General features: G+C 67.5%; 57 protein-coding genes. 34 read left to right on the top strand and 23 right to left on the bottom strand.

Annotated elements, in window-relative coordinates; genetic code table 11:
- Window positions 1-32: 32 nt before the first annotated feature.
- From AWB94_RS03110 to AWB94_RS03095, 4 genes are all read left to right on the top strand, one after another.
- Entirely contained in the window at window positions 33-554 is a 522-nt protein-coding gene (locus AWB94_RS03110) for an Rv0340 family IniB-related protein (RefSeq protein WP_062658723.1), read from the top strand.
- Window positions 555-788: 234 nt separating this feature from the next.
- Window positions 789-1,808: an IniB N-terminal domain-containing protein gene (locus AWB94_RS03105; RefSeq protein WP_062658722.1), complete on the top strand. Its 1,020-nt coding sequence runs from the start codon at window positions 789-791 to the stop codon at window positions 1,806-1,808.
- 78 nt (window positions 1,809-1,886) lie between these two features.
- Window positions 1,887-3,719, top strand: a complete 1,833-nt coding sequence (locus tag AWB94_RS03100) for a dynamin family protein (protein ID WP_062658721.1) — start codon at window positions 1,887-1,889, stop codon at window positions 3,717-3,719.
- A gap of 8 nt (window positions 3,720-3,727) precedes the next feature.
- Complete coding sequence (locus AWB94_RS03095) at window positions 3,728-5,230, top strand: dynamin family protein (RefSeq protein WP_062658720.1); 1,503 nt, start codon at window positions 3,728-3,730, stop codon at window positions 5,228-5,230.
- On the opposite strand, the gene AWB94_RS03090 is transcribed toward AWB94_RS03095, so the two are convergent.
- The 4 genes from AWB94_RS03090 to AWB94_RS03075 are packed head-to-tail and all read right to left on the bottom strand — an operon-like array spanning window position 5,227 to window position 7,804.
- Entirely contained in the window at window positions 5,227-5,631 is a 405-nt protein-coding gene (locus tag AWB94_RS03090; RefSeq protein ID WP_084395382.1) for a hypothetical protein, read from the bottom strand. The genes AWB94_RS03095 and AWB94_RS03090 overlap by 4 nt on opposite strands.
- 40 nt (window positions 5,632-5,671) lie before the next feature.
- Window positions 5,672-6,610 carry an LLM class F420-dependent oxidoreductase gene (locus tag AWB94_RS03085; protein WP_062658718.1) on the bottom strand — a complete coding sequence of 313 codons (939 nt, stop codon included), beginning with the start codon at window positions 6,608-6,610 and terminating at the stop codon, window positions 5,672-5,674.
- Between the two features lie 10 nt (window positions 6,611-6,620).
- The gene (locus AWB94_RS03080) at window positions 6,621-7,244 is read right to left on the bottom strand and encodes a TIGR03085 family metal-binding protein (RefSeq protein WP_062658717.1); all 624 of its coding nucleotides are present in this window, start codon (window positions 7,242-7,244) and stop codon (window positions 6,621-6,623) included.
- 20 nt (window positions 7,245-7,264) lie between these two features.
- The gene (locus AWB94_RS03075; protein WP_201029596.1) at window positions 7,265-7,804 is read right to left on the bottom strand and encodes a hypothetical protein; all 540 of its coding nucleotides are present in this window, start codon (window positions 7,802-7,804) and stop codon (window positions 7,265-7,267) included.
- A gap of 106 nt (window positions 7,805-7,910) precedes the next feature.
- On the opposite strand from AWB94_RS03075, the gene AWB94_RS03070 reads away from it, so the two are divergent.
- Window positions 7,911-8,723 (top strand): hypothetical protein, encoded by an 813-nt coding sequence (locus AWB94_RS03070; RefSeq protein WP_062658716.1) that lies wholly within the window; start codon window positions 7,911-7,913, stop codon window positions 8,721-8,723.
- Here the strand turns inward: AWB94_RS03070 and AWB94_RS03065 are convergent.
- The 5 genes from AWB94_RS03065 to AWB94_RS03045 all read right to left on the bottom strand — a co-directional run bounded on the left by AWB94_RS03065 (window position 8,647) and on the right by AWB94_RS03045 (window position 12,777).
- Window positions 8,647-9,249: a TetR/AcrR family transcriptional regulator gene (locus AWB94_RS03065; protein WP_062658715.1), complete on the bottom strand. Its 603-nt coding sequence runs from the start codon at window positions 9,247-9,249 to the stop codon at window positions 8,647-8,649. The two genes, AWB94_RS03070 and AWB94_RS03065, sit on opposite strands and share 77 nt — an antisense overlap.
- The gene (locus tag AWB94_RS03060) at window positions 9,239-10,081 is read right to left on the bottom strand and encodes an oxidoreductase (protein ID WP_062658714.1); all 843 of its coding nucleotides are present in this window, start codon (window positions 10,079-10,081) and stop codon (window positions 9,239-9,241) included. Before AWB94_RS03060 ends, AWB94_RS03065 begins: the two co-directional genes overlap by 11 nt.
- A gap of 101 nt (window positions 10,082-10,182) precedes the next feature.
- Window positions 10,183-11,502 carry a DUF445 domain-containing protein gene (locus AWB94_RS03055; protein WP_062658713.1) on the bottom strand — a complete coding sequence of 440 codons (1,320 nt, stop codon included), beginning with the start codon at window positions 11,500-11,502 and terminating at the stop codon, window positions 10,183-10,185.
- 109 nt (window positions 11,503-11,611) lie between these two features.
- A complete protein-coding gene (locus AWB94_RS03050) occupies window positions 11,612-12,430 on the bottom strand; it encodes an Abi-alpha family protein (protein WP_307188214.1) in 819 nt (272 codons plus the stop codon).
- 47 nt (window positions 12,431-12,477) lie between these two features.
- Complete coding sequence (locus AWB94_RS03045) at window positions 12,478-12,777, bottom strand: hypothetical protein (protein WP_165605380.1); 300 nt, start codon at window positions 12,775-12,777, stop codon at window positions 12,478-12,480.
- Window positions 12,778-13,041: 264 nt separating this feature from the next.
- Here AWB94_RS03045 and AWB94_RS03040 point away from each other — a divergent pair, with 264 nt between their 5' ends.
- The 4 genes from AWB94_RS03040 (at window position 13,042) to AWB94_RS03025 (ending at window position 16,774) form a co-directional block, all read left to right on the top strand.
- A complete protein-coding gene (locus AWB94_RS03040) occupies window positions 13,042-13,272 on the top strand; it encodes an Rv2628 protein family (RefSeq protein ID WP_409365990.1) in 231 nt (76 codons plus the stop codon).
- A 233-nt stretch (window positions 13,273-13,505) separates the two neighbouring features.
- On the top strand, window positions 13,506-14,258 hold the full coding sequence (locus AWB94_RS03035; protein WP_084395381.1) for an SDR family NAD(P)-dependent oxidoreductase: 753 nt from the start codon (window positions 13,506-13,508) through the stop codon (window positions 14,256-14,258).
- Window positions 14,259-14,311: 53 nt separating this feature from the next.
- On the top strand, window positions 14,312-15,940 hold the full coding sequence (gene mdlC, locus AWB94_RS03030) for a benzoylformate decarboxylase (protein ID WP_062658709.1): 1,629 nt from the start codon (window positions 14,312-14,314) through the stop codon (window positions 15,938-15,940).
- 237 nt (window positions 15,941-16,177) lie between these two features.
- Window positions 16,178-16,774, top strand: a complete 597-nt coding sequence (locus AWB94_RS03025) for a TetR/AcrR family transcriptional regulator (RefSeq protein WP_062658708.1) — start codon at window positions 16,178-16,180, stop codon at window positions 16,772-16,774.
- A 28-nt stretch (window positions 16,775-16,802) separates the two neighbouring features.
- Here AWB94_RS03025 and AWB94_RS03020 read toward each other — a convergent pair whose 3' ends face one another.
- Window positions 16,803-17,456: a TetR/AcrR family transcriptional regulator gene (locus tag AWB94_RS03020; RefSeq protein WP_234811594.1), complete on the bottom strand. Its 654-nt coding sequence runs from the start codon at window positions 17,454-17,456 to the stop codon at window positions 16,803-16,805.
- 54 nt (window positions 17,457-17,510) lie between these two features.
- On the opposite strand from AWB94_RS03020, the gene AWB94_RS03015 reads away from it, so the two are divergent.
- Both AWB94_RS03015 and AWB94_RS03010 read left to right on the top strand, forming a co-directional pair.
- Entirely contained in the window at window positions 17,511-18,488 is a 978-nt protein-coding gene (locus AWB94_RS03015) for an alpha/beta hydrolase (RefSeq protein WP_062658707.1), read from the top strand.
- Window positions 18,485-19,270, top strand: coding sequence for an alpha/beta fold hydrolase (locus AWB94_RS03010; RefSeq protein WP_062658706.1), 786 nt, complete (start codon window positions 18,485-18,487; stop codon window positions 19,268-19,270). The genes AWB94_RS03015 and AWB94_RS03010 overlap by 4 nt, the downstream gene beginning before the upstream one ends.
- Here AWB94_RS03010 and AWB94_RS03005 read toward each other — a convergent pair.
- Window positions 19,265-19,951 (bottom strand): HD domain-containing protein, encoded by a 687-nt coding sequence (locus AWB94_RS03005; RefSeq protein WP_062658705.1) that lies wholly within the window; start codon window positions 19,949-19,951, stop codon window positions 19,265-19,267. The two genes, AWB94_RS03010 and AWB94_RS03005, sit on opposite strands and share 6 nt — an antisense overlap.
- A gap of 97 nt (window positions 19,952-20,048) precedes the next feature.
- On the opposite strand from AWB94_RS03005, the gene AWB94_RS03000 reads away from it, so the two are divergent.
- Window positions 20,049-21,017 carry a GlxA family transcriptional regulator gene (locus tag AWB94_RS03000; protein WP_062658704.1) on the top strand — a complete coding sequence of 323 codons (969 nt, stop codon included), beginning with the start codon at window positions 20,049-20,051 and terminating at the stop codon, window positions 21,015-21,017.
- On the opposite strand, the gene AWB94_RS02995 is transcribed toward AWB94_RS03000, so the two are convergent.
- A complete protein-coding gene (locus AWB94_RS02995; RefSeq protein WP_084395379.1) occupies window positions 20,999-21,970 on the bottom strand; it encodes an alpha/beta hydrolase in 972 nt (323 codons plus the stop codon). The genes AWB94_RS03000 and AWB94_RS02995 overlap by 19 nt on opposite strands.
- 62 nt (window positions 21,971-22,032) lie before the next feature.
- Here AWB94_RS02995 and AWB94_RS02990 point away from each other — a divergent pair, with 62 nt between their 5' ends.
- Complete coding sequence (locus AWB94_RS02990; protein WP_062658701.1) at window positions 22,033-22,962, top strand: bestrophin-like domain; 930 nt, start codon at window positions 22,033-22,035, stop codon at window positions 22,960-22,962.
- Here the strand turns inward: AWB94_RS02990 and AWB94_RS02985 are convergent.
- Complete coding sequence (locus tag AWB94_RS02985) at window positions 22,876-23,484, bottom strand: TetR/AcrR family transcriptional regulator (RefSeq protein WP_062658700.1); 609 nt, start codon at window positions 23,482-23,484, stop codon at window positions 22,876-22,878. The two genes, AWB94_RS02990 and AWB94_RS02985, sit on opposite strands and share 87 nt — an antisense overlap.
- A 50-nt stretch (window positions 23,485-23,534) precedes the next feature.
- Here AWB94_RS02985 and AWB94_RS02980 point away from each other — a divergent pair, with 50 nt between their 5' ends.
- From AWB94_RS02980 to AWB94_RS02960, 5 genes are all read left to right on the top strand, one after another.
- A complete protein-coding gene (locus AWB94_RS02980; RefSeq protein ID WP_062658699.1) occupies window positions 23,535-24,713 on the top strand; it encodes a family 1 glycosylhydrolase in 1,179 nt (392 codons plus the stop codon).
- Between the two features lie 191 nt (window positions 24,714-24,904).
- The gene (locus AWB94_RS02975; protein ID WP_062658777.1) at window positions 24,905-25,822 is read left to right on the top strand and encodes an SMP-30/gluconolactonase/LRE family protein; all 918 of its coding nucleotides are present in this window, start codon (window positions 24,905-24,907) and stop codon (window positions 25,820-25,822) included.
- An 89-nt stretch (window positions 25,823-25,911) separates the two neighbouring features.
- A complete protein-coding gene (locus AWB94_RS02970) occupies window positions 25,912-26,772 on the top strand; it encodes a 3-hydroxyacyl-CoA dehydrogenase family protein (protein WP_062658698.1) in 861 nt (286 codons plus the stop codon).
- A gap of 44 nt (window positions 26,773-26,816) precedes the next feature.
- Window positions 26,817-28,265 (top strand): dihydrolipoyl dehydrogenase family protein, encoded by a 1,449-nt coding sequence (locus AWB94_RS02965; RefSeq protein WP_084395377.1) that lies wholly within the window; start codon window positions 26,817-26,819, stop codon window positions 28,263-28,265.
- A gap of 115 nt (window positions 28,266-28,380) precedes the next feature.
- Window positions 28,381-29,190: an SGNH/GDSL hydrolase family protein gene (locus tag AWB94_RS02960; RefSeq protein ID WP_064961361.1), complete on the top strand. Its 810-nt coding sequence runs from the start codon at window positions 28,381-28,383 to the stop codon at window positions 29,188-29,190.
- Between the two features lie 37 nt (window positions 29,191-29,227).
- Here AWB94_RS02960 and AWB94_RS02955 read toward each other — a convergent pair whose 3' ends face one another.
- Window positions 29,228-29,878: a hypothetical protein gene (locus tag AWB94_RS02955; protein WP_084395376.1), complete on the bottom strand. Its 651-nt coding sequence runs from the start codon at window positions 29,876-29,878 to the stop codon at window positions 29,228-29,230.
- A complete protein-coding gene (locus AWB94_RS02950) occupies window positions 29,879-30,136 on the bottom strand; it encodes a hypothetical protein (protein WP_084395375.1) in 258 nt (85 codons plus the stop codon). It abuts the gene before it with no gap.
- A gap of 253 nt (window positions 30,137-30,389) precedes the next feature.
- Between AWB94_RS02950 and dnaK the strand changes: the two genes are divergently transcribed.
- The 7 genes from dnaK (at window position 30,390) to AWB94_RS02915 (ending at window position 38,816) form a co-directional block, all read left to right on the top strand.
- On the top strand, window positions 30,390-32,243 hold the full coding sequence (gene dnaK, locus AWB94_RS02945) for a molecular chaperone DnaK (RefSeq protein WP_062658694.1): 1,854 nt from the start codon (window positions 30,390-30,392) through the stop codon (window positions 32,241-32,243).
- Window positions 32,240-32,863, top strand: a complete 624-nt coding sequence (grpE, locus tag AWB94_RS02940; RefSeq protein WP_062658693.1) for a nucleotide exchange factor GrpE — start codon at window positions 32,240-32,242, stop codon at window positions 32,861-32,863. Before dnaK ends, grpE begins: the two co-directional genes overlap by 4 nt.
- Window positions 32,864-32,883: 20 nt before the next feature.
- Window positions 32,884-34,074 (top strand): molecular chaperone DnaJ, encoded by a 1,191-nt coding sequence (gene dnaJ / locus AWB94_RS02935; protein ID WP_062658692.1) that lies wholly within the window; start codon window positions 32,884-32,886, stop codon window positions 34,072-34,074.
- A gap of 31 nt (window positions 34,075-34,105) precedes the next feature.
- Window positions 34,106-34,459, top strand: coding sequence for a heat shock protein transcriptional repressor HspR (locus AWB94_RS02930; RefSeq protein ID WP_062658691.1), 354 nt, complete (start codon window positions 34,106-34,108; stop codon window positions 34,457-34,459).
- A gap of 78 nt (window positions 34,460-34,537) precedes the next feature.
- Complete coding sequence (locus AWB94_RS02925; protein WP_062658690.1) at window positions 34,538-36,787, top strand: propanediol/glycerol family dehydratase large subunit; 2,250 nt, start codon at window positions 34,538-34,540, stop codon at window positions 36,785-36,787.
- Window positions 36,784-37,113 (top strand): diol dehydratase small subunit, encoded by a 330-nt coding sequence (locus AWB94_RS02920; RefSeq protein ID WP_062658689.1) that lies wholly within the window; start codon window positions 36,784-36,786, stop codon window positions 37,111-37,113. Before AWB94_RS02925 ends, AWB94_RS02920 begins: the two co-directional genes overlap by 4 nt.
- A 2-nt stretch (window positions 37,114-37,115) precedes the next feature.
- Complete coding sequence (locus tag AWB94_RS02915; RefSeq protein ID WP_084395374.1) at window positions 37,116-38,816, top strand: diol dehydratase reactivase ATPase-like domain-containing protein; 1,701 nt, start codon at window positions 37,116-37,118, stop codon at window positions 38,814-38,816.
- Here the strand turns inward: AWB94_RS02915 and AWB94_RS02910 are convergent.
- The 3 genes from AWB94_RS02910 to AWB94_RS02900 all read right to left on the bottom strand — a co-directional run bounded on the left by AWB94_RS02910 (window position 38,809) and on the right by AWB94_RS02900 (window position 41,626).
- Window positions 38,809-39,702, bottom strand: coding sequence for an aldose 1-epimerase (locus AWB94_RS02910; RefSeq protein ID WP_062658687.1), 894 nt, complete (start codon window positions 39,700-39,702; stop codon window positions 38,809-38,811). The two genes, AWB94_RS02915 and AWB94_RS02910, sit on opposite strands and share 8 nt — an antisense overlap.
- Before the next feature lie 14 nt (window positions 39,703-39,716).
- Complete coding sequence (locus AWB94_RS02905) at window positions 39,717-40,865, bottom strand: FAD-binding oxidoreductase (protein ID WP_062658686.1); 1,149 nt, start codon at window positions 40,863-40,865, stop codon at window positions 39,717-39,719.
- Window positions 40,866-40,957: 92 nt separating this feature from the next.
- Window positions 40,958-41,626, bottom strand: coding sequence for a GAP family protein (locus AWB94_RS02900; protein ID WP_062658685.1), 669 nt, complete (start codon window positions 41,624-41,626; stop codon window positions 40,958-40,960).
- 77 nt (window positions 41,627-41,703) lie between these two features.
- Here AWB94_RS02900 and AWB94_RS02895 point away from each other — a divergent pair, with 77 nt between their 5' ends.
- Both AWB94_RS02895 and AWB94_RS02890 read left to right on the top strand, forming a co-directional pair.
- Window positions 41,704-43,104 (top strand): amidohydrolase family protein, encoded by a 1,401-nt coding sequence (locus AWB94_RS02895; RefSeq protein WP_062658684.1) that lies wholly within the window; start codon window positions 41,704-41,706, stop codon window positions 43,102-43,104.
- Between the two features lie 153 nt (window positions 43,105-43,257).
- Complete coding sequence (locus AWB94_RS02890) at window positions 43,258-43,761, top strand: putative antibiotic biosynthesis monooxygenase (RefSeq protein WP_131805375.1); 504 nt, start codon at window positions 43,258-43,260, stop codon at window positions 43,759-43,761.
- Window positions 43,762-43,765: 4 nt separating this feature from the next.
- On the opposite strand, the gene AWB94_RS02885 is transcribed toward AWB94_RS02890, so the two are convergent.
- From AWB94_RS02885 to AWB94_RS02875, 3 genes are all read right to left on the bottom strand, one after another.
- Window positions 43,766-44,161: an Rv0361 family membrane protein gene (locus tag AWB94_RS02885; protein WP_131805374.1), complete on the bottom strand. Its 396-nt coding sequence runs from the start codon at window positions 44,159-44,161 to the stop codon at window positions 43,766-43,768.
- A gap of 16 nt (window positions 44,162-44,177) precedes the next feature.
- Window positions 44,178-44,795, bottom strand: a complete 618-nt coding sequence (locus tag AWB94_RS02880; RefSeq protein WP_062658681.1) for a CYTH domain-containing protein — start codon at window positions 44,793-44,795, stop codon at window positions 44,178-44,180.
- Window positions 44,796-44,856: 61 nt separating this feature from the next.
- Complete coding sequence (locus AWB94_RS02875; RefSeq protein WP_062658680.1) at window positions 44,857-45,597, bottom strand: GntR family transcriptional regulator; 741 nt, start codon at window positions 45,595-45,597, stop codon at window positions 44,857-44,859.
- A gap of 53 nt (window positions 45,598-45,650) precedes the next feature.
- On the opposite strand from AWB94_RS02875, the gene AWB94_RS02870 reads away from it, so the two are divergent.
- From AWB94_RS02870 to AWB94_RS02840, 7 genes are all read left to right on the top strand, one after another.
- Window positions 45,651-48,518, top strand: coding sequence for an FAD-binding and (Fe-S)-binding domain-containing protein (locus AWB94_RS02870; RefSeq protein WP_062658679.1), 2,868 nt, complete (start codon window positions 45,651-45,653; stop codon window positions 48,516-48,518).
- A 112-nt stretch (window positions 48,519-48,630) separates the two neighbouring features.
- Window positions 48,631-51,177 (top strand): ATP-dependent chaperone ClpB, encoded by a 2,547-nt coding sequence (clpB, locus tag AWB94_RS02865; protein WP_062658678.1) that lies wholly within the window; start codon window positions 48,631-48,633, stop codon window positions 51,175-51,177.
- A 174-nt stretch (window positions 51,178-51,351) separates the two neighbouring features.
- Window positions 51,352-52,173 carry a trehalose monomycolate transport factor TtfA gene (ttfA, locus tag AWB94_RS02860; RefSeq protein ID WP_062658677.1) on the top strand — a complete coding sequence of 274 codons (822 nt, stop codon included), beginning with the start codon at window positions 51,352-51,354 and terminating at the stop codon, window positions 52,171-52,173.
- Window positions 52,170-52,955, top strand: a complete 786-nt coding sequence (locus tag AWB94_RS02855) for an SDR family NAD(P)-dependent oxidoreductase (RefSeq protein ID WP_062658676.1) — start codon at window positions 52,170-52,172, stop codon at window positions 52,953-52,955. Before ttfA ends, AWB94_RS02855 begins: the two co-directional genes overlap by 4 nt.
- A complete protein-coding gene (locus tag AWB94_RS02850) occupies window positions 52,956-53,852 on the top strand; it encodes a hypothetical protein (RefSeq protein ID WP_062658675.1) in 897 nt (298 codons plus the stop codon).
- Window positions 53,849-54,493: a TrmH family RNA methyltransferase gene (locus AWB94_RS02845; protein ID WP_062658674.1), complete on the top strand. Its 645-nt coding sequence runs from the start codon at window positions 53,849-53,851 to the stop codon at window positions 54,491-54,493. Before AWB94_RS02850 ends, AWB94_RS02845 begins: the two co-directional genes overlap by 4 nt.
- A gap of 25 nt (window positions 54,494-54,518) precedes the next feature.
- Complete coding sequence (locus AWB94_RS02840) at window positions 54,519-55,634, top strand: glycoside hydrolase family 76 protein (RefSeq protein ID WP_062658673.1); 1,116 nt, start codon at window positions 54,519-54,521, stop codon at window positions 55,632-55,634.
- 2 nt (window positions 55,635-55,636) lie between these two features.
- On the opposite strand, the gene AWB94_RS02835 is transcribed toward AWB94_RS02840, so the two are convergent.
- A complete protein-coding gene (locus AWB94_RS02835; RefSeq protein ID WP_062658672.1) occupies window positions 55,637-56,308 on the bottom strand; it encodes a DedA family protein in 672 nt (223 codons plus the stop codon).
- A 61-nt stretch (window positions 56,309-56,369) separates the two neighbouring features.
- A partial coding sequence (locus AWB94_RS02830; protein ID WP_085122209.1) for a lipoprotein LpqH occupies window positions 56,370-56,784 on the bottom strand: 415 nt, incomplete at its 5' end.

The following is a 56,784-nucleotide window of genomic DNA, read 5'->3' as shown; positions in this document are numbered from 1 at the left end:
AGCCAACTCACAGGAGAAAGGAGGGCGATCCGATGGCAAACGAACTGCTGGACTTCGTCATGTCCCTGGTACGTGATCCCGACGCCGCGGCACGCTACGCCGCCGACCCCGGCCAGGCGATCGCCGACGCTCATCTCACGGATGTGACCACCGCCGACGTCAACCATCTGATCCCCGTGGTCAGCGAGTCGCTCTCGGCGGCGGTGCCCACCGGCGGTGCCGACCTAGTGGACTCCGGGGACAACATCTGGGCCAGCGGCGCCGCGACGGCCGCCTTCGACGCGTTCGGTGATTTCGGTGCCGTCAGCGATCACGTCCCGGTCGTGGTGACCGATGATCCGCACTCGGCGGTGGCCCCGGCCGACGCGTTCGAGCACAGCGTGCCCGCTGTCGTCGACGACTACTCACCCGACATGCCGAACTTTGCTGAAGATCTCCATCCGGTCGACGACGTGCCCGTGGTCGACACGGGTCTGGACACCCACTGGAACCCCGATGTCGGCGGCGATCACCACACGCCGATCGACGACGGAGGATTCGACATCTTCGGCTGAACCCTTCAAAAAGCCCGCTCACCTGCAAGGGAGCGGGCTTTTTCGTGTCCGGATAGTGTCAACCCCAACGACCCCCTAACCCCCTAACGGGCGCACCCCCTATACCCCCGACGGGGGTTCTGAAAGCAGGGGTTTCGGCCCCGTTCCAGCCGCAGGGCGAAATCCATAACGTTGTTGTCAGTTCGCCGGACCACCCGGAAACAGACAGAAGACCACCGAATGAAAGGCACTCCGATGACCACTCTGATCGACTACATCCTCGACCTGTTCCGCAGCCCCGACGTCGCGGCGGCCTTCGTGGCCGACCCCGACCAGGCCATGCGCGATGCCGGCCTGCCGAACGTCAGCGCCGCCCAGCTCGCGTCGGTCGCGGCCAGCGTCGCACCGGCCGGCGTGGCCCTGGGCAACGGTGATCCGGTGTACGGCCTGCAGAGCGCGGTGTCGAGCTACCACAGCTTCGCCTCCCCGTTCTCGCCGCAGACCTCCTACACCTCGGCGCCGACCTTCGCGCCGCAGACCGATTTCGCCAGCCACAACAACACCGACTTCGCCAGCCATAACGACGTGCCGGTGTTCAGCCCCAACCAGGACGCCGGCGCCAACGCCCAGCAGGGCGCGGTCAACCTCGGCTTCGGTGACATCACGCTGTTCGGCAGCAAGACCACCACCACGACGACCGCCACCAACGGCGGCGTGGTGGTCGACGGCACCAACACCGGCACCGTCACCACCGGTCACGACAACACCGTCGGTGACGGCAACACCAACGTCCACGACGTGCTGACCGGCAGCCATTCCCCGGTGATCGTCGGCGCCGGCAACCAGGTGCACGACAGCTCGCAGACCGCGGGCGGGGACGTCATCTCGCACAACAGCGGGCCTGTCATCAAGGACGTCGACACCAGCGGCGGCAACGGCGGCGGGGCCAGCGCCGGCGGCGGCATCCTGGGTGGCGGCCACGCCAGCGGCGGCAGCGGGGGCAGCGGTGGCAGCATCGTGATCAACGACAGCCACGGCTCGACCAACGTCGACAGCGGCAACACCAACGTGGTAGACAGCTCCAGCCACACGTCGACCACCACCTCGGTGAGCGGGCACTCGACGATCGACAGCTCGGTGCACGAGGACAGCTCGGTGCACACCACGGTGACCGACGAGTCGGTGCACCAGGCCGGCGGCATCAACACCTACGCCGATACCGATCTGCACAACACCACCAACATCGAGCCGCACACCGATTTCCACGCATTCTGATCGACACCCGATGGGCGGGGACCACAAGGTCCCCGCCTTTCGGCGCGCATAGCCTTTGATGGGTCAGGAGAGGACGACATGACGCAACCGCAGGACCGGACCGCCGGCAGGCCGGCCAGAACAGTCGAAGTGATCGTCGAGCTCATCGACCACAGCTCCCGGATCGCCGCCGCCCACGACCGTCCCGACCTGGTGGAGCGCCTGCGCATCGCCCGGGACCGGATCACCGACCCGCAGATCCGGGTGGTCATCGCCGGACAGCTCAAACAGGGCAAGAGCCAGCTGCTGAACTCCCTGCTGAACATGCCGGTGGCCCGCGTCGGCGACGACGAGAGCACCGTGCTGGCCACCGTCGTCTCCTACGCGGAGACCCCGTCGGCCCGGCTGGCGATCGCCCGGCCCGATGGTGAGCCGGAGTTCGTGCCCATCGACATGGCCGACCTGCGCAACGATCTGCGCAACGCCCCGCAAGCCCAGGGCCGCCAGGTGCTGCGCGTCGAGGTCGGCGTGCCCAGCCCGATGCTCAAGAACGGCCTGACCTTCATCGACACTCCCGGCGTCGGCGGCCACGGCCAGCCCCACCTGTCGGCCACCTTGGGCCTGCTGCCCGAGGCGGACGCGCTGCTGATGATCAGCGACACCAGTCAGGAGTTCACCGAACCCGAACTGACCTTCCTGCGCCAAGCCGTCGAGATCGCACCCGTCGCCGCGATCCTGGCCACCAAGACCGACCTGTACCCGCACTGGCGCGAGATCGTGGCCGCCAATACCGCGCACCTGCAGCGCGCCGGCATCACCACCCCGATGATCCCGGTCAGTTCGGTGCTGCGCAGCCACGCGATCTCGCTCAACGACAAGGAGCTCAACGAGGAATCCAACTTCCCCGAACTCGTCAAGTTCCTCGGCGACAAGGTGATGTCCCGCGAGACCGATCGGGTGCGCGACCACGTCGTCGATGAAATCAGAGCGGCCGCAGAGCATCTCGCACTCGCGGCGGAAGCCGAACTGTCGGCACTCAACGATCCCGACACCCGCGGGAAACTGGCCGCCGACCTGGAACGGCGCAAGCAGGAAGCCCAGGATGCGCTGGCGCAGACCGCGCTGTGGCAACAGGTGCTCAACGACGGCATCGCCGACCTGACCGCCGACATCGACCACGATCTGCGAAACCGCTTCCGCCACATCACCGCTCACACCGAGCGGGTGATCGACAACTGCGATCCCACCCATCACTGGGCCGAGATCGGGGCGGAGCTCGAAGAGGCCATCGCCACCGCCGTCGGTGACAACTTCGTCTGGGCCTATCAACGCGCCGAGGCGCTGGCCGCCGAGGTGGCCCGCACCTTCACCGAAGCCGGCTTGGACGCCATCGAACAACCGCATGTCAGCGCGCGTGAGATGGGGGCCAATCTCGGGGAGTTCAAGGCCCTGGCCCGACTGGACGCCAAGCCGATCAAGACCGGTCACAAGATCGTCACCGGGATGCGCGGCTCTTACGGCGGAGTGCTGATGTTCGGCATGCTCACCTCGTTCGCGGGCCTGGGCATGTTCAATCCACTGTCGCTGGGTGCCGGACTCCTGCTGGGCCGCAAGGCTTATAAGGAGGACATGGAGAACCGGATGCTGCGGGTGCGTAACGAGGCCAAGACCAATATGCGCCGGTTCGTCGACGACGTGTCGTTCGTGGTGAACAAGGAGTCCCGGGACCGGCTGCGCGCCATCCAACGCCAGCTGCGTGACCACTACCGCGGCATCGCCAACCAGACGTCGCGTTCGCTCAACGAATCCCTGCAGGCGACGCTGGCGTCGGCCAAGCTGGAGGAAAACGAGCGCAACACCCGCATCGCCGAGCTGGAACGCCAGCTCAACATCCTGCGGCAGGTGATGGACAACGCCGACAAATTAAGCTGATCGGCGGTATGAGCACCAGCGATAATGTGCGCGCGATCCTGGCCGGCACCGTCCGCGCCTACCAGGCCGACCCCGCCTACCGGAACCGGCCGGACGTGCACAACGAACTCCAGCGGATCGGAGCCCGGCTCAACGAGCCGATCCGCATCGCGCTGGCCGGCACCCTCAAGTCAGGCAAGTCGACTCTGGTCAATGCCCTAGTGGGGGAGGAGATCGCCCCGACCGATGCCACCGAGGCCACCCGTCTGGTCACCCGGTTCCGGCATGGTCTGACCCCGAAGGTGACCGCCAATCACCGCGGCGGCCGCCGCTCCAACGTGCCGATCACCAGGGACCCGCACGACCGGGGGTTGACGTTCAGCTTCGACGGCCTGGACGAGGGCGATATCGAGGACCTGGACGTGCAGTGGCCGGCCGCGGAGCTGGTCGACACCACGATCATCGACACGCCGGGCACCTCGTCACTGTCGCGCGACGTCTCGGCGCGCACGCTGCGGCTGCTGGTTCCCGAGGACGGCGTGCCCCGGGTGGACGCCGTGGTGTTCCTGCTGCGCACCCTCAACGCCGCCGATATCGCGCTGCTCAAACAGATCGGTGAGTTGGTCGGCGGGGAGGCGGGGGTCTCGAGCGCACTGGGTGTCATCGGCGTGGCCTCGCGGGCCGACGAGATCGGTGCCGGCCGGATCGATGCGATGCTCTCAGCCCGCGAGGTGGCCACCCGGTTCACCTCCGAGATGGAGAAGACCGGCATCTGCCAGGCCGTGATCCCGGTGTCGGGCCTGCTGGCCCTGACCGCACGCACGTTGCGGCAGAGCGAGTTCGTCGCGCTGGAGAAGCTCGCCGCGGTGGAACCGGCCGACCTCACCAAGGCGATGCTGAGTGTGGACCGGTTCGCCAGACAGGACAGCTCGTTACCGGTGGACGCCGCGACCCGCGCCGCCCTGCTGGACCGGTTCGGCATGTTCGGCATCCGCATCGCCATCGCGGTGTTGCGCGCCGGGATCAGCGATTCGGTGGCGCTGGCCGACGAACTGCTGGAGCGCAGTGGGCTGATCGCGCTGCGCGACGTCATCGACCAGCAGTTCGCGCAGCGGTCCGATCTACTCAAGGCGCACACCGCACTGCTGGCGCTGCGACGGTTCGTCCAGGTCAATCCGGTCTACGCCGGCAGGCAGATCCTCGCCGACATCGATCCGCTGCTGGCCGATGCCCATCCGTTCGAGGAACTCCGGCTGCTGAGTCAATTGCGTTCCCGGCCAACCACTTTGAACGACGACGAGATGGCGTCGCTACGCCGACTGATCGGCGGGTCGGGCACCGACCCGGCCAGCCGGCTGGGGCTGGGCCCCGACGATCCGTACGACGGGCCGCGGGCGGCATTCGCGGCCGCGCAGCGCTGGCGACGGCGGGCCGATCACCCGCTCAACGATCCGTTCACCACCCGGGCCTGCCGGGCCGCGGTACGCAGCGCGGAGGCGCTGGTGGCGGAGTACCACGCGATGGGGCGTTAGGGATACAGCGTCCGGGTCTCGTTGAACCGTGGGCGCCGCCGGGTGGTGGTCTGCTCATCGCTGGACTCGGTGCTCCGGCGGCGGGTCTGCGGGCCCTGCGACGGCGACGTCGACGAAGTCGTCGTGGACGACCCGGACGACGTGGTGGCGTCGGGGTCGTTGATATCGGTGGTGGCCGGCGGGCTGGTGCTGGTGATGGTCTCGGTGGTGGTGGTCGCCGACGACGTCGACCGGTCCGAGAAGGTGGGTGTGACGAATTCCGTCGGCGCCTGCTGCGGCTGATCGAACTGACGGGCGACGAACAGGGCGCCCCAGACGATCAGCGCGATGGCCGCCAGCGCGGCGAGGCTGGCCGCGGCCAATGTGGACGTGCGTTCATGCCACTTACGCTCGTCCGTCACGGGCACCGATAGTAACCGCGCCGTGCCGGTGGCTGCCGGGTCAACCGAGTTGACCGATGACCTCGGAGACGAAGAAGTCCAGGTGATCCAGATCCGACATGTCCAGAACCTGCAGGTACACCCGCTGAACCCCGGCGTCGAGGTAGCCGCCCAGCTTGTCGGCGATCTCCGCCGGGGTGCCCACCGTCGGCGAGTTTCCGCGCATCTCGTCCAGCTCGCGGCCGATGGCCGCCGCCCGCCGGGTCAGTTCCGCCTCGTCGCGACCGGCGCACAGCACGAACGCCGCCGAGTAGACCAGCGAGTCCGGTGCCCGGCCCGCCGCGTCGACCGCCGCGCCGACCCGTCCGAACTGCTCGGTCAGCTTGTCCAGCGGCGCGAACGGCATGTTGAACTCGCCGGCGAACTGTGCGGTGAGCGCCGGGGTGCGCTTCGGGCCGCCGCCGCCGACGATGATCGGCAGCGGGCGCTGCACCGGTTTGGGCAGGGCGGGCGAGTCCTTGACGGTGTAGTGCTTGCCGGTGTGGTCGAAGGTCTCGCCGACGGGCGTGCCCCACAGGCCGGTGAGAATTTGCAACTGTTCGGTGAGCCGGTCGAACCGTTCGCCCAGCGGCGGGAACGGGATGGCGTAAGCCTGGTGCTCGTCTTCGAACCAGCCCGCGCCGATGCCCAATTCGACTCGGCCACCGCTCATCTCGTCGACCTGCGCGACGGCGATGGCCAGCGGTCCCGGGTGGCGGAAGGTGGCCGAGGTGACCATGGTGCCCAGCCGGATGGTGGAGGTCTCCCGCGCGATACCGCCCAGGGTGACCCACGAATCGGTGGGCCCGGGCAATCCGTCGCCGCTCATGGCCAGGTAGTGGTCCGACCGGAAAAACGCGGAGAACCCCAGCTTCTCGGCGGCCTGCGCGACGGCGAGCTGGTCGCCGTAGGTGGCACCTTGTTGCGGTTCGACGAAGACGCGGAAGTCGGTTGTTCCCATGTGCTCAACACTAGAGGCCGCGGCGGGCCGCCCGCAGAGCGGCAACGGCGTCGTCGTCGCCGTCGAAGGTGACCCGCGCCGGTTCGCGGCCGGCGGCGAACAACAGCAGTTCCCCCGGCTCGCCGGTGACGGTCACCGGTGCGCCGCTACCGGCGGCGGCGAGCACCTTGCCGTCCGGCGCGGCCAGACTCACCCTGGCCGGTGACTTCGACAGCGTCATCCTGGCGAACTGGGCCACCTGCCGCGTCAGCGCACGGCCGGTCTGATCGTCGAGAGCCCTTGGCTCCCAGGATGTCCCGGCCCGGCGCACATCTTCGTGGTGGATGAACATCTCGGCGACGTTGACCAGCGGATCGAGCAGGGCGAACGGCGAGTACACCGGCGGCCCGGCGGCGACCTTGTCCAGGAGGGCGGCCCAGTCGTTGGACGCCGTCACCTGTTCCTGCACCTTGGCCGTGTAGCCGGCCAGCGCCGGCAGCAGGATGCCGGGCGCGGCGTCGATGCGTCGCTCGCGCACCACCAGGTGTGCGGCCAGATCGCGGGTGGTCCAGCCCTCGCACAGGGTCGGGGCGTCGGGCCCGGCCTCGCGCATGGTGGCGACCAGGGCCGCGCGTTCACGTCGTGCCACCGACATCACATTCCCCCGCTCATGGATCAGAAGACGTCCACGCCCTCGACCCGCACCAGCATGCCGTGGCCGGTGCCGTCGTTGGTGAACCGGGTGCCCTCCGTTGACGCCGCGATGGTCCAACCCAGTGCCTGGTAGGTCTTGTAATCCAGCGTGACAGCCGGAATATCGCCGAGATTGCCCAGCACCCAATGGACTTCGCCGTCGGCGCTCAACCGCACCCCGTTGGCCGGCGCTCCGTCCACCTCCGGGGCGTTCTGGAACTGCGACTCACAACCCACCTCGGCGGTGGACACCTGGCAGCGCGTCAACCCCGATTTCGTCTGGATGAAGACGTACCCGTTCTGCGGAGCGAGGGTCTCGGCACCCGGCGGCGCGGCGGTGGGGGCCGGGCTGGACGGGGCCGGCGTGCTCGGGGGCGCGGGGGTGCTGCGGCTCGGCCGCGGGGTGGGCACCGTCGGTTCGATGCCGTCGGTATCCGGCGCCCCCGTGGGATGGCCGTTGATCAGGTCGGAGCAACCACCCAGGCTCAGCACGACGGCGGCAGCGCATGCCGCCACTCGTATCCCCCTACCGACCACACGTCGAGGCTACCGGCTGCAATGTCGCGGCTTCGGGAACGTTACGTCGCGTCTCGGTAACTTCACAGCATGCCGACCTAGGGTCGGCGTAATGCTCGGCAAGCACGGTGCCCGCTTGTGGGACAGGTTCCTGGACTCGCCGTTCTCCGGCCTCGCGCCGTGGGTGTGGATGGCAATCCTGGCCGGTCCGGGGCGTTTCGAATTGGCGGTATCGGGGGCGCTGGCGATCTCGGTGCTGGTGCTGGTGATGTGCTGGCGACGGGGAATCCCGGTGCATGTCATCGAATTCCTCGGCGTCGGCTACTTCGTGCTGATGGCGATCATCGGGTTTTTCGCCTCGACCGCCACCAAGGCTTGGCTGGAACTGTGGTCCGGCGATATCACCAATGCACTGCTGGCCGGGTACGCCATGGTCACCCTGGTGATCAGGCGGCCGTACACGATGGTCTACGCACGGCACAGGATGGCGCGCGAGCATTGGGGCACTTCGCTTTTCGTGCGGATCAACATGGCGGTCACGGGTGTCTGGGCAGCCGTGTTCGCCTTCGCGGCGGCCGGCGGCCTGGTCGGCGACGCGCTGTGGCACGACACCGACAACTTCTGGACCGGTTGGACACTGCAACTGGCGGCGCTGTCCTTCGGGGTGGCGTTCAACGACGTGTATCCCGAGCGTGCGTTGGCCATCGCGCACGGCCACGCGCACGTTCCCTCCTGGGTGCGCGTCATCGAGTGGCTGCCGCCGTTCGTGGTCGGCACCGGGGTGGCCGGCTGGCTGCTGGGCGCGCTCGCCGGTGCCGGTTCGGCGGTCCTGATCGTCGGCGGTGTGGTCAGCGCGGCTGTCCTGCGCTGGGCAGCACACCGCCCAGCGCGGTCCGCGCCAACCGCCGGGCATTCTGCTCGGTGAGTGCACAATGCCCGGTCATCCGGCGAAAGATGAGTGGCCCGAACAGGATGTCGATGACATCGTCGATCGCCAGCGTCGGGTCGGCGTCGCCGCGGTCCAGGCCGCGCTGCCACAACGTGGCGATCGCCTCGCGCCGCCCGCGCAGGAAGTACTCCCGGAAATACGCCGCCCCGGTCGGATCGTCCGCGCAGGCCGCCAGCAGTTGGGCGAACACCTGCCCCCGCGGGCTGTCGTAGAACGCCGATACCCGGACCACCTGCTCGGCCAGGTCGTCGACGGTGCTTCCGGTGTCGGGCAACGGAAGAGCCTGGGCCATCATGGTGCCGAACGCCTCGGCCGCCACCGCCGTGCGGGACGGCCAGTGCTTGTACAGGGTGGCCTTGCTGGCACCCGAGCGCGCAGCGATCGCATCCATGGTGGCCGCCGGGAAACCACCGTCGTCGAGCAATTCGGCGGTGGCGGCCAGGACGGCGTGATGGATGCGATCGCTGCGCGCGCCGGTCGGGCGGACGAAGTCAGGCGACATCGTCGAAATCGGTCGATTCGGCCACGGCGCGCCACTGTGCGAGTTCGGCCTGCACGAGCGCGATCTTGGCCTCGACCGCGGCGATGGTGTCCTTGCCCAGCAACAGCCGCAGTGGTGGCGCCGGGGAGTCGACGACGTCGATGATGGCGGCGGCGGCCTTGATCGGGTCACCGGGCTGGTCGTGGTTGCGTTCCCCGGCGTGGCCGCGCATGGCCCCGGCGGGACCGTCGGTGTAGTCGTCGATGACGGTCTGCTGGGTGTGCAGGCTCGAGGAGTCCAGGAAGTCGGTGCGGAAGTAGCCAGGTTCGACGACCATGACGTGCACGCCCAGTGGTTTCAGTTCGGCGTGCATGGCCTCGGAGATGGCTTCGACCGCGAACTTGGTGGAGGTGTAGACACCCCAGCCGGGGGAGCTTGCGAAGCCGCCCACCGAGGAGATGTTCACGATGGTGCCGGACCGCTGCGCCCGCAGCACCGGCGTCACCGCGCGGGTGACGGTCAACAGCCCGAACACATTGGTGTCGTAGACGGCGCGCACCTCCGCGTCGGAGGCCTCTTCGACCGCGCCGAGCAGTCCGCGGCCGGCATTGTTGATCAGCACGTCGATCCGCCCGAAGCGTTGCACGGCGGCCTCGGCCGCGTTCTTGGCCTGGCTTTCGTCGGTGACGTCCAGGGCGACGGCCAACAGATTCTCCCCGGCGTCGGGCAACGCGTCGTAGATGGCCGTGGTGTCGCGCGCGGTGGCGACCACGCGGTGGCCGCGGGCCAGGGCGTCGCGGGCGATCTCGAGCCCGAATCCGCGGGATGCTCCTGTGATGAACCAAACGCTCATGGTGGTGACCAGCCTTTTCTCGGTATAACTGAACTGTACGATCAGTTTAGTTTGGTGGGACGCCCGGTCCAACGGTGCCTAACGCGGGTTTATTTCCCGGCCTACTGCCGCAGCACGATGCGGGTCAGGTCGGACAGCGCGACGTGCGGCGGCTCGTTGCCGAAGTGCTCGATGAGCTGAACCTGGATCTCGCCGACAACCCCGCCGAGGATGGCGCCGACGGCGATCATGGTCGGTTCGTCATCTTTGAAGACCGGCCGCAGGATCGACTCGTACTCCTCGTTGCTGAGCTGGCTCATCTTGTCGATGATCGTCTGCTCCAGGTCCAGGGCGTTCATGGCGTAGTCCTGCGCCTCGTGCAATGTCGTCGGCAGCTTCTCCAGCACCATGTGCACCAGGCTGTTCTTCACGGCGTTGTAGCGCTCGGTGCCGACGGCGAACTGCACCAGCGGTTTAGCCATCCCGGTCTGCGCATCGATCGCGGCGTCCACCTCCTTGGCCACGAGCGCGAACAACTTGTCCGCGCCCGGGCCGCGGAGCACCCCGTCGAACAGGATCTCGGCGGAGAACAGGTCCTCGGACAGGATCCGCGCGTAGTCGCGGGTGATGGTGTCGCGCTGGGCGTGCAGCAGGCCCTGGAACGGGATGAAGCCGAGATACTTGGTCGGGTGGATCGGCCGGAACAGCATGTTCAGGGCGATGTAGTCGCTGATGAAGCCGACGCCGAAGCCGAACGCCGGCATGATCCAGGGGTTCTGGAACAACGCCCAGGCCACCATCTGCACCACGCCGATGGCCAGACCGAAATAGATGCCGCTGCGCCGGACGAACGCCATGGCGTTGTCGCCGAGGCCGCGCATCAGCTTGTTGAGTTTGTCCTTGTTGCGCACCAGGGTGGTGATGGCCAGGAACTGGACGTCGACGAAGCGCGGCAGATCCGACTGCATTTCTCGCAGCAGGCTCTCGACCACCCGTGGCGTCTCGGCATGCACCCGGGACTTGATGGCCGCCCGGGCGGCCTCGGGCAGCGAATCCCACAATCCGGGGCGGATCTGTTCGGCGAGATCGCGGGATATCTCGTCGACGGCCTCGGTCAACGGCTCCCGCAGCGCCTCGACGGCTTCCTTGGCGTCGACCTTCTGGAGCAGTTCCTCCGGTTTGAGCAGGTTCTGGGTGAGCAATTCGATGGTCTTGGACCCCACCTTGCCGGCCCGCCGCGGCACGATGCCCTGCCAGCCGAACGGTCCGATGCCCTTGAACTCCTGCGGCCGATACAGCATCTCCAGCGCGACGATCTTGGTGCTCCAACCGACGAAAGCGGCCACGAACGGCATCGACAGATAGATCAGCCAGTTGACGCTGAAGTCGGCCTTGATCTCGTTCCAGCTTTGGATGGCGAGCAGGGTCTCGCCGGTACTCATGCGCGATCCGCCTTCGGCTTCTCGCCGGTACTCATGCGCGATCCGCCTTCGGCTTCTCGCTGGTGCTCATGGGCGATCCGCCTTCGGCTTCTCGCTGGTCATGCGCGGGTCACGGGCCGTCCTGTTGCATCGTTGCCTCCCACAACCCGCGGCCCAGAGCCGACAGGCTCAAGGTCTGTTTCTCCACCCGTGCGACGAGTGGCCCACGCGTTGCGTTCTTGATGGCCCGCAACACCATGGGCTCGGCCATGAGCACCTCGTAGTCCGCCTTCTTGGACGGGTCCTCCTGGCCGGTCTCGACCAACCCAAGAGATAGCAGATGGCCGACGTATTGCGGGACCATATTGGGCAAGGCGACGTTGGCCGTGCGGCCGATCAGGCAGGCGTTTTCCAGCACGGCGCCGCCCGAGGTGCGCGACCTGGAGTAGACGTTGACCAACGGCGAGGCCGCACCTTCGGACAGTGCGCCGATGATGCGCGCTTCGTCGGCCACCAGCTGGTCCAGTAGCCGGTGATACAGCTCGGTCTGGCTGCCGACGGTGCTCTGGTCGAGGGCGCGGTCGAGCAGCTTGCCCATCTTGTCGTGCAGGGACTCGGTATCGGCCGGTGTGGCCGACGGCACCGTGCGCGACGGCGCCTCCAGCGCTTCCAGCCGGTTCTTGACCAAGGTGGCCAGTTGCTCTTCGCCCCACGTCGCGAGCTTGAAACCCACCTTGGCCGCATCCATGGCCCGGTCCGCGATGCCGAACGGGTCGAAGCGCTTGGGCACGACCGGTCGCCGCCGCGGCGTCCGCAGGATCACCGCGAGATCGCCCACCGGTGTGGTCAGCCGAAATGCGCGGCGCTCATGGCCTTCGCGGTTGGTCGGCTGGTCGTCCGTGATGTCCGGGTCGGCTCCCGACTTCGATATTTCCTGTGACACCGTCACCCTTCCGCACCCCTTGAGTTGTTGGCACGGTACCGGACACCCCTTCGTTACTGCGGAGGCAGCAACGGCGGGCGGCACACGTTGCCCACCGGGTCCCACCACCAGCCGTTGTCGCACGCCAGCGGCGTGGTGGCGATGGCCGGCCGGCAGGTGTTGGCCACCGGGTCCCACCAACCGTCGGTGCAATTCGGGACCAGCGGTGCCTGGCACACATTGGCGACGGGGTCCCACCACTGGCCGCCCGCGCAGTCGGCGGAGCCGATGGCCGGGGTGACGGCGGCGGTGAACGCCATGGGGAGAAATGCTGCCGCGGCGATGACGGACAACCTGCCGGCCGCGCGCTTCACGGTCTTGTGCATGGACACAGACCTTAGCGGCCGATGGTGGCCTGACCTGCCGAATCGGTGGCTCAAACGCCTCGTGCGGAGGGCGGTTCTCTTGAGCTTCGGGGGGTGCACCGACCGCCACCGACTGCGCCGGGGCGAGCGCACAGAAAAATCTGGCTGTGACGAAAAAACTCGCAGGAATACCGATCCCTGGGCGGGTGTCGATACGTCATACCAGTAGCAGCGAAACCAGAATCGATACCGAGCCGGAAGGGGATGTGGGCCATGCGCAAGCGGCGAGCGGCGGTGTACGAAGTCCGCGATCGTCTCCATGACGGGCGCTGCCGCCTGGTGTGTTCGGATGAGATCGTCCCGACGGTGTCCGTCTGGCTGGCCGAACTCGGTGTGCAGACGCCGTTGGTCGACGACCTGGCCCGGGCGGTGTGCGAGGGCGACTGGGCCGCCGCGCACGCCGTCGGCGACATGCTGGGCGTCGACATCTCGCTGGCCGCCTGAGCGGGGTCCACCTCAATCGACGAAAAGGGCCAGATCCGGCCGGCGTTGATAGCTGCGGCAGCTACGGGACGCTGACAGTTACACCAGCTCGCGCAGTCTGTGCCCGGCGCGTCCCGAGTTTCGTACGCGTCTCCTACGTCTCCTCGCGCAACCACCTCAACAGATCCAAATATGATTGCGCGGCAACACTTTTGGATTGGATATTCCAAAATTTTGACTCTACGTTCGATCGCATGACCTCTCACATGACCGGTTCGACTGCTCTCGTAACGGGCTCCACCAGCGGGATCGGCTCGGCGATCGCGCGAACTCTCGCCGACCGAGGCGCCGCCGTACTGGTGTGCGGCCGGGATGCGCCTCGCGGCGCAGAGGTCGTGGCTGACATTCGACGCGACGGCGGTCGAGCGGATTTCGTCAAAGCCGATCTCGCCGGCGGCGCGGAGGCGGCGATGGAGTTGGCCCGGCGCGCCCAGGAGCTCGCAGGTGGAACCATTGACATCCTGATCAACAACGCTGCCGTGGGCAGTGTGGCATTGACCGCTCAGTTTCCCGCCGACGAGTTCCATACCGTCATGGCGACCAACCTGGCAGCCCCTTACTACTTGGTGGCCGCCCTGGCGCCGGGAATGGCCGCAACGGGGAAAGGCGCCGTCGTCAATGTCTCCAGCATCGCCGGCCATGTGGCGTTGCCGGGTATGTCCGTGTACGGGGCAACCAAAGCCGCGCTGGAATTCCTCACGAAGAGTTGGGCTGCTGAGTTCGGTCCGTCCGGAGTGCGGGTGAACACGGTTGTGGTCGGACCGACGAGGACGCCTGGATCCGCCGCCCTCGGCGAAGGGCTCGACATACTTGCCGCGCAGGCACCAACGGGTCGAGTCGCGGATCCGCGCGAGATCGCTGCCGCCGTCGCCTTCTTGGTGAGCGACTCGGCGAGCTTCGTACAAGGTGCAGCACTCGCCGTCGACGGCGGACGCACCGCCGTGTAGTGCACCGTCCCAAGCCGACAGACACATCTGCCAATCAAAGAGCGGTGAGAACAATGACGACAGCGACGCCAGCGAGCCAAACGGTCCACGACGCTACCTACGACCTGCTGCGAAAGTTGGGATTGACGACAGTGTTCGGCAACCCCGGCTCGACAGAGCAGACATTCCTGCAGGACTTTCCCGACGATTTCACCTACGTGCTGGCTTTGCAGGAGGCTTCGGCGCTGGCAATGGCCGACGGTTTCGCTCAGGCGACCGGCAAGGCGGCACTGGTGAATCTGCACACCGCCGCCGGCACTGGTAACGCGATGGGAAGTCTCGTCGCGGCATTTCGGGCCAACACCCCGCTCATTGTCACCGCAGGCCAGCAGACCCGCGAAATGTCCTTGTGCGACCCGTATCTGAACAACAGGGATGCCACGACGATGCCGCATCCGTGGGTGAAGTGGTCCTTCGAACCCGGGCGAGCACAAGACGTACCGGCCGCGTTCATGCAGGCATACGCGATAGCGACGCAGCCGCCCATGGGTCCGGTTTTCCTCTCGATCCCGCTCGATGACTGGCATCAACCGGCGCTCGGTCCTGCCGTCGTGCGAAGTGTCAGTCACCGCGTCGGCCCGGACCCCGAACGTCTGCGATGCTTTGCTGACCGCATCAGCCGAGCCACGAATCCGCTGTTGATGTTGGGACCGGAGGTCGACCGGGCCGACGGCTGGGCCGCCGGAGTTGCATTCGCCGAGAAGCTGGGCGCGCCGGTGCGCGGTAGCGCACTTGCCGACCGCACGTCCTTCCCCGAGGACCATCGGCTTTACGCGGGCTCGATGCCCATGACGATCGCCGAATGCAACCAAGTCATGAAGGGACACGACCTCGTGGTCGTCATCGGTGCTCAGGTGTTCCGCTACTACCCCTACATCGCGGGCGAGTACCTGCCCGAAGGTACTGAACTACTGCAGATCACCGCCAGCCCCCATCTGGCATCCGTTGCGCCAGTGGGTGATAGCGCGGTCGGCGATGTCCGGATCGCGTTGGAATGCCTCCTGGAGATGGTCGATCCGCCGCCGGGCCGGGCCGCGCCCGCGCCCTTCAACCGAGACCGAGCGGTGAAGGCGTCCGCGCCATCGGAGTTGTTGACCGCCGACGAGGTGTATGCGACGTTGGGCGCCGTTCGACCCGACGATGCCGTCGTCGTGATGGAATCGACCTCGACGATGGCCGAGATGCAACAGTGGCTGCCCACGACCCGGACTGCCAGCCATTTCTCCACCGGCAGCGGCGGCATCGGATGGGGCGTACCCGGCGCCGTCGGGGTGGCCCTGGGCAATCGGGCCCGCGGAGCTGAACGGCCTGTCATCGCCACCATCGGTGACGGGTCATTCCAGTACTCGATCCAGGCGATCTGGACCGCCGCTCAGCACAAACTGCCGATCGTCTTCGTCGTGCTCCGCAACGGCGCGTACGTCGTCCTGAAGTCGTTCGCACTGCTGGAGAACACCCCGCGGGTACCGGGGTTGGACCTACCGGGGCTTGACATCGCCGCGTTGGCCACCGGGTTCGGGTGCCGGGCGGCCAACGTGGAGTCCACCGAGGAACTCGCCGCCGAGGTCGAGGCCGCCCTCCGGGCCGGTGCCCCTACCGTCATCGTGGTCCGGACCCAGGCAGAACTACCCCATCTGGGCTGACCGATACCAGCCGGAGCGCTCGAAATGTGTGCCATTGAGGTCACCCACACCGGTGGGCCCGACGTGCTGGCCCGCCGCTTGACATGATGCGTACGCTGTACCTATATCTCGAGTCATGGGCGGAGACGACGTGTCGGACCGTCCGGAGAGGCGGCGGACGGTGCGGGACCCCTTTCGCCCCAGACGAGAACGGCCCGAGTTCCGCGGCCTCACTCATCGGCGGGCACCCATGTCGTCATGACCGGGCACTCGACAGAATTCACTCCGAAAGGGCAGCGGACCCGCCAGCGCATCGTGGAGGCGGCTTCGCGAATCATCGGCGTCCGGGGTATAGCGCGGATGACCCTCGAGGACGTCCGTGCAGAGGCGAGGGTCAGTAGCTCACAGATCTATCACTACTTCGCCAACCGGGAATCCCTACTGCTGGCGGTCGTTGACGTCGACGGCCAAGAGGCCAGTGCCGACCCCATGATTGGCGACTTCACGTCGATCGATGCAATGCGGGCGTGGTGCTGTGAGTTGGTCGATCGATACCGAAGGACGTTGCACCACAACGGATGCCCAATCCTGGCGCCGGGAAGTGCAGTCCTCGACGACAAGCTGTACGTCTATGCCGTCGAACGACTTGGGCAATTTGAACGCGATGTTCGCGATGGGTACCGCGCGATGCTCCAGAGCGGGGAGTTGAACCTCGATGTCGATGCGGACAATCTGGCCACCGTAACGGTGGCAACGCTGCTTGGCGGCGTGGTACTCAGCCAGTTCCAACAAGATTCGGCTCCCTTGGAACGCGCAGTCGACGCTGTCCTCGAGCGCCTCGACTGTTGTCGCTGACAGAAACGGCGGAGACCTGGATATCCTTTCAGCGCGACCGTAATCCGTTGACAACCAGGGATTGCGCGGTGGCGATAATGTCGTGAAGTCTCTGCGGGTCGGTCACGTTCCGGTCAGCGCGCCAACGTAGCGAAAGAGCGCCGTCCATCATCGCCCACAAGGCGACTGCGGCATCGGCCGGATCTATCGAGGACGTGAAGCTGCCGTCAGCTATCCCGGCGGCCACCAGCTCGGCCAGCGTGGCCATTTGTTCGTCGATTTTCGCGGCGATGGGTTGCAGCGCGCCAGGTTCATTGGGCGGGTTGCTGAGCACCTCGAAGTGGTGCGGCCGTTCCTGGGCGAACCGGACGTATGCCGCCACCACGGCCGTGAATCGATCTAACGGCGTTCCTTCAACGGCGAATGCTGCATCCATGTAGCGGCGGTTGTCCTCTACCGCGCGTTCGGCGACGGCGACCAACACCTCAGGGCGACGCCCCACCCGGTTGTACACCGTCTGTAGGGCGACATCGGCGCGCTCAGCGACGGCGTCCACGGTGATGGCATCCACGCCGCCTTCGACGAGCAACTCCTCTGCCGCGTCGAGGATCGCCTCCCGGTTGGCGGCAACCCGGCGGGCGGTGCGGGTATCGCTGCCTCGAACCACCGGCGTCACATTACTAGCTCCGGAAATGGAGTACACTCCAACAGTGGAATCAATTCCATAAATCTCCGTCTACGTGAATGCGAGCCGATGATGAGCACACCTCCTGTTGTCTACTACCGCGACCAGCGGGCATGGCGCGACCTGCAGGCATTCCTGCCTGAACGGCTGCGCCTGACCGAGGCGAACAGTCCTGCCGAAGAGTTCTGGGAGTGGCGCGGGCACCACGTTCATCTGGATCGCTACATCAATCCCGATGCGCCCGCCAAGATCGTGTTGCACCACGGCGTCGGGACCAACGGTCGGCAGATGAGCCTGATCGTCGGTGCCCCATTGGCGGCACGCGGATTCGAGACGGTCGCTCTGGACAACCTCGGGTACGGACTCACCCAGGTTCGGCCGGGAGCCGTGGTCTCCTACGACGATTGGGTCGACCTCGTCGTGGACTTCCTGGCCTACGAACAGTCTCGCGACGACCGGCCGATCATCCTCTACGGACTGAGCGCCGGCGGCATGCTGACGTATCACGTGGCCGCCAAGGCTCCCAAGGGAACGTTGCGGGGCATCGTGGGCATGACGTTCCTCGATCAGCGTGTCCAGAAGGTGCGCGACCAGACGTCTCACGACGTGCCCACGTCGCGTATCGGGATGCCGGTGATGGAGTTGCTCGCTCACACCCCGGCAGCGCGAGTAAAGATCCCGATGACCGTGGCGTCGAAGATGTCGGCGCTGACCAATGATCCTCAGGCACTGAAGATCATGATCGCCGACCGGACTTCGGGCGGGAACTGGGTGCCGATCCGCTTCCTCGCGAACTATATGAGCTACACCCCGGCAGTCGAACCGCGTGACTTCGACGCGTGTCCGGTACTGCTGACTCAACCGGCCGAGGACCGTTGGTCGCCACTGGAGTTCAGCCAGCCGGTCATATCGCAGATCACCCGCGTGCCGGTGCGAACAGTCATGCTGACCAACGCGGGGCACTATCCGCTCGAGGAGCCGGGTCTGACCCAGATGCAGGACGCCATCGCCGAATTCGTCACGGCGAACTCGGGCGCCCGCCCGGCATGAGCCAGCTGCCGAGCTATGACCGCACCCCGGGTGCAGGACCGACGCTGGTGTTCCTGCACTACTGGGGTGGGTCTGCGCGGACCTGGGACGCGGTCGCCGAGTGTCTCGTTGGCCGCGACCTGCTGGCAATCGACTTCCGCGGCTGGGCCCGGTCTCGGGCGCTGCCGGGACCCTACTCGTTGGCGCAGTGCGCCGAGGATGTGGCGGCGATCTTGGCCGCGGAGGTAGTGACCGACTTCGTCGTCGTCGGGCACTCGATGGGCGGCAAGGTTGCTCAATTGATCGGTGCCACGCGCCCGCCCGGTCTGCGCGGGTTGGTTCTGGTGGCGCCGGCTCCGGCGGCGCCACCGCCTGGCATCACCCCGGACTACCAGCAGACGCTGTCGCACGCATACGACACCGTTGACTCCGTCGACCACGCCCGAGACCAAATCCTCACCGCGACAGTGCTATCCGCGGTTGCCAAGGCGCGAGTCCTTGCCGATTCCGGCTCCGGTGCCGATGAGGCGCGCGCGGAGTGGCCGTTGCGTGGGATTGCGGAAGACATCGTGGCTGACACGCAACGCGTACAGGTCCCCGTGCTGGTGGTCGCCGGGGAAAAGGACATCGTCGAACCCGTTGAGGTACTGCGCAACCATCTGCTGCCCTACCTTGCCCGGGCGAGCGTTGTCATCGTCCCCGCGACCGGTCACCTGATCCCGCTCGAACGGCCCGCCGAGCTCGCCAACCTGATCATCGAGTTCGTGACAACACTGTCCCCGTCCGAGCACCCGCGGTCATGACGTCCTTTGCCATGCGGCGGTCGGGCGATCGTTCCACCCGGCGCCGTCGATGAGGTCGATCCAGGTGGCCGAAGCATTGCCGGGCGATAGCAGGCCGAGTACGTGCGCCGGAAAGCTCAGGGGAGGAGCCTTGGCGGAGTTGCGTTCCGCCTGCCGGGCAATGATTTCGGCGAGTGCGTATCCGAGGTCGTATCGGGGCCAGGTGGCGTGCACGCGCTCGGCGTACCCGTCGGGAAGCGCATGACGCATCGCGCCGACGATGTCGGTGGAGATGCCGATGTGCGCGGCGGCGGGGATGGGCCCGAACCGGTGGGCCAATCCGACACTGGTGTGCAGCGCGATGGCTGTCCACGCGGTCTCGATCCGTGTGGCGTCAAGGTCCTGCGCTCGAAGGAACAGCGCAGCGGCGTCGGCCCCATCGACCTCGAAGCGCTGGTCGGTGTTCGCATGCTCAGTGGCGCCGAGGTCGTGCAGGATGCAGGCCAGGAAGAGCAGTTCGTCGTCATGGTCGTCGGGTGGCCCGTTGACCACCAGCAGCTCTCGGGCGAACAGATAGCTACGGACGGTGTGGTTGTAGATGCAGTCGGGAGAAACGTCGTGAACCAACTTGCGGGCCGCGGTCGCTACGGCGGAGTCGGGCAGGCCGAAGTGTTCGGCCGCGGTGTCGTCGGGGATGCTCACGAGGGCCCTTCGTCGGAGGCTGGTCCCTTGATTCTGCGACGTTGCGGTCGAATCAGGCGAGTGGCCAGCTGGCCATCTAATGTAAGGATCTGGCCAGATGATCATCTGCGTTCTTGGATGTGAGCAGGTCCTGGGCTTCGAGTTGATGATGCCTGGGCAGGTGTTCGGGATGGCCAATGTGGCGTTGGCTGAGGAGCCGTCCGAACCGCCGCGCTATGACGTTCGGATCGCTGCGGCCGGCCGTGCTGTCAGCACGACGACGGACTGGGGCGCGGTCGACATCCGGACCCACTTCGGTTTGGACGAGGTCGCGACCGCCGACGTCGTGATCGTGCCGGGGACGCGGGACTTCCTCGATCGACCCGATCCCGAGGTGGTCGAGGCGCTGCGAGCGGCCTTCGCCGCGGGAGCCCGCATCGGGTCGGTCTGTGTCGGTGCCTTCACCCTCGCCGCGGCAGGATTGCTCACCGGCAGACGCGCCACCACACATTGGCAATGGGCCGGGGAGCTGGCCCGCCGTCACCATGACGTCGAGGTCGATGCCTCGGCGATGTTCATCGACGACGGTGACATCCTGACCTCGGCCGGGGGCGCGGCCGGCCTCGACCTGTGCCTGCATCTGATTCGCCAAGACGCTGGGTCCGACCTCGCGGGCCGCACCGCCCGGCGGCTGGTGCTATTGAGCTGGCGCGACGGTGGCCAGACGCCTTTCATCGAACCCGCACGGCCGCAGAACGATTCGCATCCTCTGTCGGCGACGATCCGGTGGATGGCGGACAACGTGCTCGAACCGCTGGATCTGGAGAGCATCGCCGGCCACGCGTCGATGAGCGTGCGCAGCCTCAACCGACACTTCCGCGAGCAGCTCGGAACGACGCCCATTCAGTTGCTCCTGCAGATGCGCATCGACCGCGCCCGCCGGCTGCTGGAGTCCACCCGGCTGCCGATGGACCGCGTGGCAGAACAAGCCGGATTCGCCTCCCACGCCGCACTGCGCTACCACTTCGTCCGCAGCGTCGGAGTCCCGCCGCTGAGATACCGCTCCAGTCACGCCCCAGTGGACTGACAGGGCGGCGATGCGTTCGATTCAAGGTATTTCAGCGTGGGTCGCAGCGCTGCCTGTGCTTGCGGAAGTCGGTAGTCGAACTGGTACTCGTGGCCGAGGCCGGCGCCGGAACCCGTCCAGAACAGCGTGTCGGCGCGGACGCCATGCGCGGCGAGCGCCTCGGCGAACTCCTTGCTCTGCCCTTCGAAAGGATCGTCGTCCCCGACCGTGATGAAGGCCGGCGGGAAGTTGTGGGTGAGGTGCTGCGCGGTGGACAGCTCGTCGATGAACGGTGCCCGCAGCCAATCATGGTGGCCGGTGTAGGCCCACAGACACGTACGGAGGGCGGGGAATCCGCTCGACTTCACCGTGCACATGTCGTAGAACCCGCAGTACAGGACGACTCCGAGCAGCTGCCCGTTGCGCAGTGCTGGGTGGATGGAGACCCGTCGGGCCAGGGTGGGATTGGTCTGCATCGCTGCGAGTTGGCTGGCGATCTGTGCTCCGGCCGAGTCGCCGCCGAGAAAGATCCGGGTGGGGTCGCCGCCGTAGGAGGCGATGTGAGACGCGATGTAGGCAAGCGCGGCGTTTCCCTGGATGATCGGGACCGGATACCGAGCGCCCGGCGCCAATGTGTAGTCCAGGCACGCAACCACGTACCCCTGGTCAGCGATCATCGCGGCGAAGTCGGCGACACCGGCAGCCGAGTTGGCGATGAAGCCGCCCCCGTGCACCCACAACACCACCGCGCACGCATCGGCGCCCACCGGACTGTAGATGGACAGCCTTGCCGCGGGCGCCAATTCGGCAGTTATTGCGACGGTCGGCCACACGGTGACCCGCTTCCGGATCTCCGCGATGGTGGGTGGCGGTGTGACGGACCGGCGGGATTCGAACAGTGCTCGCACTATCCGCGAACCAGGCCACACCCAGGTGCGACACCAGCTGATGGGCGCGACGGTCGACCCGGTCATGAAAACAGAGTAACACTAGGGTTTGTAGGACCACGGCAGACAAGTTGACACAGAGAAGGACTATGAAGGCAAGAGCCGCAAAGGATTTGTTCGCGTCCACGTCGGGGTTTTGGTGGGGGCTAGCCGCGTTGACGGTGCTGTGTGCAAGCGCTGGGCTGGGCTTCTTGTTGAAGTCTCGGGTTCTGGCACCCCGGACGCTCGACGACGCCATGAACTTCATGAGTGTGATCACCGCGTTCCTCACCACGACAGCAGCCATCGTGATGGGGTTATTCATCAACGCAGCGAAGAGTTTCGTCGACGCTACCGCCGACCATTGGGCGCTTTACGCAGCACAGTTGATCCGGCTCGACCAGTGCTTGCGTAATTACGGCCCGGAATCCGAACCGATGCGCCATCGACTGCAGAGCTTTACCGCTGGCGCGATCGCCAACTGTTGGCGGACCCAACCGGGTCCGCGTGGCGTCAGTTATCCGGACGTGGGTGCCATGTCTCGTGAGCGCGCCGGGCTGGTGCTCAGTGAGCAGTTGAACCGCATCAAGTTGGACATCCTTCGACTTGAACCCAGCGACACGGCGCGGCAGAAGTTGGCAGCGGACTGCTTCGACCAGTATCAGGAATTCGCCCGAGCTCGATGGGCATTGCTTCTGGGCCCCCGGAACTCGATACCCTCTGCATTCCTGATAGTGCTCCTCTTCTGGCTGATGATCATCTTCGTATGCTTCGGCCTGCGTGCCCCGACGAACGCCGTCGCAATCATCATGATCGGTTTATGTGCAGTGACTCTCAGCAGCATGCTGTTCTGGATCGTCGACATGGTGAACCCATACGAAGGGATCTTTGACATTTCCAGCACTAATTTGCGCAACGTGCTGAAGATCATGCTCCAGCACAATGAGAGCTCATCACCCCTGCGACCCGATCAGGGCTTGCAGGACGGCGACGAGCCGGCCGAGGTCGGCCACGACGTCGAGGTCATCGTCGATCAGTGAACGTAGTTGTAAGCCATCGGCTGCGGCGATCAAAATCCTCGTGATGAACGTCAATCTGTCGACATCGCCGAGCGCCTGGGCTGGAGAGGTCAGCGAATCCGGTTGCACAAGAAGCATTTTCTCAATGTCCTCGGTCAGGGTCTTGAAGTGCTCGGTGAAGTAACGGTGCGGTGGTCGCTGCGGGTCGGCGGCGGTCGCGGCCATCGCCACGTACAGACGTGACAGACCCGGCGTCTGCACTTGCAGCCGGACGGCCTCGAGCAGATCCTCGATCGGCTTGCCGACGTCATAGGTCTGCCGATAGACCCGGTCACGCTCGGCCAAAATCGCAGTGAACAGCGCTTCGCGGCTGCCGAAGTAGTGCAAGAGGCCCTGTTCGCTGAGGCCCACCCGCGCTGCGATCGCCTTCATCGACGGGCCGGCGCCATCGTGCTCGTCGTAGGCCGCCAGCGCCGCGGTGAGGATCTCTCCGCGTTTTAGGACGCCCTTGGCGTAGGGGCCTCGGCCTTCTTTGGCAGTCATGACAGCAAATCTACAGCGGTTCATTGAAAACCTAGTGATACTCTGTTTTTATGACCGCGCTATCCAGCGACACCTTCCCGCCCGGGTTCTTGTGGGGCACCTCCATCGGCGCGCATCAAAGCGAGGGAAACAATCTCGCCAGCGACTGGTGGGCCCTCGAGACAGCTGCTGACAGCCCCATCGCGCAGCCGTCCGGCGATGCCGTCGACGGCTACCACCGCTGGAACGAGGATCTCGAGCTCGCCGCCGGTGCCGGCATGCACGATTTCCGCTTCGGTATCGAGTGGTCGCGCATCGAACCCGCCGACGGCCGCCTGTCCGTCGCCAACGTGCAGCACTACCGGCGAATCGTCCAGCGCGCCGACGAACTCGGATTGCGGCCGCTGCCAACACTGCATCACTTCACCCTGCCGATGTGGTTCTCCCGTTCCGGTGGCTGGCGACGACCGGATGCCATCGACCGCTTTCTGCGCTACGTCGACGCCGTGGCTCCGGTGCTCGAGTGCGGCGTCGAGCGGATCGAGACGATCAACGAGCCCAACATCGTTGCGGTGCTTGCTGCCGGGGCGACCGACTTGTCCGCTGGATTGCCCGTGCCGGACCGGCAGATCAGCGCCGTCATGCTCGAGCTGCACGACGCCACGCGGCAACACCTGAAGCGCAACCATCCGTCGGTGCTGACCGGGTGGGGTGTCTCCGTTCAGGACTACCAGCCCGACCCCGACGCCCAATCGCTGGTCGCCGACTACGTCCACCCTCGCGACGAGGTCTTCCTGCAGGCATCCCGCGGCGACGATTGGGTGGGGGTGCAGGCCTACACTCGCGGCCGAATCAAGAACAGCGACGGGCACGCCCAGGTCTATCTCACCCCGGGAGCCACGCTGACCCAGACGGGCTGGGAGAGCTATCCCGACGCATTGGGCGGAGCCGTCCGCAGAGCGGCGCGCGTGGTTGGCGACGTGCCGATCATCGTCACAGAAAACGGCATCGCCACCGCAGACGACGACGAGCGAATCCGCTTCACCACCCAAGCACTTCAGGCACTGCGCGCAGCCATGGACGACGGCGTCGACGTACGCGGCTATCTGCATTGGAGCCTGCTGGACAACTATGAATGGGGAAGGTGGGAACCAACATTCGGCTTGGTCGCCGTCGACCGGGCCACCTTCGCCAGGCACCCCAAACCCTCCCTGGCGTGGCTCGGTGCCCTCGCCCCCACACCGGGCTGAATGATGAACGGCCGATTGTCGCGGGGCGCGTTCTTGGCAACATGTGGCCAGAAGTCGCTGGCTACTACGACCATCGCGCGGCACAGTGGAGGAACGGCAGCCGCGACGACGTGGGCCATCACCGTCGGCGATCCCCGGGCCCCGATAGCACTTCGGTCCGATCCCGATCCCGATTCCCAGAGAGGAACATGATGTTTCAGTTCTTGATTGCCCTGAGTCCCGCGAACAGTTCGATTTTCAAGGTCGACATCGCCGATGGAACCGCGTCGGTATTGATCAGCGGTGTCGGAGACTTCCCCGATGGGGTAACCGTCGGACCGGATAAGTACTTCTATTGGACCAATATGGGAGCGCCAACCGTCATTGACGGACATTCGCCACCGAAGTCCGACCGGGATCTGGAGTTCTATACGAAGAACGCTTCGATCGAACGTGCATCGGTGGACGGTGGGGATCGCGCGATGGTGCTGCCGGTGGGCAGCTTCGTCACGGGGAAACAGGTGACCGGCGATTGGCGTGCGGGGCGGCTGTATTGGTCGGATCGCGAGGGCGCGGCGGTTCGCAGCGCCCGGCTCGACGGCTCCGACCTGCGCGCCGAGGTCATCGTTGCCACCACCGACGAACAACGCCGGCAACTGCGGAATCAGTGCGTTGGGGTGGCGGTGGACGAGGTCAACGGCTATCTGTACTGGACTCAGAAGGGACCGCCGAAGGGTAACGACGGCCGGATCTTTCGGACCGCGCTGAACCCGGGCGATGAAGACCCATCGGATCGCAGCATCGAAGTGCTGTGGTCGGGGCTGCCCGAGCCGATCGATCTCAGTCTCGATCTCGCTGAGGGCACGCTCTACTGGACAGACCGGGGCGCGCCACCGCTCGGGAACACTTTGAATCGCGCGAACATCCCCGCCGCGGGTCAGCCAGGCGGAGATGTCACGCAGCTGTCGGCTGGATATCACGAGGCGATCGGACTCGCCGTGGACAAAGAGGCGGGGACCGTCTACATCGGCGATCTCTCGGGCGAAATCAGAGCGATCAGCCTCGACGGCACCGGCGAACGCACGGTGGCAAAAATACCGGGTGGAATAACCGGTATTGCTGGGCTTTGATGCGCCTGAATCTGCTACCGCCGTTCTCGAACGCAAATCCGTCAGATGCACGACGTTTACTCGGCTAACGCTCAACCGAAAGAAGCAACATGACATACTCCCCGCCCAAGGATTTGACGGGACGCGCAATCACGGTTCTGGGATCGGGAACCCTCGGCAGACGGATCGCGCTGACATTCGCCACCCAAGGTGGTCACGTCAAGCTTTATGACGTATCCCAGCCGTCGTTGGATTCGGCCAAGGATTTCATCGACGAACACCTTCCCAAGCTGCTTGACACGCGCCCGGGATCGACGCCAGCTACCCTCGAATACCTCACCGACCTACCGTCGGCGTTGAGCAACGCCTGGTACATCGTCGAGTCGGTGCCAGAGATCCAGTCGCTGAAGATCGACCTACTCGGGCAGATCGACGAGCTCGCCGATGCTGACGCGATCATCGGCACGAACTCTTCCTCGTTCATGAGCAGCGAGCTCATCGGCAAGGTGAAGAACACCAAGCGCGTGCTGAACACGCATTACGGGCAACCGCCCGAGTTTCCGCAATTGGAGATCATGACCGATGGCCACACCGACGAGCGCATCTTCGATGTTCTGACCGAAGAACTGCCCAAATACGGGTTCGTCACTGCCGTTGCCAGAAAGGAGAGCGTTGGCCTCATCATCAACCGCGTATGGGCGGCAATCAAACGTGAGTCGCTCGCCGTCGTGGCCGAAGGCGTCGCCACACCGCAGGATTTCGACAACATCCTGGTGGCATCAGGGCTTCAGATCGGCGTGTTCCGCCTCATGGACCGCGTCGGCCTCGACGTCGCACTCGACATCGAAGGAAACTATCTCAAGCATTTTCCCTACATTCCCACCGAGTCGCGCGACTTGTTGAAGGAATACGTCGACGCCGGAAAGTTGGGAGTCAAATCGGGAAAAGGCTTCTACGACTATGCAACATAACCGTGCGGAATTGACCGCGAAGTAGGACGTGATACCCCTTCTCGATGATGACGACCGGGAAAGCAGACATGAACTCAATAGAGGCAGACGTCATTGTCATCGGCGGAGGGCCCGCCGGAGTCGTGGCGGCGGCCCGCGCCGCCGATCTCGGTGCTCGGACTGTCATGGTCACTGCACACGGGATCGGCGGGATGGCCGCCGACGACGGTCCAGTACCCGTACGGACGCTGGCTCATGCCGCGCGCCTCATCCGCGATGCCCGGCAACTCGGCGCCTACGGCATCAGGGTGAGTGACCCCGTCCTCGACTACCCGCTCCTGCTTACCCGCGTCCGGGAGGTCGGCGATGACGTGCGTGGCCACTCCGCACTGAGAGAACAAATCGAAGAAAAGGGCGGTGTGGTCCACGAGCACGTGGGATTGACGCAATTCATCGATGCGCAGACCGTGGTCACCGAAAGTGGACTGCGGCTCAGCGCCGATAAATTCATACTCTGCACCGGTGGCGTGAGCAAGAAATTACCGATCGCCGGATATGAACACACGCGCACACACAGCGACGCGTGGGGGTTGACCGAGGTGCCCGCATCGATGATCGTCATCGGCGGTGGATCCACGGGAATTCAAGTCGCTTCGATATTCAACAGTTTCGGGACTCGGGTCCAAGTGTTCGAGGCGTTGCCCAACATCCTGGCTGCCGAGGACCGCGAGATTTCGTCAGCAGTGGCTGCAGCGTTCAGACAAGCCGGCGTAATCGTCAACGAAGGCTTCGGTGCGATCGAGTCGTTCGACAAGACCTCGACGGGTGTGCGCATGAATTTCTGCAAAGACTCTCACAGGCAAAGCGCCGAGGCTGCCCTGATCGTCGTCGCGGCAGGATGGGGCGCCGATACCGACGGCATGAACCTTGAGGCAGCGGGAATTGCTGTGACACAACGCGGATTCTTGGCAGTCGATGAATATCTACAGTCGTCGGCCCCCACGGCATTCGCCGCTGGTGACGTCACGGGACGTCTGCTGCTCGCGTCGGAGGCCATGCGCGACGGTTTCATCGCAGCGACCAACGCCGTAAAAGGATCACGAATGACGGTGCGCAGTCATGTGACTCCCACCGGGAGCTTTACCGATCCCGAGTACGCCTCGGTTGGTCTCACCGAACTCAAAGCGCGTGAGAACCATGACGTCGAAACGGCAATCGTCGACTACGCCGCACTCACCCGCGCGATCATCGACGGACAAACGGTGGGCTTTTGCAAGCTCATCGTCGACCGCACCACCCATGACATCCTGGGCTGTCACGTCGTGGGACAGCGAGCGGTCGAGATTGTTCAGGTTGCCGCCCTCGCGCTAGCAGCGGGCATGACGAAAGTCGATGAATTGGCACAGGTTTCAGTGTCATTCCCCACCTACGCGCAGATACTCATCCTCGCAGCAGTCAAGGCAGCACAACAGCTCAACATCGACATCGGCTGGCGCACAATGCAATCCGGATAGCTCCAAGCCACGTTCGACTTCATGCTTTGCCCGGCGCAGATCGCGCCGAATGAGACGGCGACATCCGCCAGAACGGTGACAGATCCATGACAGCACGACACCAGAAACCACGGTCATGACCGGACCGCTGTATTACACGGCAATGGGCAGCTCCTTCGGGGCCGGACCCGGGCTGCGGCCCCGCGTGAAACCAAGCCCCTTACTGGCCGGACGATCGATGATCAACTACGCCCACTTGATGGCCAACCGCATGTTCCTCGAACTCACCGATGTCACCTTCTCCGGTGCATCCATCGGCGACATCCTGCGCGAGCGTGACTGCCCCCGCGATCCGCAGCTGGCATCCGTTACCGACCGGACATCGCTGGTGACGATCACCTGCGGAGGCAATGACGTCGGCTACGGGCTGGGCCTGACCCTGCCCAGCTTGCCGCGCCCCCTGGGATGGGTGCTCGGTGCGCGCGGGCGCCTCAAGGACTTCACCGACCCGAAGAGCCTCGACGACCGGTTCCGCCGGCTCGACGAAGATCTTGTCTCGCTCATTACGGAGGTGCGCGACCGTGCGCCGCACGCACGCATTGTCATCGTCGGCTACCTGACCATTCTGCCGCCCGACAGCGTCCCGACCGATCCGCTGCCCGCGGCGGTGGCGGCATGGGGACGTGAGGTCGCACAAAGGCTCTCGAGTACCATGCGCGCCGCCGCGGCCCGCGGCGGCGCCGACTTCCTCGACGTCGCGCAGAACTCCCTCGAACACCATGCATGGTCTGCCGACCCCTGGACCAACTCGTTCCATTACACGTTTCGCGGCGGCGCGTCCTATCACCCGACGGCGTCCGGAATGCGTGCCGTCGCCGGAATGCTGGAAAAGCACCTCGAAGCGAGGGGATGGCCCGCCACCGGAGTGGACCCGCGCGACGCGTAGCGAACTTTCGCCCACGGTCCCGAGGCTCCGCCTCGTTTCACCGTTCGTCCTTCGGCAAGGATGCGGTCGAAGGGAACTCGCGTCGCGCTCCGATCTGAGACGAGCTCAACCCCGCAGCTATCGATGCGATGGACACGCCACAGCGCGCACCCTCGAACCACAGATCGGCTCCGACCGCCAGATCGAACCGTCCAGAACTCATGCGGCTGCAACGCCGACCGTGATCGTCGACGTTCCAGACAACGGGGTACGCAAGTCCGTCGCTCATCGCGACAGCCAAAGCTGCTCCAACAACGCAGTCATCGCCGCCGAACGAGTGACGACGCGTCCGTCCTGCGACGTTGGTAAGGATCTGATCGATGGTCATGCGGTCCGCCGCGACCGCGGACACACGCTCGGATGCGGCACGGTCGACGAATTGGGATCGCTTCGCCAGGCTCAGAAAGCGCACGTTGCTCAGCTCCGTAGGGTCGGTGCCCGACCACACCTCGTGCTGCCATCCACGCTCTCGGCACACGCGGTCGGTCCACTTCAGGACGTCGATCACCTTCGGCTTCTTCATCATTCGTTCGGGCTTCACGTCGACCACGGTGAAGGCGCCGTTCCGATGCTGCAGCAGTAGATCGGGAACGTGACGGCGGAACGTTGACCCGTCGTACCCGCGCATCCAGAGGCGCTGAGCGGCCATTCATGCGACGGCCGGGCAGAAATCGGCAAGCAGAAGCCGGTCGCGTTCCAGCAGGCTCTCGTAGACCAGATGCGCCCGAGTCGTCGAAGACCAGTACAGGCCCGAGTAGTTCGGTTGTCCCGCCCGCGACACCGGAATGCGTACTGGCCGGCCGCGCACCACCCGGTCGGCATCGACGCGGCCGGAGTCCACCGTGACCGGCTCACCGTCGTCGGCGATGTAACTGACTTCGGCTGCTGCACCCCTGGCGGATGTCACAACCTGACTGTGCCCGACGCCGACACATTGATGACTTTCCGCCACGCATCCGACAACTAAATGACAATCCGACAAGTTATGCGGATTCCTACAGATATCGGGGCGCGGGAACAAAACGGCGAGGAGCCCCGTTGACCCAATCGACAACTTGAGTGCATCAGACTCAAGTCTGGCTTGACAGGCAACCGCCGGCAGGTGCAGGCTTGAGCGAGGTTCACTCAGATCCTTTCAAGCCAATCAGGAGGCAACCACTATGGCTCGTGCGGTCGGTATCGACCTCGGGACCACCAACTCCGTCGTCGCAGTGCTGGAGGGTGGCGACCCCGTCGTCGTCGCCAACTCCGAGGGCTCCCGGACCACCCCGTCGGTCGTCGCGTTCGCGCGCAACGGCGAGGTGCTGGTCGGTCAGCCCGCCAAGAACCAGGCGGTGACCAACGTCGACCGGACCATCCGTTCGGTGAAGCGGCACATCGGCACCGACTGGACGGTCGCGATCGATGGCAAGGACTACACCCCCCAAGAGATCAGCGCCCGCATCCTGCAGAAGCTGAAGCGGGACGCCGAGGCGTACCTGGGCGAGGACATCACCGACGCCGTGATCACGGTGCCGGCGTACTTCAACGACGCCCAGCGTCAGGCCACCAAGGACGCCGGCCAGATCGCCGGCCTCAACGTGCTGCGTATCGTCAACGAGCCCACCGCGGCCGCCCTGGCCTACGGGCTGGACAAGGGCGAGAAGGAACAGACCATCCTGGTCTTCGACCTCGGTGGCGGCACGTTCGACGTCTCGCTGCTGGAGATCGGCGACGGTGTCGTCGAGGTCCGCGCCACCTCCGGTGACAACCACCTCGGTGGTGACGACTGGGACGACCGGATCGTCGACTGGCTGGTGGAGAAGTTCAAGGGCACCAGCGGCATCGACCTGACCAAGGACAAGATGGCCATGCAGCGGCTGCGTGAAGCGGCCGAGAAGGCAAAAATCGAACTGAGCTCCTCGCAGAGCACCTCGATCAACCTGCCCTACATCACCGTCGACGCCGACAAGAACCCGCTGTTCCTCGACGAGCAGCTGACCCGCTCGGAGTTCCAGCGCATCACCCAGGATCTGCTGGACCGCACCCGCAAGCCGTTCCAGTCGGTCATCAAGGACGCCGGCATCTCCGTCTCGGAGATCGACCACGTCGTCCTGGTCGGTGGTTCGACCCGGATGCCCGCGGTGACCGACCTGGTCAAGGAATTGACCGGTGGCAAGGAGCCCAACAAGGGCGTCAACCCCGACGAGGTGGTGGCCGTGGGCGCCGCACTGCAGGCCGGCGTGCTCAAGGGTGAGGTGAAAGACGTTCTGCTGCTTGACGTCACCCCGCTGTCCCTGGGCATCGAGACCAAGGGTGGCGTGATGACCAAGCTCATCGAGCGCAACACCACTATCCCCACCAAGCGGTCGGAGACCTTCACCACCGCCGACGACAACCAGCCGTCGGTGCAGATCCAGGTCTTCCAGGGTGAGCGCGAGATCGCCTCGCACAACAAGCTGCTCGGCTCCTTCGAGCTGACCGGTATCCCGCCGGCCCCGCGCGGTGTCCCGCAGATCGAGGTCACCTTCGACATCGATGCCAACGGCATCGTGCACGTCACCGCCAAGGACAAGGGCACCGGCAAGGAGAACACGATCCGCATCCAGGAAGGCTCCGGCCTGTCCAAGGAAGAGATCGACCGGATGATCAAGGACGCCGAGGCGCACGCCGAGGAGGACCGCAAGCGTCGCGAGGAGGCCGACGTCCGCAACCAGGCCGAGTCGCTGGTGTACCAGACGGAGAAGTTCGTCAAGGACCAGCGTGACGCCGAGGGTGGATCCAAGGTTCCCGAGGACACCTTGACCAAGGTGGACGCCGCGATCGCCGAGGCCAAGACGGCCCTGGCCGGCACCGATATCGCCGCCATCAAGACGGCGATGGAGAAGCTGGGCACCGAGAGCCAGGCCCTGGGCCAGGCCATCTACGAGGCCACCCAGGCCGAACAGTCCGCCGGCGGTGAGTCCGGTGGTTCGTCCGCCGACGACAACGTGGTGGACGCCGAGGTCGTCGACGAGGATCAGGAGCGCAAGTGAGTCAGGACGATTCGCACGAGCCGGTGACCATCACCGACAAACGGCGCATCGACCCGGTCACCGGCGAAATCCGTGAGCAGGAGCCGACCTCCCCGGAGGAATCCGGGGAGGCGGCCCCCGCCGACGCGTCCGCTGGGTCGGGGGCGAGCGAAGCGACGGGAAAAATCGCCGAGCTGACCGCCGATCTGCAGCGCGTGCAGGCCGAGTTCGCCAACTACCGCAAGCGCGCGATGCGCGACCAGCAGGTCAGTGCCGAGCGTGCCAAGGTCGCCGTGATCACCCAGCTGCTGGGTGTGCTCGACGACCTGGACCGGGCCCGCAGCCACGGCGACCTGGATTCCGGCCCGCTCAAGGCGGTCGCCGAGAAGCTGGTCAGCACGCTTGAGGGACTGGGGCTTTCGGCCTTCGGCGCCGAGGGTGACCCGTTCGACCCGGCGCTGCACGAGGCCGTGCAGCACGAGGGTGATGGGTCGAACCCGGTGATCGGCACCGTGATGCGCCAGGGCTACAAGGTCGGCGATCAGGTGGTGCGCCACGCGATGGTCGGGGTGGTCGACACGGTCGAGGATGCCGTCAATGCCACGCCCGGCGCAGAACAACCCGCAGAATCAGAGAACTAGCACCGGAGAGGAGGTGACGCATGGCCCAGCGTGAATGGGTCGAGAAAGACTTCTACAAGGAGCTCGGCGTCTCCTCCGGCGCCACCAAGGACGAGATCAAGCGCGCCGCGCGCAAGATTCTCGCCGAGAACCATCCGGACCGGAATCCCGGTAACAGCGCCGCCGAGGAACGCTACAAGGCGGCCTCCGAGGCCAAAGAGGTGCTGACCGACGACGCCAAGCGCAAGGAGTACGACGAGACCCGTCGGCTCTTCGCCAACGGCGGATTCGGCCGGCGCTTCGGCGGCGGCGGTGGTGGTAATCCGTATGGCGGCGGTGGCTTCAGTTCCGACGGTGCCGAGTTCAATCTCGGTGACCTGTTCGACCAGGCCGGCCAGGCCGGCGGTGCCAATATCGGCGACCTGTTCGGTGGCCTGTTCGGCCGGGGCGCACAGCAGCCCAGGCCGAGCCGGCCCCGCCGGGGCAACGATCTGGAGACCGAGACCGAGCTGTCGTTCATGGAGGCCACCAAGGGCGTGGCGATGCCGTTGCGGCTCACCAGCCCGGCCCCGTGCACGAACTGCCACGGCAGCGGGGCGCGCCCGGGTACCAGCCCGAAGGTCTGCCCGAACTGCAACGGTGCCGGGGTGATCAACCGCAATCAGGGCGCGTTCGGATTCTCCGAACCGTGCACCGAATGCCGCGGCAGCGGGTCGATCATCGAGCACCCGTGTGACGAGTGCAAGGGCACCGGGGTGACCACCCGGACCCGCACCATCAACGTCCGGATCCCACCGGGCGTCGAGGACGGTCAGCGCATCCGGCTGGCCGGTCAGGGTGAGGCGGGGTTGCGCGGCGCCCCGTCGGGCGACCTGTATGTCACCGTGCATGTCCGGCCGGACAAGGTGTTCGGCCGCGACGGCGACGACCTGACGGTCACCGTTCCGGTCAGCTTCCACGAGTTGGCCTTGGGCACAACACTTTCCATTCCGACGCTGGAAGGCAAGGTGGGGGTGCGGGTGCCCAAGGGCACCTCGGACGGCCGCATCCTGCGGGTGCGGGGCCGCGGTGTGCCGAAGCGTTCCGGTGGTCACGGCGACCTGCTGGTGACGGTGAAGGTGGCGGTGCCGCCGAACCTGGAAGGGGAGGCGGCCGAGGCGCTGGAGGCCTACGCCAAGGCGGAGCGGGCCAGCGGCTTCGATCCGCGTGCGGGATGGGCGGGGAACCTGTGATGAGCGCTTGCGCGAAGAACATGGAGTCCCGATGAGCAAGAAGGACGACGCCCGCACGTTCCTGATCTCGGTGGCCGCCGAGCTGGCCGGTATGCACGCGCAGACCCTGCGCACCTACGACCGGCTCGGTTTGGTCAGCCCGCAGCGCACGTCCGGGGGCGGCCGCCGCTACTCGCAGCACGATGTCGATCTGCTGCGGGAAGTCCAGCGGCTGTCCCAGGACGAGGGTGTCAACCTGGCCGGGATCAAGCGGATCATCGAGCTGACCAACCAGGTGGAGGCACTGCAGGCCCGGGTCGCCGAGCTGACCGCCGAGTTGGAGCGGGTGCGCAAGCCGAGCACCGCGGTGGTGCTGTGGCAGCCGCACGGCAAGCGGGTCCGCTGACCGGTCTTTTGGTTGGGGTTCACCCGACAAATTGACTCACCTTTACGAAAACGGCCCAGTCAGGGCAGGATTCGGTGCATGGCCGAACCCTCCCCGAAACTGGGCCGTTTTCGTGTGCTCGACGCCAAACCGGTCAACCTGGACGGGTTCAGCGTCGCCGCTCCCGAGCTAGGGCTGGCCGCCATGCACAGCCCGTTCGACCCCGAGCCCTCACTGGTGGTCCGGGACGGCAAGGTCGTCGAGTTGGACGGCAAACCCGCCGAGTCCTTCGATGTGATCGACGAATTCATCGCGCTGTACGGCATCGACCTCACCGCGGCCGAGGAGGCGATGGCGCTCGACGATGTCACCCTGGCCCGGATGACGGTGGACATCAACGTGCCACGCGCCGAGGTGGTGCGCCTCATCGCCGGCACCACGCCGGCCAAGCTGGCCCGCGTCGTCGCGGTGCTCACCCCGGCCGAGATGCAGGTCGCGATGACCAAGATGCGGGCCCGTCGCACGCCGAGCAACCAGGCGCATGTCACCAACCAACTCGACGACCCGCTGCTCATCGCCGCCGACGCGGCCAGCGCGGTGGCCTACGGCTTCCGCGAGGTCGAGACGACGGTCCCGGTGCTCGGCGACGCGCCGTCGAACGCGGTGGCCCTGCTGATCGGCTCCCAGGTCGGGGTGCCCGGCGCCATGGCGCAGTGCTCCATCGAGGAGGCGCTGGAACTGCGGCTCGGGCTGCGCGGCCTGACCAGCTACGCCGAGACCATCTCCATCTACGGCACCGAGCAGGTTTTCACCGACGGCGACGACACCCCGTTCTCCAAGGCCATTCTCACCTCCGCCTACGCTTCGCGCGGCCTGAAGATGCGAGTCACCAGCGGCGGTGGTGCCGAGGTGCTGATGGGCGCGGCGGAGAAGTGCTCCATCCTGTACCTGGAATCGCGCTGTGTGTCGCTGGCCAGGGCACTGGGTTCCCAGGGCGTGCAGAACGGCGGCATCGACGGTGTCGGTGTGGTGTCCTCGGTGCCCGAGGGCATGAAGGAACTGCTCGCCGAGAACCTGATGGTGATGATGCGCGACCTGGAATCCTGCGCGGGCAACGACAACCTGATCTCCGAGTCCGACGTCCGGCGCAGCGCGCACACCCTGCCGGTGCTACTGGGCGGGGCCGACTTCATCTTCTCCGGTTTCGGCTCCATCCCGCGCTACGACAACGCCTTCGCGCTGTCCAACTTCAACGCCGACGACATGGACGACTTCCTTGTGCTGCAACGTGACTGGGGCGCCGACGGCGGCCTGCGCACCGTCAGCCAAGAACACCTGGCCCGGGTCCGCCGCCGCGCCGCGACCGCGGTGCAGGCCGTGTACCGCGATCTCGGCCTGGCCGACTACGACGACGACCGTGTCGACGCCGCCGTCGTCGCCAACGATTCGCGCGATATGCCGCCCGGTGACCCGAAGGCTGTCGCCGAGGCCGCGGCGGCCATCGAGGCCCGCCAGCTGACGGTGTTCGACGTGGCGGCCGCGCTGCACCGCACCGGCTACGCGCCGGAGGCCGAGGCCATCATGGCGCTGACCGCCGAGCGGTTGCGCGGAGACCAATTGCAGACCTCGGCCATCTTCGACGAGCAGATGCGGGTGCTGTCCAAGATCACCGATCCGAACGACTATCGCGGTCCGGGAACGGGTTACGCGCTCACCGACGCGCGCCGTGCCGAGATCGACGACATCCGGCAGGCTCGCACCGCCACCGAGCTCACCGCGGACCAGGCCGAGTACGCCGGGCACCTGGTGGTCACCGAGGTCGAGGAAGCCCGCCAGGGAGCCAACCCGCGCGAGGTGTGTATCGGCCTGTCGCCGGCGCTGGGCCGCACCGTCTGGCTGACCCTGTGCGGACTGACCGTCGGCGAGGCGATCCGGCAGATCACCGCCGGGCTGGAAGAGGAGGGCTGCGTGCCCCGGTTCGTGCGGGTGCGTTCCACCATCGACGTCGGTCTGATCGGGTTGACCGCGGCCAAGCTGTCCGGCTCCGGCATCGGAATCGGCTTGCAGGGCAAAGGTACCGCGCTGATCCACCGCCGCGATCTGGCCCCGCTGGCCAACCTGGAACTGTTCAGCGTCGCCCCGCTGCTGACCGCCCGCAACTACCGTGAACTCGGCCGTAACGCCGCCCGGCACGCCAAGGGCATGGCGCCCGTACCGATCCTCACCGGCGGCACCGATGAATCCATCTCGGCGCGCTACCACGCCCGCGCCGTCGCGCTGGTGGCCCTGGAGCGCGACGCCAGCCAACCCGGTGCCGCACCGGTCACGGTGGAGGTGGCGCGGGCATGAGCGAGTTCACCGTCGCAGCCGCCGTCGAGGGCCGGTTGAGCCTGACCGATCTGCGGATGGATCCGGCCACCCTGGCGCACCAGGCCGTCGTCGCCGAGGAGCACGGCAACCCGCAACTGGCCGAGAACTTTCTGCGTGCAGCCGAATTGGCGCTCATCGACGGCGAAGAGGTGATGGCGCTGTACGAGGCGCTGCGGCCGCACCGCTCCACCGCCGCCGAACTGGAAGCGCTGCGGGTGTCGCTGCACAACCGTGGCGCCGTGCGTTGTGCCGAGTTGGTGGCGCAGGCCGCCGCCGTGTACGCCAGGCGGGGTTTGTTGCGTTGACAGTGATCGCCGGTATCGACGTCGGCAACCACACCACCGAGATCGTGTTGGCCCGGGTGGACGGCGGCCGCGCCGAACCCGTCGCGCACGGCCAGGCCCCGACCCGGGGCCGCAAGGGATCTCGGGATTCCCTGGAGGGCGCGGCCGCGCTGCTGACCCGCGTCGAGGTGGCGGCCGGCGTCACCGCCGACCGGGTGGTGCTCTCGGCGATCCGTCCGGTGGACACCGCGACCGCGCCGCTGCCGCCGGCCGCTTCACCCCGGTCGCCGGTGATCAGCCTGCGCCGGCCCGATGCCAGCACCCCGGCCGGCAGCGGCTACGGCGTCGGGCGCCATGTCCCGGTGCACGCGTTGACCGGCCCCACCGCGCCGCACCCGGTGGTGGTCTCCGTCGGGCCGGACATCGATTACGAGGATGCCGCCCAACATATTTCGGATGCGGTGGCCGCGGGGTGGACCATCGTCGGCGTGCTGGCCGCCCAGGACGACGCAGTGCTGATCGCCAATCGGATCCCGGTCCGGGTGCCGGTGGTCGACGAGGCCGACACCGACCTGTTGGAACCCGACGTGCTGATCGCCGTCGAGGTGGTGCAGGAGGGCCGGGCCTACCGGTCGCTGGCCGACCCCATCGCCCTGGCCGCGGCGTTGCAGATCGATCCCGCCGAGCTGCCCTGGGTCGCCCAGTTCACCAGGGAGTTGGCCGACGCGCCGGCCATCGCGGTGACCCGACGCACCCGGGCACCCGAACCGCCCGCGACCGACGATGATTATGTCGACTGCCGGATCGCGGGGGAGACCGTGCGATTGGCCCCCGAGCAGGCCTACCCGCTGCTGCGCACCGAAGCGCCCGGCACCGCGGTGCGGGTCCGGTTACGGTCGCTGAAATCCGCCGAGGACGGCATCGCCGTCGACGACGCCTATTTCACCGATCTGGCCACCATCGACGACGGGGCCTGGCTGCGCCGCGGGGTGGCCGAGACCCGCGGCGCCGTCGTCGCGCTGCTGGCTGCCGACCACGTCGCCGATGCCGCCGACACGATGACCGAGCTGACCGGCCGGCCGGCGCAGACCTTGGCGGCCGAACCCGCCGCGGCCGCCCGCGGGGCGCTCACCACGCCCGGTCTGCCCGTCGATGTCATCGTGTGTGACATCGGCGGCGGCACGGTCGACCTGATCGGGCCGGACCGGACGGTGACCGCCGCGGGGGCGGGGGAGACCATCACCTCGGCGGTGACCCGGGTGCTCAACATCCCGCGGGCGCTGGCCGAACGCGTCAAGCGCAGCCCGGCGCTGCGCGTCGAGGGGCCGCACCTGGCTCATGAGGAGGACGGCCGCCGGGTGTTCCTGGACACACCGGCCAGCGCCGATGCGATCGGCCGGTTGTGCACCCGCGGCAGCGCGGGCCTGGTGCCGTTCTCCCGCACGCTGGCCGCCGAGGAGTGGCGCAGTCTGCGGCTGGCCGTCAAGGAGGCGACGGTGGCCTCGAACATCGTCCGATGCCTCACCGTGTTCGAGCGGATGCCGGCGGTGCTGGTGCTGGCCGGCGGTGGCGCACTGGACGACGAGCTGATCCGCACCGTCGGCGAGGCGCTGCGCGCCGCGGGCAGCGCCACGGTGGTCGGCCGGGCCAATATCGACGGCACCCACGGGCCCCGGTACGCGGTGGCCTCCGGCCTGGTGCACCTGGCCGCTGCGGTCAGCTGACCCGGATCGAAAAGCGTGCCGTGACGGGGCCGCCCGCGGCGACGGCATGGTCCCCGCGGCGCAGCGCATCGGTGCTGGCGGCCATCGGTTCGATTGCCACCAGATCGTCGCCCGCCGGCGCGAAGAGCTGAGCGGCCGGATACCCCTGCTCGTAGGTGACCTCGATGCGGTGCGCGCCGCCAGTCAACGCGAACACCGCGCCGTCGGCCACACCGGAGAAACCGTCGTCGAGCACCCGGTCACCGAGCGGCTCCGCCATGGCCGGCCAGTCCTGCTGCTCACCGGTGGGGATGCCGCGCTCGTCGGTCGGTAACCGGTGCAGCGCAGGGGTTTCCAGCACCCACTCGGCCCGCGGCACACCGGGGATCTGCAGGTACGGGTGGTAGCCGAAGCACAGTGGCACGGCGGCACCGGTCGTCGGGGTGACCGTGGTGGCGATGGTCAGCGTGCGGTCGGCCAGGGTGACGTCCTGGGTCAGCACGTGCGGAAACGGGAACGCGGCCAGCAGTCGCGGGTTACCGCTGTAGTCGAGGGTGGCGGTCAGCCGGTTGTCCGTGCGGGCGGTGACCAGCCAGCCCGGGTAGGCGGCCAGCACGCCGTGGATCGGCAGGCCGTTCGCGTCGGCGCGCACCCCGCCGGCGCCCGGGGTCAGTGTCACCACCGCCCCGTCGACGTCATAGCTGTTGGCGCTCAACCGGTTTGCCCACGGATACAGCAGCGGGATGCCCATCGTCTTACCGTCGGCCACGTAGGCGTCCAGGCCACGGCGCTGGCCCAGGTACTCGACGCCGTGCTCGGCCAGCGACGTACCGATCATCCCGGCGGCGGGCACGAAGGTGGCCGTCAACGCGGACGACGGATCGTGCAGGGTGATGTGCTCTGGCACCGGTGCATCCTCTCTCAGTACAGCGGATCGTGCTGGATACGTTCGGGTGGAGCACCTTTGGCGACCAGCGCCGCCTTGGTCGCGGTCACCATGTCCGGGCCGCCGCAGATCAGGATCTGCCGGTCGCCCCAACCGCCGTAGCGGGTCACGACATCGGGAAGCATCCCGTTCTGGCGGACATGCAGCCCGCGCGGCGGTTGCACGTCCGGGTAGTCGGCGGCCCACGGCGGGTCGGTGGCGAACTCGGACACCGGGGTGACCGACAGCCACGGATTGGTCGAGGCGATCTCCCACAACGTGCGCAGATCGTAGAGATCGCACGGGAACCGGCCGCCGAAGAACAGGTGCACCCGCGGATTCACCCCGTAGCGGCACAGATCCATGATCAGGGTGCGCAGCGGCGCCAGGCCGGTACTGCCGGCGACCATCAGCACGTCGCCGGCGGCGCGGTCGACGTGCAGGGCGCCATGCGGATTGGACAGCCGCCACCGGTCGCCCGGTCTGGTCTCGCCGATGATCGCCGTGCTCACCATGCCGCCGCTGACCGAGCGGACGTGGAACTCGATGGCGCCGCCCGGATCGGCCGGAATGGACGGCGACAGGTACCGCCAGCGTCGCGGCCACTGCGGCACCTGCACCGACACGTACTGGCCTGCGTGATAGCCCAGTGGGCGGTCCAGCTGCAGCCGGACGATCGAGACGTCGCGGGTGGCGCGGATGTGTTCGATGACGGTGCCGTCGTGGTACGGCAGCCCGCCGTCGGCGTCGGCGGCGCCGCGCATCACGCCGACCAGCAGCGCCACGGTGTCCCCGGCGGCCTCGGCGACCCGGGCGTCCCAGCGGTCGCGCAGCTCGGCCTGCAGGGTGGCCAGCAGGGCGGTGCCCAGGGTGTCGTAGTGCGCGCCGACCACCCCGTACTTGCGGTGGTCGCGGCCCAGCTGGGCGAGAAAGGCGACCGGTTCGTCGGCGCGCTGGGCGATCAGTTCGGTGAGCAACCAGCCGAGCGCATGGGCGAAGTTGTGCCGCTGGTGGGCCAGGTCGGGCGGGAAGAGCTCGCGCGCGGTGGTGTCGATGGCGAACCAGCGAGTGTAGAACCGGCCGACCAGCTCCGCATCGACCGCGGTGCGCAGGGTGTGCAGCGCGTCGCGGTCGTCGAGTCCCACGTGCGACGAGTGTAGTTAGCTCTTTCGCCGTCCCGCCACCACAGGCGGCCACCCTGACCGCCCTGGACGGTCGGTCGCCGCCGGCCTGAGCGTCACAGTCCGTGAATTCCCTTGTACAGCACCAGAACACCGATCACGACGAGGATCGCCGCGACCAGGGCGCCATGCTGGCGCTCCAACCACTGTGTGAGCCGGGCCAGCGGCTGGGCCAGCCGGTCGCCGGATACCGCGTAGGCCAGGATCGGGATCGCCACCGTCGACGCGGCCACCGCGACGAAATAGATCAGCGCGACCCAGGCGTACGCCCTGCCCAGACCGGCGGAGCCGATGGCCAAACCAGCTGCGGCGCAGATGAACAACACCTTGGGGTTGGCCACCGCCAGTACCGCCGCGGTCACCAGCGCACGTACCGGGGTGAGATCGGCCAGCTTGCGCATCCAGGCCGGCGAATGCTCGGACCGGTTGCGGGTGAACCACCGGTAGGCACCGAACACGATGAGCAGCGCACCCACTGCGATCCGCAGCCACGACGCCCACGCCGGCGGTTTGTCCAGCGTGCCCATCAGATCGGAAACCTCGACGAAGATCCCGGTCAGCAGCCCCGTGCCGAGCAGCCAGCCGAGCAGGAACATCAGCCCGGTGCGGCGCGGTCGCGCGGTGTGCAAGGCCAACACGGCCGGGATGATGGTCAACGGTGACAGCGCGATCACCAGGGCCAGGGGGACGAGCTCGGTCAGCGTCGACCCGAAATTCCCAGACATAGCGCAGAACCTAACATCCACCGCGGTTTGCACCACTTGCCCGGCAATCCACCGGCGTCCGTGTTCCCCTAGAGACCGTGAGTCAGATCCACTACGGGCACATCTTCCACATCGCGGGCAGTCCCGCCATCACCGAGTCGCCGGGCGCCCTCGTGTCGATTCCCGACGGCGCGCTGGTGCTCGACGGCCGCGGGCGGATCGCATTCTGCGGCAGCAGAACCGATATCCCGTCCGAGTACGCCGCCGCGATGGTCCACGACCACCGGCCCGGCTACCTGCTGCCCGGCTTCGTCGACACCCACATCCATTTCCCGCAGACCTACGCCGGGGATTCCTACGGTGGCGGACAGTTGCTGGAGTGGCTCACCCAGTGCATCTTCCCCGCCGAGGCCCGGTTCGCCGACCCCGTCTTCGCGGCCACGGCGGCCGCCGAGTTCTGTGACCGGCGCATCGCGGCGGGCACCACGGCGGCGATGGTGTTCGGCTCGGCCTTCCCACCCGCCCAGGATGCGTTGTTCACCGAGACGCAGCGGCGCGGGCTGCGCATCGTCAGCGGCCGCGGCATCCAGACCGTCGGCCCGGACTCGGCGGGCCCGCTGCTGACCTCGGAGGCCGACGCCATCCGGCTCACCCGCGCGGAGATCGACAGGTGGCACGCCGCCGACACCGGCGACCCGGACACCGCGCTGCTGCACGTCGCCGTGGTACCCAGATTCGCCCTGTCGGTCACCGCGCAGACACTGAAAAACCTTGGCGAACTCTACGATTCGGTGCGCGATCGCGGCGTGTACGTGCACACCCATCTCAACGAGAACAATCGCCCCGGCACCGGGGAGATCGACGTCACCAAAGCGACCTACCGGGTGGACTCCTACCTGGACACCTATGACGGCAAGTTCCTGCCGGGGTCCGCCGTCGGCGGCTCCAGCCTGCTGGGCCGGCGGACCATCCTGGCGCACGCCGTGCACTGCACCGACGCCGAGCTGGCCCGGATGGCCGAGACCGGGACCTCCATCGCGCACTGCCCGGTATCACAACTGTTCCTGGGGTCGGGCACCATGCCGTGGCGGCGCACCGTCGCTTCGGGGGTGAACCTCTCGGCCGGCACGGATTTCGGCGGCGGCGATGAATGGCTCATCCCGCGGGTGCTGGGCGACGCGTTCAAGGTGCACATCTCCGAGGCCGGGGACGCCGGAACCTCACTGCATCCGGGCGAGCTGCTGTTCCTCGGCACCCTCGGCGGGGCCAGGGCACTGGACATGGAGCACCGGTTCGGCAACTTCGACGTCGGCAAAGAGGCCGACTTCGTCGTCGTCGACCCGGCCCGAACCCCGGCGCTGTCCGCCGCACTGACCACCGGGATCCGCTCGGCCGAACCCCAATTGGCGCGTGATCAAACACTTTTCGCCCTGTTGATGGGGCTGCGTGAATCGTCGGTCACTGCCGTCTACGTCCAGGGCCGTCACCTGAACCCGTGAGGATGTCATGAGTGCCATCGTTGTCACTGTCTTTCACCGTCCCGCCGACCCGACTTCGTCGCCGCGCAGGGCGATCTGACCACGGCCGGCGCCGGCTTCTCCGGCTACGAGGGCACGGCGGTGTTCCCGGCCACCGGGCCGGGCGGTGAGTGGATGACGCTGATCCGGTTCCGCACCGAGAAACTGCTGTCCGGCTGGCTGAAATCCCGGCAACGGATGGCGGCGCTGCCGTCCCTGCGGTCGGCGCTGGACGACGATTTTTCCACTTTCTCGCACACCACCCCGCTGGGCACCACGGTGCGCTTCGAGAACGGCAAGACCGAGATGACGCCGAGTTGGAAGACGGCGATGCTCGTGCTGATGGTGCTGTACCCGACGGTGATGCTGCTGGCGCGTTTTCTCGGTCCGGTGCTCGACCGGCTGGGCGCCGAGCCCTGGCTGGCGATGTGGCTGAGCCAGGTGGCCAGCGTGTCCCTGATGCAGTGGCTGTTGATGGCGTTCGCGGTGGCACGGATGCGGCGCCGGCTGGATCCCGTGGAAGGCCGAAGCGGGGCGATCAGCCTGCGCGGGGCCGCGGCGGTGTGCGCGGTCTACGCCGTGACGCTCACCGTGTTCGCCAGCATCACCTGGCTGCAGTTCTGGGACTATGCGGGCTGAACGGTTAGAACTCGCACCATTTCCATTCGCCGCCCTCGTATTCGAAGGCGATGTCGTCGGGGTCCTCGCCGTGGTTCTCGATCACGGCCGTCGCGGTGGCGTCGCCGATCTCCAGGTCGGTGATCTCCAGATCCAGCCGGCCGGACTCCGACCGAGCCTCGCGCAGGCTGTCCTCGCCGAACTCACGCTGCCCACGCATCTGGGCGCACATCAACTCTCGCATCTGGGCGAATTCCCGGTCGTTCCATGCCTGCTCGAAGCGGTCGACCAGCTCGGCGATCCGGTCCTCGTCGGACTGGGGTAGCGCCGTCAGTCCCGGTGGTGGGACCGCCGCGCCGGAGGTCTGCCGGGTGCAGCCGGTCAGCGCGATGGCCGAACACAGCACCGCAGATACCAACACCGGGGCCACCCGCACGTCAGGTCGCTCCGAATCGGTTCTGGCCCAGGTTGGCGATGAACGTCGGTCCCTGCGCCGCGAACTCGCGCCGGTAGGCATCCGCCCATCCGCCGAAGGGCCGGTGTGCCAGGTACTCGTTGCGGAACCGATCGTCTTCGGACACCTCGGTGACGCAGAAATCCGGGATCACCAGATCGACCACGGGCCCGCCGCGTTCCACCTCGGCCAGCACCAGCGGGGTGTTGGCGCCCAGGAAGCGGTCCAGGATCCAGCCGTCCTCGTTCAGCCACACCGAATAGCGAATCTTGGCCACCACGTGCTCGGCGCGCTGCACGATCTGGCCCGCGACCATGGGGTCGAGCTCGCGTTCGGCTTCGTAACGGGTGCCGCCGGCCGCGGGGCCCTTGGCGGTCATGGTGCCGATCGACTCGTCGCCCAGCGCCGCCACCAGGTCGGCGGGAGCCCGATCCGGTTCGGCGACAGCGGGGCCCTGGACCCGGACGCGCACCGCGTACCCGTCGGCGGCGAACAGGTAGGCCTGCACGATCAGGGCGGGGCTGGGGTCCGATGCTGCGATGGCGGGCAGTTCATCGACGACGAACTTCCGCTCGAATTCGAAATCCCGGTAGCCGGACATAACAAGACGCTAGCCCGCGACGTCGAAGAATGCCCTGATTCGCGCCGCGGCGCACCCCGTGTCAGGTCACCGCCCGCGCCCACACGGTCGCGGTGTCCAACGGCGAATCCTGGTCGCGGATGGCCTGGGCGACCAGCAGCTGCCCGGTCGAGGTGAGGTGGCGGCGCATGGCCGCGACGGCCGCGTCCGGCCGGTTCTCGGTGATGGCGGTGATCACCGGCCGGTGTTCGGCGTCGATGTCGAACAGGCTGCGGTCGCGGTCGGCGGTGGTGGCGCCGAGCAGGCGGGTGGATTCGCGCAACGACCCGATGATCGCCCTGGCGCGGGCATTTCCGGCCGCAGCCAGGATGTCGTCGTGCAGCAGGTGGTCGTGCCGGGCGAAGGTGCGTTCGTCGCCGGCGTCGGCGGCGGTCCGCAGCAGTTGCATCCGGTGCCGTAGTTGCGCGGTCAGTATTGCGTCGCAGACGGTGGCCGCCCGGCCGACCGCGGGCAGTTCGAGGGCCAACCGGATGGCGAAGATGTCGGCGATCTCCTTCGGGTCGGGCAGCAGGATGCGGAAGCCCTGCCGGGCCTCGAACCGGATCAGCCCCACTTCCTCGAGGCGGAGCAGGGCATCGCGGACCGGGGTGCGCGATACCGCGAGGGCATCGGCGAGGCGGTAGACCGAGTACTTGACGCCGGGGCGCATGGTGCCGGCGTCGATGGCCGTGCGCACCGCCTCCATCACCTGTTCGGCGCGCCGGCCGGTGCCCTGCAGCGGGGCCAGTGCGAGCCCGTCGTCCTCCCGAGCTGGACCGGCCATGGCCGCACTGTAGCAAGACCGGGCGGTTCCTGGCATGCTACGACTCACGTAGCATGCCAGGAATGACCGAGGTGCAAGCGCTGCGTGCCGCCCTGCGGGCCGCCGGGATCGGCGATGTCCGGGTGGACGCCACCAGCAGGGCCGCCTACTCCTCGGACGCGTCGCTGTACCGGGTGATCCCGACCGCGGTGGTCTGTCCCGCCGACCATGACGAGGTGGCGGCGGTCCTACGGGTGTGCCGGGAGCGGGGGGTGCCCGTCACCGCACGCGGCGGTGGTACCTCGATCGCCGGTAATGCGGTGGGCACCGGCGTGGTACTCGATTTCAGCCGGTACATGAACCGGGTGCTGGCCGTCGACCCCGACGCCCGCACCGCCGTGGTGCAACCCGGTCTGGTGCAGGCGGTGTTGCAACGGGCGGCCGCGCCGTTCGGTCTGCGTTTCGGACCGGACCCGTCGTCGTTGTCGCGCTGCACCATCGGCGGGATGATCGGCAACAACGCCTGCGGGTCCCGGGCCCTTGGCTACGGCCGGACTTCCGACAACGTCGCCGCCATGCGGGTTCTCACCGCGGCGGGTGAAGACCTGCGACTGGTGTCGGGACGGCACGGCGGCGACCGGCCGGCCGCGCCGGTGCTCGACGCGCTGGCCGACGTGACACGGTCCGGGCTGGCCACCATCCGCACCGAATTCGGCAGGTTCGGCCGCCAGGTATCCGGATACTCCCTGGAACACCTGTTGCCGGAGAACGGGTTCGACGTCACCCGGCTGCTGGTGGGCAGCGAGGGCACCCTCGCGGTGTGCACCGAGGCGACGGTGCATCTGGTGCGCGAACCCGCCCACCGGATGCTGGTGGTGCTGGGCTACCCCGATATCGCGACGGCCGGTGATGCCGCCCCGGTGATCGTGGCGCACCGCCCGTCGGCGTGCGAAGGTATCGACTCGCGCATCGTCGACGTGGTGCGCGAGCGCAAGGGCGCCGGCGCCGTCCCGCCGTTACCCGCCGGTGCGGCTTGGGTTTTCGTCGAGGTGGTGGGCGACACGATCGACGAGGCGCGGCAGCGCGCCGTCGAGGTGGCCCAAACCTGCGGCGCCGTCGATGCTTTGGTGGTCGAGGATCAGGCCCGGGCCGCCGCGCTCTGGCGGATCCGGGCCGACGGAGCCGGCCTGGCCGCCCGCAGTCCCGCCGGACGTCCGGCGCATGCCGGCTGGGAGGACGCGGCCGTGCCGCCCGACCGGCTCGGCGACTATCTGCGCGACTTCGACGCGCTGATGGCCGAATTCGGGGTCACCGGCATGCCGTACGGCCATTTCGGCGAGGGCTGCCTGCATATCCGCATCGACCTGCCGCTGGACCGCCCCGGCGGCACCGCGGTGTTCCGGGATTTCGTGTTCGCTGCCGCCGCCCTGGTGGCCGGCTACGGCGGATCGCTGTCGGGTGAACACGGCGACGGCCGGGCCCGCGGGGAACTGCTCCCGCTGATGTACTCGCCGGACGCACTGGCGCTGCTGGCCGCGGTCAAACACACCTTCGACCCCGACGATCTGCTCAATCCCGGTGTGGTGGTGCGGCCCGCTCCGTTGGACGCCGACCTCAGGGTGCCCGCCGCCCCGGCCCTGCGGCACAACCTGGCGCTGGCCTACCGGCACGACGACGGTGATTTCAGCCAGGCGGTGCACCGGTGCACCGGGGTGGGCAAGTGCCGCGCGGACAACAGCGGGATCGGTGAGGTGATGTGCCCGTCGTATGCGGCCACCCGGGAGGAGAAGGATTCCACCAGGGGCCGCGCCCGGGTACTGCAGGAGATGGTCAACGGCGGCCAGGTGCGTGGCGGCTGGCGGTCGCCGGAAGTGCATGAGGCACTGGATCTTTGCCTGTCGTGCAAGGGCTGCGCCTCGGACTGTCCCACGGGCGTCGACATGGCCGCCTACAAGGCCGAGGTGCTGCACCAGAGCTACCGGCACCGGGTCCGTCCCGCTTCGCACTGTTCGCTGGGCTGGCTGCCGCGGTGGGCGAAGGCGGCCGCGGTGGCGCCCCGGTTGGCGAACTCGGCGATCGGGCTGCCCGGTGTCGGCCGGGCGGTGCTGACCGCGGCCGGGGTGGACGCGCGTCGGTCCGTTCCCGCCTTCGCGCCCGAGACGTTCCGGAAATGGTTCCGCCGCAACGTTTCCGGTGCAAGTTCGGACGGTGACGCGACGGCGCCGCCGGGTGCCGACGACGTGCTGCTGTTCGTCGACACGTTCACCAACTACTTCTCGCCCGAGGTCGGTATCGCCACCGTGCGCGTGCTGCAGGACGCCGGGTACCGACCGCGGCTCACCGACAGGCAGCAGTGCTGCGGCCTGACCTGGATCTCCACCGGCCAGCTCGACGCGGCGCGGCGCATCCTCGGGCGCACCCTGTCCGCCCTGGCACCGGCCGCGCAGCGGGGGGTCCAGGTGCTCGGGATGGAACCGTCGTGCACCGCGGTGCTGCGATCCGACGCGGCCGAACTCGTCGGCGGCGAGCACGCCGAGGCGGTCGGCGCCGCCACCCGCACGCTGGCCGAACTGCTCGCCGCGCGGGGCTGGCAGCCGCCGGCGATGGCGGGTACGACGGTGCTCGCCCAGCCGCACTGCCATCACCACTCGGTGTTGGGCTGGGCTGCCGACGCCCAGTTGCTCCGCGCGGCCGGCGCCGAGGTGACCAGACTTGCGGGGTGCTGCGGCCTGGCCGGGAACTTCGGGGTGGAGAAGGGGCACTACGAGGTATCGGTCGCCGTGGCCGAACAACAGCTACTGCCGGCCGTGCGGGCGGCCGGCGTTGCGACGCCCATCCTGGCCGACGGGTTCTCCTGCCGCACCCAGCTCGGTGACCTGGCCGATCGCCGGGGGATGCACCTGGCGCAGCTGCTCGCCGAGCGGCTGGTGGCCCGGACCTGACCGGCGGGGCGGGAAAATAATCGAAAAAAGTCAAACTTGAGCGGAACAGACTCAACCTTGACTACGTTGGACATCACGACAAGCATTTTCTCCACAGGGAAAGGGAGGTGTCGTGGACTCGTTCAACCCGACCACGAAGACCCAGGCGGCGCTGACCTCGGCGCTGCAGGCGGCCACCGCCGCCGGCAATCCGCAGATCACGCCGGCCCATTTGTTGATGGCGCTGCTGACCCAGAACGACGGGATCGCCGCGCCACTGCTCGAAGCGGTCGGAGTCGAGCCCGCGACCATCCGGACCGAGGCCGAGCGCCTCGTCGGCCGGTTGCCCAGTGCCAGCGGTTCCAGTTCGCAACCGCAGCTCTCGCCCGAGTCGATCTCGGCCATCACCACCGCGCAGCAGCTGGCCACCGAGATGGACGACGAATACGTCTCCACCGAACACCTGCTGGTCGGCCTGGCCACCGGCAGCAGCGACACGGCCAAACTGCTGACCAACCACGGTGCGTCCCCGCAGGCATTGCGGGATGCGTTCACCAAGGTGCGCGGTAGCGCGCGGGTCACCAGCCCCGACCCCGAGGGCACCTACCAGGCGCTGGAGAAGTACTCCACCGACCTGACCGCCCGCGCCCGCGACGGCAAGCTGGACCCGGTCATCGGCCGGGACAACGAGATCCGTCGCGTGGTGCAGGTGCTGTCGCGCCGGACCAAGAACAACCCGGTGCTCATCGGTGAACCCGGCGTCGGCAAGACCGCGATCGTCGAGGGTCTGGCCCAGCGCATCGTGGCCGGCGACGTGCCCGAGAGCCTGCGGGACAAGACCGTCGTGTCCCTGGACATGGGGTCGATGGTGGCCGGCGCCAAGTACCGCGGTGAGTTCGAGGAGCGGCTCAAGGCCGTCCTCGACGACATCAAGAACTCGGCCGGCCAGATCATCACGTTCATCGACGAGCTGCACACCATCGTCGGCGCGGGTGCGACCGGCGAGGGCGCCATGGACGCGGGCAACATGATCAAGCCCATGCTGGCCCGTGGCGAGCTGCGCCTGGTCGGTGCCACCACGCTCGACGAGTACCGCAAGTACATCGAGAAGGACGCCGCCCTGGAGCGGCGCTTCCAACAGGTGCTGGTCGGCGAGCCGTCGGTGGAGGACACCGTCGGCATCCTGCGCGGGCTCAAGGACCGCTACGAGGTGCACCACGGTGTACGCATCACCGACTCCGCGCTCGTCGCAGCGGCCACGCTGAGCGACCGCTACATCACCGCGCGCTTCCTGCCGGACAAGGCCATCGACCTGGTCGACGAGGCCGCCAGCCGGCTGAAGATGGAGATCGACTCGCGGCCCGTCGAGATCGACGAGGTCGAGCGCCTGGTGCGTCGCCTCGAGATCGAGGAGATGGCGCTGGCCAAGGAAGAGGACGACGCGTCTAAGGAGCGGCTGGAGAAGCTGCGCGCCGAACTGGCCGACCACAAAGAGAAGCTCTCCGAGCTGACCACCCGGTGGCAGAACGAGAAGGGCGCCATCGACGTCGTCCGCGACCTCAAGGAACAGCTGGAGGCGCTGCGCGGGGAATCCGAGCGGGCCGAGCGCGACGGCGACCTGGCCAAGGCCGCCGAGCTGCGCTACGGGCGCATCCCCGAGGTGGAGAAGAAGCTCGAGGCCGCGCTGCCCCAGGCCGAGGCTCGCGAGAACGTGATGCTCAAGGAGGAGGTCGGACCCGACGACATCGCCGAGGTGGTGTCGGCGTGGACCGGCATTCCCGCCGGACGGATGCTGGAAGGTGAGACCGCCAAGCTGCTGCGCATGGAGCAGGAGCTGGGCAAGCGGGTGATCGGCCAGCGCAAGGCCGTGCAGGCGGTCAGCGACGCGGTGCGCCGGTCGCGGGCCGGCGTCGCCGACCCCAACCGGCCGACCGGCTCGTTCATGTTCCTCGGTCCCACCGGTGTCGGTAAGACCGAGCTGGCCAAGGCGCTGGCGGAGTTCCTGTTCGACGACGAGCGCGCGATGGTCCGCATCGACATGAGCGAGTACGGCGAGAAGCACTCGGTGGCCCGCCTGGTGGGTGCCCCGCCCGGATACATCGGCTACGACCAGGGTGGTCAGCTGACCGAGGCGGTGCGCCGGCGGCCGTACACGGTGATCCTGTTCGACGAGGTCGAGAAGGCCCACCCGGACGTGTTCGACGTACTGCTGCAGGTGCTCGACGAGGGCCGGCTCACCGATGGGCAGGGCCGCACCGTCGACTTCCGCAACACCATCCTGATCCTGACGTCCAACCTCGGGTCGGGCGGCAGCGAGGAACAGGTGATGGCCGCGGTGCGCTCGGCGTTCAAGCCGGAGTTCATCAACCGCCTGGACGACGTGATCATCTTCCACGGCCTGGAGCCCGGTGAGCTGGTGTCCATCGTCGACATCCAGCTGGCCCAGCTGCAGAAGCGGCTGGCGCAGCGTCGCCTCACCCTCGAGGTGTCGCTACCGGCCAAGCAGTGGCTGGCCCAGCGCGGTTTCGACCCGGTCTACGGCGCCCGTCCGCTGCGGCGGCTGGTGCAGCAGGCCATCGGGGACCAGCTGGCCAAACTGTTGCTGGCCGGTGACGTGCACGACGGCGACGTGGTGCCGGTCAACCTCAGCGCCGACGGCGAGAGCCTGGTCCTGGGCTGAGCGTCCCGCCGCCGAGCACGACCCCGGGCATCCGCCCGACGACACAGACTCCCGCATTTCCACCCGGAAATGCGGGAGTCTGTGTCTGGTGAGGCGCAATATCAGCGCAAGTAATCGGGTTGTGACCGCAACGAGTTCCCGGTAGAGGGGTCCCAGGAAGTACGCTAGGTCCCAATGGTCCCTCTCTGGTTCACACTGTCCGCGCTCTGTTTCACCGGGGCGGCCGTGTTGTTGTATGTCGATATCGACCGCCGGCGCGGCTTGGGCCGGCGGCGTAAGTCGTGGGCGAAGTCGCATGGCTTCGACTACGAGCACGAATCCAGCGAAATCCTCGATCGCTGGAAGCGCGGTGTGATGTCCACCGTCGGCGAGCACGTCACCGCCCGCAACGTGGTGCTCGGCCAGATCCGCGGTGAGGCCGTGTTCATCTTCGATCTCGACGATGTCGCCACCGTGATCGCCCTGCATCGCAAGGTCGGCACGAACGTTGTCGTCGACCTGCGGCTCAAGGACATCAAGGAGCCCCGCGAGAGCGATATCTGGCTGCTCGGCGCGATCGGCCCGCGGATGGTGTACTCCACCAACCTCGACGCCGCCCGCCGCGCCTGCGACCGTCGGATGGTGACGTTCGCCCATACCGCGCCCGACTGCGCCGAGATCATGTGGAACGAGCAGAACTGGACGCTGGTCGCCATGCCGATCACCAGCAGCCGCGCCCAGTGGGACGAAGGCCTGCGCACCGTCCGGCAGTTCAACGACCTGCTGCGCGTGCTGCCGCCGATTCCGCAGCCGGGCCGCAACGGCGTCGGGGTGCACGCCGGTCAGCCCGCGCTCGCCCGCCGCGGTGGGTCGCCGAGCCGCCCGCTGCTGCCCCGGCCGGCCGAACTGCCCGCCGGTCGTGGTGACCTGCCGCCCGGCCGGGCCGACGTGAGTCGTTATGTCGACCAGCGCGCACCGCTGCGCAATGGCCGGCAAGCTCCGCACTATCAGCGGTGACCGGCCCCGCCAATCCCGTCGCACTGATCACCGGGCCGACGTCGGGTATCGGCGCCGGTTTCGCCCGCCGGTACGCCGCCGAAGGCTACGACCTGGTGCTGGTGGCCCGGGACGCCAACCGGCTGGAACAGCTGGCCGACGAACTGCGTGATCATGCCGGTGTCAGCGTCGAGGTGCTACCCGCCGACCTGGCGGCCGAAGTCGGCCGCCGCACGGTGGCCGACCGGCTGGCCGCCGGGGTGCAGGTACTGGTCAACAATGCCGGCTTCGGCACCTCGGGCGAGTTCTGGAAAGCCGACTACGCGACGCTGCAATCCCAGCTCGACGTCAACGTCACCGCCGTGATGGCGCTGACCCACGCCGCGCTGCCGCCCATGCTGGCGGCGGGCACCGGCACCGTCATCAACGTGGCCAGCGTGGCCGGGCTGCTGCCGGGCCGGGGGTCCACCTACTCGGCGTCCAAGGCCTGGGTGATCTCGTTCTCCGAGGGGCTGGCCAACGGCCTCGACGGAACCGGTGTGGGCGTGCACGCATTGTGCCCCGGTTTCGTGCACACCGAGTTCCACGACCGCGCCGGCATCGAGATGTCCGGCACGCCGTCCTGGTTCTGGCTGGAGGTGCCCGATGTGGTGCGTGACTGCCTGGCGGCGGTCGCCAAGGGCGAGGTGGTGATCGTGCCCGGCGTGCAGTACAAGGTGCTGACCACGGCCAGCCGGCTGGCACCGCGAAAGTTGGTGCGCACCTTCACCAAACGTGTCGGTAAGGGCCGCGGGCGGACCTGAATGCGGGTGAAGCGGACGGTAGCGGCCGTGCTGTCGGTGCTGCTGCTGGCGGCGTGTTCCGGCGGTGACGCCCCCGGCGGCCCGTACGGTGCGCAGCAGGCCCGGATCGGGGAATCGCTGACGCTGCTCGGCTGGAACGTCTCGGTGGCCAATCTGCGCTTCGACGGTGACCGGGTGCTCGTCGACATCGACGCCGCCCCGGCCCAGGCCGGCGGCCCGCACGTCAAACCGGAGAGCCTGCGGTTCGGCCTGTACGGCGCGCTGGCCCATCCCATCGAGTCCAACGCCATCGGTGGCTGCGCCGACGCGACCAGCCTGAGCCTGCGGCCGGTCACCGCCACCGACCCCCAACACCTCAGCGGCACAGTGTGTTTGGGCCCGCTGCGGGACCAGAGTCAGGTCCGCGGGGTGTACCTGTACTCGCCGGAGGAACGCATCCCGAAGACCACGGTGGCCTGGCCGGCGGCGTTCCCGGTCGGCCTGATGCCCACCGGTGACAGCGAAGCGGGGCTGGTGCTGCACTCCACGAGCGTCGACGCGTTCCGCGCCGACGGCACCCAGCTGACCGAGGCCGCATTGGGCGATCCGACGGCCTTCTCCGGTAACGGCTACATGCTGATCGGCCTGTCCATCGACGGGACGGCGCAGCGCTACCGCGACGACTCGGCCGGCCGTGGCGGCCCGCTGATGGTGCTCACCGGCCCCACCCTGCCGGGAAACGGCCTGTCCCATGCCTGTTCGGCCTACGGGTCCTCGCTGCTGATCCTGCCGGACGCCGGCCTGGATGCCGTCGCCGTGCGCGCCTCGATGTGCACGCAGGGTGAGATCAACGCCGCACTGCTGTACCCGACGGTGTCGGTGGTGGGCACGCACGCGGGGCTGTGGACCACCAAATGACCGGCCCGACCGAGTGGGGCCAGACCCCCGGCGTCGGGCCGTGGGAGGGGCCGCTGCCCTCCGGAGATGAAGCTGCCCGCTACGACCCGGAGTTGTTACGCGACGGCGACACCCGCAACGTCGTCGACGCCTACCGGTACTGGACCCGCGAGGCCATCGTCGCCGATATCGATCGACGCAGGCACCCGCTGCACATCGCGATCGAGAACTTCGGCAGCGACGCCAACATCGGGACCGTCGTGCGCACCGCCAACGCCTTCGCCGTGCACACCGTGCACATCGTGGGCCGGCGTCGGTGGAACCGCCGCGGCGCCATGGTCACCGATCGCTACCAGCGGCTGCAGCATCACGACAGCACCGCCGGGCTGCTGGACTTCGCGGCCGGGGCCGGGCTGACCGTCGTCGCCGTGGACAACGTGCCCGGCTCGGTTCCGCTGGAAAGCACCGCGTTGCCGCGGGACTGCCTGCTGGTGTTCGGCCAGGAGGGCCCCGGCATCAGCCCGGAAGCCGGCGCCGGTGCGCGGATGACGGTGTCCATCGCGCAGTTCGGGTCGACCCGCAGCATCAACGCCGGGGTGGCCGCCGGGATCGCCATGCACGCCTGGATCCGCACCCATGCCGACATAACGGCGGCCTGGTAGGGCCCGGTTGAGGCAGGATCTAGGTATGGATCAGGTGTGGGCCGACCGCGCAGCCAGTGCCGAGACCGCCATTGCCGAGCGGCACCTGAGGAGACTGTGGGGCGTGCCGGGCACCCAGCTGGGCGTCGTCGCCTGGCCCGCGGCCCGCAAACAGCGGCTGTTCGGCACCTGGCACTACTGGTGGCAGGCCCACCTGCTGGACTGCCTGATCGACGCGCAACTGAGGGACCCTGCGCCACAGCGTATTTCGATGATCACCCGGCAGATCCGCGGTCACCATCTGCGCAACGTCACCTGGACCAACGACTACTACGACGATATGGCGTGGCTGGCGTTGGCGCTGGAACGGGCCGGGCGACTTGCCGGGGTGCACCGCCCGAGTGCATGCAAGAAGCTCGCCGACCAGTTCCTCACCGCCTGGGTGCCCGAGGACGGTGGCGGCATCCCGTGGCGTAAACAGGACCAGTTCTTCAACGCCCCCGCCAACGGCCCGGCCGGCATCTTCCTGACCCGCTACGACCGGCTGCGCCGGGCGCAGCAGATGGCCGACTGGATCGACCAGACGCTGATCGACCCGGAGACCCACCTGGTGTTCGACGGCGTCAAGGCCGGCTCCCTGGTGCGCGCCCAGTACACCTACTGCCAGGGTGTGGTGCTGGGTTTGGAGACCGAACTGGCCGCCCGCACGCAGGACCCCGCGCATGCGGCGCGGGTGCACCGGCTGGTGGCCGCGGTTCGCGAGCACATGACCACCGACGGGGTCATCCAGGGTGCGGGCGGCGGCGACGGCGGCCTGTTCAATGCCATCCTGGCCCGGTATCTGACGCTGGTGGCCACCGGACTGCCCGGGGACACCGCCGACGATGTCACCGCGCGGGCGACCGCCCGGGAGCTGGTGCTCGCATCCGCCGAGGCGGCGTGGGCGAACCGGCAGACGGTGGACGGCCGACCGCTGTTCGGCGCGTTCTGGGACCGCCCGGCCGAGGTGCCGACGCCGGGCGGCAAACAGGCCGAGTTCGTCGAGGGTGCGGTCAACGCTTCCGAGATCCCCGAGCGTGATCTGTCGGTGCAGTTGTCGGGCTGGATGCTGATGGAAGCCGCACACGCCCTCGAAGCGCCGACGGCGGCCGACCGGACCTGACGTCAGGCGTTGTCGGTGGCCTTCTTGGCGGCTTTGCGGCGCTTGTACCATTCCCAGATCATCGGGGCGAGGGACACCACGGCGATCAGGATGAAGATCGGCTCCAGCAGTTTCTGGATGATCTCGAACTGCCCCAGCCCGTAGCCCAGCAGCGTCAGGCCGACACCCCACAACACGGCGCCGATGATGTTGTAGAGGGTGAACACGCCATACTGCATCTTCGCCGCGCCGGCCGTGATCGGGGCCAGCGTCCGCACGATCGGCACGAAGCGGGCCAGCACGATCGCGAACGGGCCGCGCTGCTCGAAGAAGGCGTGCGCCTCGTCGAGGTATTTCTGCTTGAGCACCTTGGCGTCCGGTTTGAACATGGCGGTGCCCAGGTAGCGGCCCACGAAGTAGCCGACTTGGCCGCCGAGCACGGCGGCCACCGGGATGAACACCAGCAATTGCCACAGCTCGAAGTTGGTGTCCACCGCCGCACTCTGCGCGGCGGTGCCGGCGGCCAGCATGCCCGCGACGAACAGCAGGGTGTCACCGGGAAGGATCGGGAAAAGCACACCGGATTCGACGAAGACGACGACCAGGATGCCCACCAGGGCCCAGGTGCCGAACTGCTCGATCAGCTTGAGCGGGTCGAGGAAATCCGGCATCAGCGCCAGGTGGGTGGTGGTCATGAGGCCCCAAGATACCGGGGGAATTGTACGGCGGGCGGGAGCGCAGCGACCTGGGGGATTTTTACGGCGGGCAGGACACCGCGATCGCGTATGTGGTGGGCACGATGCGCGCCGGGTTCGTCGAGTCGGTGCCCTCACCCGCGCCCGTCACGGTCAGGGTGTCACCGTTGCGGCTGGCCTTGGGGGGATCTTCGGACACGTCGGCGTCGTAGCCGATGGACACCCCGCCGGCGTCACCGATGGTCACCGACCGGACCGAGGGCACGTCGTCGTCGGTGATCACCACGGTCACCCCCAGCGACGTCTCCCCGATGGTGTACCTGCTGAAGCCGTCCCGATGTGAGCACACCACCGGGCCCATCGGGCCGGCGTCGCGGCCGTTGACGATCAGCTGGGCCTGCCCGGGCGGCAGGTCGGTGGCCAGTACCGGAGTCGGGGCGACGGCCGGCGGCGGTGGTGGCGGTGGGGGTGGTGCG

Origin of the sequence: Mycolicibacterium canariasense, assembly GCF_002101555.1 — a bacterium.
GTDB classification, from domain to species: Bacteria; Actinomycetota; Actinomycetes; order Mycobacteriales; family Mycobacteriaceae; genus Mycobacterium; species Mycobacterium canariasense.
This window is presented reverse-complemented; position numbering and strand designations above follow the sequence as displayed.

Coding starts and splice junctions, on each gene's coding strand:
- AWB94_RS02920 (WP_062658689.1), top strand. CDS start 36,784: ATGAGCGAGTTCACCGTCGCAGCCGCCGTCGAGGGCCGGTTGAGCCTG.
- AWB94_RS03035 (WP_084395381.1), top strand. CDS start 13,506: ATGACCTCTCACATGACCGGTTCGACTGCTCTCGTAACGGGCTCCACC.
- AWB94_RS03070 (WP_062658716.1), top strand. CDS start 7,911: ATGCTCGGCAAGCACGGTGCCCGCTTGTGGGACAGGTTCCTGGACTCG.
- ttfA (WP_062658677.1), top strand. CDS start 51,352: ATGGTCCCTCTCTGGTTCACACTGTCCGCGCTCTGTTTCACCGGGGCG.
- AWB94_RS03080 (WP_062658717.1), bottom strand. CDS start 7,244: ATGTCGGTGGCACGACGTGAACGCGCGGCCCTGGTCGCCACCATGCGC.
- AWB94_RS02960 (WP_064961361.1), top strand. CDS start 28,381: ATGACCGGACCGCTGTATTACACGGCAATGGGCAGCTCCTTCGGGGCC.
- AWB94_RS03065 (WP_062658715.1), bottom strand. CDS start 9,249: ATGTCGCCTGACTTCGTCCGCCCGACCGGCGCGCGCAGCGATCGCATC.
- AWB94_RS02965 (WP_084395377.1), top strand. CDS start 26,817: ATGATGACGACCGGGAAAGCAGACATGAACTCAATAGAGGCAGACGTC.
- AWB94_RS02880 (WP_062658681.1), bottom strand. CDS start 44,795: ATGTCCGGCTACCGGGATTTCGAATTCGAGCGGAAGTTCGTCGTCGAT.
- AWB94_RS02870 (WP_062658679.1), top strand. CDS start 45,651: ATGCCAGGAATGACCGAGGTGCAAGCGCTGCGTGCCGCCCTGCGGGCC.
- AWB94_RS03010 (WP_062658706.1), top strand. CDS start 18,485: ATGAGCCAGCTGCCGAGCTATGACCGCACCCCGGGTGCAGGACCGACG.
- AWB94_RS03000 (WP_062658704.1), top strand. CDS start 20,049: ATGATCATCTGCGTTCTTGGATGTGAGCAGGTCCTGGGCTTCGAGTTG.
- AWB94_RS02900 (WP_062658685.1), bottom strand. CDS start 41,626: ATGTCTGGGAATTTCGGGTCGACGCTGACCGAGCTCGTCCCCCTGGCC.
- AWB94_RS03110 (WP_062658723.1), top strand. CDS start 33: ATGGCAAACGAACTGCTGGACTTCGTCATGTCCCTGGTACGTGATCCC.
- AWB94_RS02970 (WP_062658698.1), top strand. CDS start 25,912: ATGACATACTCCCCGCCCAAGGATTTGACGGGACGCGCAATCACGGTT.
- AWB94_RS02890 (WP_131805375.1), top strand. CDS start 43,258: ATGACGCTGATCCGGTTCCGCACCGAGAAACTGCTGTCCGGCTGGCTG.
- AWB94_RS03015 (WP_062658707.1), top strand. CDS start 17,511: ATGAGCACACCTCCTGTTGTCTACTACCGCGACCAGCGGGCATGGCGC.
- AWB94_RS02875 (WP_062658680.1), bottom strand. CDS start 45,597: ATGGCCGGTCCAGCTCGGGAGGACGACGGGCTCGCACTGGCCCCGCTG.
- AWB94_RS03040 (WP_409365990.1), top strand. CDS start 13,042: ATGCGCAAGCGGCGAGCGGCGGTGTACGAAGTCCGCGATCGTCTCCAT.
- AWB94_RS03100 (WP_062658721.1), top strand. CDS start 1,887: ATGACGCAACCGCAGGACCGGACCGCCGGCAGGCCGGCCAGAACAGTC.
- AWB94_RS03085 (WP_062658718.1), bottom strand. CDS start 6,610: ATGGGAACAACCGACTTCCGCGTCTTCGTCGAACCGCAACAAGGTGCC.
- AWB94_RS03025 (WP_062658708.1), top strand. CDS start 16,178: ATGACCGGGCACTCGACAGAATTCACTCCGAAAGGGCAGCGGACCCGC.
- AWB94_RS03095 (WP_062658720.1), top strand. CDS start 3,728: ATGAGCACCAGCGATAATGTGCGCGCGATCCTGGCCGGCACCGTCCGC.
- dnaJ (WP_062658692.1), top strand. CDS start 32,884: ATGGCCCAGCGTGAATGGGTCGAGAAAGACTTCTACAAGGAGCTCGGC.
- AWB94_RS03060 (WP_062658714.1), bottom strand. CDS start 10,081: ATGAGCGTTTGGTTCATCACAGGAGCATCCCGCGGATTCGGGCTCGAG.
- AWB94_RS02835 (WP_062658672.1), bottom strand. CDS start 56,308: ATGACCACCACCCACCTGGCGCTGATGCCGGATTTCCTCGACCCGCTC.
- AWB94_RS03105 (WP_062658722.1), top strand. CDS start 789: ATGACCACTCTGATCGACTACATCCTCGACCTGTTCCGCAGCCCCGAC.
- AWB94_RS02845 (WP_062658674.1), top strand. CDS start 53,849: ATGACCGGCCCGACCGAGTGGGGCCAGACCCCCGGCGTCGGGCCGTGG.
- AWB94_RS03055 (WP_062658713.1), bottom strand. CDS start 11,502: ATGAGTACCGGCGAGACCCTGCTCGCCATCCAAAGCTGGAACGAGATC.
- AWB94_RS02985 (WP_062658700.1), bottom strand. CDS start 23,484: ATGACTGCCAAAGAAGGCCGAGGCCCCTACGCCAAGGGCGTCCTAAAA.
- AWB94_RS02980 (WP_062658699.1), top strand. CDS start 23,535: ATGACCGCGCTATCCAGCGACACCTTCCCGCCCGGGTTCTTGTGGGGC.
- AWB94_RS02955 (WP_084395376.1), bottom strand. CDS start 29,878: ATGGCCGCTCAGCGCCTCTGGATGCGCGGGTACGACGGGTCAACGTTC.
- AWB94_RS02850 (WP_062658675.1), top strand. CDS start 52,956: ATGCGGGTGAAGCGGACGGTAGCGGCCGTGCTGTCGGTGCTGCTGCTG.
- mdlC (WP_062658709.1), top strand. CDS start 14,312: ATGACGACAGCGACGCCAGCGAGCCAAACGGTCCACGACGCTACCTAC.
- AWB94_RS02990 (WP_062658701.1), top strand. CDS start 22,033: ATGAAGGCAAGAGCCGCAAAGGATTTGTTCGCGTCCACGTCGGGGTTT.
- AWB94_RS02840 (WP_062658673.1), top strand. CDS start 54,519: ATGGATCAGGTGTGGGCCGACCGCGCAGCCAGTGCCGAGACCGCCATT.
- AWB94_RS02925 (WP_062658690.1), top strand. CDS start 34,538: ATGGCCGAACCCTCCCCGAAACTGGGCCGTTTTCGTGTGCTCGACGCC.
- AWB94_RS02975 (WP_062658777.1), top strand. CDS start 24,905: ATGTTTCAGTTCTTGATTGCCCTGAGTCCCGCGAACAGTTCGATTTTC.
- AWB94_RS02930 (WP_062658691.1), top strand. CDS start 34,106: ATGAGCAAGAAGGACGACGCCCGCACGTTCCTGATCTCGGTGGCCGCC.
- AWB94_RS02995 (WP_084395379.1), bottom strand. CDS start 21,970: ATGACCGGGTCGACCGTCGCGCCCATCAGCTGGTGTCGCACCTGGGTG.
- dnaK (WP_062658694.1), top strand. CDS start 30,390: ATGGCTCGTGCGGTCGGTATCGACCTCGGGACCACCAACTCCGTCGTC.